Annotated in this window: 51 protein-coding genes and 1 other RNA gene (2 of these 52 cut by a window edge); 30 read left to right on the top strand and 22 right to left on the bottom strand. The window is 38.0% G+C overall.

The window, feature by feature from the left end; genetic code table 11:
• The 4 genes from BTO22_RS10155 to BTO22_RS10140 form a co-directional block, all read left to right on the top strand.
• Positions 1 to 1,397: the 3' portion of an ABC transporter ATP-binding protein gene (locus tag BTO22_RS10155; RefSeq protein ID WP_105055364.1), read on the top strand. It extends 403 nt beyond the left edge of the window; the window shows 1,397 of its 1,800 coding nt (coding positions 404-1,800); the start codon falls outside the window, past its left edge; it ends in the stop codon at positions 1,395 to 1,397.
• A complete protein-coding gene (locus BTO22_RS10150; protein WP_105055363.1) occupies positions 1,390 to 3,207 on the top strand; it encodes an ABC transporter ATP-binding protein in 1,818 nt (605 codons plus the stop codon). The genes BTO22_RS10155 and BTO22_RS10150 overlap by 8 nt, the downstream gene beginning before the upstream one ends.
• Before the next feature lie 25 nt (positions 3,208 to 3,232).
• Positions 3,233 to 4,693, top strand: coding sequence for a glutathione synthase (locus BTO22_RS10145; RefSeq protein WP_105055362.1), 1,461 nt, complete (start codon positions 3,233 to 3,235; stop codon positions 4,691 to 4,693).
• 297 nt (positions 4,694 to 4,990) lie between these two features.
• Positions 4,991 to 6,376 (top strand): cytochrome-c peroxidase, encoded by a 1,386-nt coding sequence (locus tag BTO22_RS10140; protein WP_105055361.1) that lies wholly within the window; start codon positions 4,991 to 4,993, stop codon positions 6,374 to 6,376.
• A 92-nt stretch (positions 6,377 to 6,468) separates the two neighbouring features.
• On the opposite strand, the gene BTO22_RS10135 is transcribed toward BTO22_RS10140, so the two are convergent.
• Together BTO22_RS10135 and BTO22_RS10130 are read right to left on the bottom strand one after the other, a co-directional pair.
• Entirely contained in the window at positions 6,469 to 7,008 is a 540-nt protein-coding gene (locus BTO22_RS10135; RefSeq protein ID WP_105055360.1) for a DUF3332 domain-containing protein, read from the bottom strand.
• A 570-nt stretch (positions 7,009 to 7,578) separates the two neighbouring features.
• Positions 7,579 to 9,105 carry a hypothetical protein gene (locus tag BTO22_RS10130; protein ID WP_105055359.1) on the bottom strand — a complete coding sequence of 509 codons (1,527 nt, stop codon included), beginning with the start codon at positions 9,103 to 9,105 and terminating at the stop codon, positions 7,579 to 7,581.
• A 112-nt stretch (positions 9,106 to 9,217) separates the two neighbouring features.
• Between BTO22_RS10130 and BTO22_RS10125 the strand changes: the two genes are divergently transcribed.
• The 5 genes from BTO22_RS10125 to BTO22_RS10105 all read left to right on the top strand — a co-directional run bounded on the left by BTO22_RS10125 (position 9,218) and on the right by BTO22_RS10105 (position 15,344).
• Complete coding sequence (locus tag BTO22_RS10125; protein ID WP_105055358.1) at positions 9,218 to 10,672, top strand: hypothetical protein; 1,455 nt, start codon at positions 9,218 to 9,220, stop codon at positions 10,670 to 10,672.
• Between the two features lie 211 nt (positions 10,673 to 10,883).
• A complete protein-coding gene (locus tag BTO22_RS10120; protein ID WP_105055357.1) occupies positions 10,884 to 11,522 on the top strand; it encodes an inovirus Gp2 family protein in 639 nt (212 codons plus the stop codon).
• A gap of 179 nt (positions 11,523 to 11,701) precedes the next feature.
• Positions 11,702 to 12,637, top strand: coding sequence for a DUF4339 domain-containing protein (locus BTO22_RS10115; protein ID WP_105055356.1), 936 nt, complete (start codon positions 11,702 to 11,704; stop codon positions 12,635 to 12,637).
• 177 nt (positions 12,638 to 12,814) lie between these two features.
• On the top strand, positions 12,815 to 14,902 hold the full coding sequence (locus BTO22_RS10110) for a LysM peptidoglycan-binding domain-containing protein (protein WP_105055355.1): 2,088 nt from the start codon (positions 12,815 to 12,817) through the stop codon (positions 14,900 to 14,902).
• A complete protein-coding gene (locus BTO22_RS10105) occupies positions 14,895 to 15,344 on the top strand; it encodes a hypothetical protein (RefSeq protein ID WP_105055354.1) in 450 nt (149 codons plus the stop codon). The genes BTO22_RS10110 and BTO22_RS10105 overlap by 8 nt, the downstream gene beginning before the upstream one ends.
• Positions 15,345 to 15,446: 102 nt before the next feature.
• Here the strand turns inward: BTO22_RS10105 and BTO22_RS10100 are convergent, their stop codons facing one another.
• From BTO22_RS10100 to radC, 7 genes are all read right to left on the bottom strand, one after another.
• On the bottom strand, positions 15,447 to 15,803 hold the full coding sequence (locus BTO22_RS10100; RefSeq protein WP_105055353.1) for a hypothetical protein: 357 nt from the start codon (positions 15,801 to 15,803) through the stop codon (positions 15,447 to 15,449).
• Positions 15,800 to 16,534 (bottom strand): hypothetical protein, encoded by a 735-nt coding sequence (locus BTO22_RS10095; RefSeq protein WP_105055352.1) that lies wholly within the window; start codon positions 16,532 to 16,534, stop codon positions 15,800 to 15,802. Before BTO22_RS10095 ends, BTO22_RS10100 begins: the two co-directional genes overlap by 4 nt.
• Before the next feature lie 17 nt (positions 16,535 to 16,551).
• Positions 16,552 to 16,722 carry a hypothetical protein gene (locus BTO22_RS19965; RefSeq protein ID WP_181044591.1) on the bottom strand — a complete coding sequence of 57 codons (171 nt, stop codon included), beginning with the start codon at positions 16,720 to 16,722 and terminating at the stop codon, positions 16,552 to 16,554.
• A gap of 126 nt (positions 16,723 to 16,848) precedes the next feature.
• Positions 16,849 to 17,739 carry an LPD25 domain-containing protein gene (locus tag BTO22_RS10090; protein ID WP_105055351.1) on the bottom strand — a complete coding sequence of 297 codons (891 nt, stop codon included), beginning with the start codon at positions 17,737 to 17,739 and terminating at the stop codon, positions 16,849 to 16,851.
• 90 nt (positions 17,740 to 17,829) lie between these two features.
• Positions 17,830 to 18,297 (bottom strand): DUF2787 domain-containing protein, encoded by a 468-nt coding sequence (locus BTO22_RS10085; protein WP_105055350.1) that lies wholly within the window; start codon positions 18,295 to 18,297, stop codon positions 17,830 to 17,832.
• A 64-nt stretch (positions 18,298 to 18,361) separates the two neighbouring features.
• Positions 18,362 to 18,805: a DUF2787 domain-containing protein gene (locus BTO22_RS10080; protein ID WP_105055349.1), complete on the bottom strand. Its 444-nt coding sequence runs from the start codon at positions 18,803 to 18,805 to the stop codon at positions 18,362 to 18,364.
• Complete coding sequence (gene radC, locus BTO22_RS10075) at positions 18,805 to 19,272, bottom strand: RadC family protein (RefSeq protein ID WP_105055348.1); 468 nt, start codon at positions 19,270 to 19,272, stop codon at positions 18,805 to 18,807. Before radC ends, BTO22_RS10080 begins: the two co-directional genes overlap by 1 nt.
• A gap of 169 nt (positions 19,273 to 19,441) precedes the next feature.
• Between radC and BTO22_RS10070 the strand changes: the two genes are divergently transcribed.
• The 8 genes from BTO22_RS10070 (at position 19,442) to BTO22_RS10035 (ending at position 29,274) form a co-directional block, all read left to right on the top strand.
• Positions 19,442 to 19,633, top strand: a complete 192-nt coding sequence (locus tag BTO22_RS10070) for an AlpA family transcriptional regulator (protein WP_105055347.1) — start codon at positions 19,442 to 19,444, stop codon at positions 19,631 to 19,633.
• A gap of 97 nt (positions 19,634 to 19,730) precedes the next feature.
• On the top strand, positions 19,731 to 20,186 hold the full coding sequence (locus BTO22_RS10065; RefSeq protein ID WP_105055346.1) for a ribonuclease HI: 456 nt from the start codon (positions 19,731 to 19,733) through the stop codon (positions 20,184 to 20,186).
• Positions 20,187 to 20,389: 203 nt separating this feature from the next.
• Positions 20,390 to 21,988, top strand: a complete 1,599-nt coding sequence (locus BTO22_RS10060) for a type I restriction-modification system subunit M (protein ID WP_105055345.1) — start codon at positions 20,390 to 20,392, stop codon at positions 21,986 to 21,988.
• Complete coding sequence (locus BTO22_RS10055) at positions 21,985 to 23,232, top strand: restriction endonuclease subunit S (protein ID WP_146107525.1); 1,248 nt, start codon at positions 21,985 to 21,987, stop codon at positions 23,230 to 23,232. The genes BTO22_RS10060 and BTO22_RS10055 overlap by 4 nt, the downstream gene beginning before the upstream one ends.
• A gap of 68 nt (positions 23,233 to 23,300) precedes the next feature.
• Positions 23,301 to 26,201, top strand: a complete 2,901-nt coding sequence (locus BTO22_RS10050; RefSeq protein ID WP_105055344.1) for a type I restriction endonuclease subunit R — start codon at positions 23,301 to 23,303, stop codon at positions 26,199 to 26,201.
• Between the two features lie 78 nt (positions 26,202 to 26,279).
• A complete protein-coding gene (locus tag BTO22_RS10045; RefSeq protein ID WP_105055343.1) occupies positions 26,280 to 27,395 on the top strand; it encodes a DUF262 domain-containing protein in 1,116 nt (371 codons plus the stop codon).
• The gene (locus BTO22_RS10040) at positions 27,389 to 28,531 is read left to right on the top strand and encodes an AAA family ATPase (RefSeq protein ID WP_105055342.1); all 1,143 of its coding nucleotides are present in this window, start codon (positions 27,389 to 27,391) and stop codon (positions 28,529 to 28,531) included. The genes BTO22_RS10045 and BTO22_RS10040 overlap by 7 nt, the downstream gene beginning before the upstream one ends.
• A 2-nt stretch (positions 28,532 to 28,533) precedes the next feature.
• Positions 28,534 to 29,274 (top strand): hypothetical protein, encoded by a 741-nt coding sequence (locus BTO22_RS10035; protein WP_105055341.1) that lies wholly within the window; start codon positions 28,534 to 28,536, stop codon positions 29,272 to 29,274.
• Between the two features lie 44 nt (positions 29,275 to 29,318).
• Here BTO22_RS10035 and BTO22_RS10030 read toward each other — a convergent pair whose 3' ends face one another.
• From BTO22_RS10030 to smpB, 3 genes are all read right to left on the bottom strand, one after another.
• Positions 29,319 to 30,560 carry an integrase domain-containing protein gene (locus BTO22_RS10030; protein WP_105055340.1) on the bottom strand — a complete coding sequence of 414 codons (1,242 nt, stop codon included), beginning with the start codon at positions 30,558 to 30,560 and terminating at the stop codon, positions 29,319 to 29,321.
• A 189-nt stretch (positions 30,561 to 30,749) separates the two neighbouring features.
• Positions 30,750 to 31,116: a transfer-messenger RNA gene (gene ssrA, locus BTO22_RS10025) on the bottom strand.
• 71 nt (positions 31,117 to 31,187) lie between these two features.
• Complete coding sequence (smpB, locus tag BTO22_RS10020) at positions 31,188 to 31,673, bottom strand: SsrA-binding protein SmpB (protein ID WP_060991708.1); 486 nt, start codon at positions 31,671 to 31,673, stop codon at positions 31,188 to 31,190.
• Between the two features lie 101 nt (positions 31,674 to 31,774).
• Between smpB and BTO22_RS10015 the strand changes: the two genes are divergently transcribed.
• A complete protein-coding gene (locus BTO22_RS10015) occupies positions 31,775 to 32,212 on the top strand; it encodes an SRPBCC family protein (RefSeq protein ID WP_105055339.1) in 438 nt (145 codons plus the stop codon).
• The gene (locus tag BTO22_RS10010) at positions 32,199 to 32,510 is read left to right on the top strand and encodes an RnfH family protein (RefSeq protein ID WP_105055338.1); all 312 of its coding nucleotides are present in this window, start codon (positions 32,199 to 32,201) and stop codon (positions 32,508 to 32,510) included. Before BTO22_RS10015 ends, BTO22_RS10010 begins: the two co-directional genes overlap by 14 nt.
• Positions 32,511 to 32,600: 90 nt before the next feature.
• On the opposite strand, the gene bamE is transcribed toward BTO22_RS10010, so the two are convergent.
• The 3 genes from bamE to nadK form a co-directional block, all read right to left on the bottom strand.
• Positions 32,601 to 32,957: an outer membrane protein assembly factor BamE gene (gene bamE / locus BTO22_RS10005; protein WP_105055337.1), complete on the bottom strand. Its 357-nt coding sequence runs from the start codon at positions 32,955 to 32,957 to the stop codon at positions 32,601 to 32,603.
• Between the two features lie 215 nt (positions 32,958 to 33,172).
• Positions 33,173 to 34,840: a DNA repair protein RecN gene (gene recN, locus BTO22_RS10000; RefSeq protein WP_105055336.1), complete on the bottom strand. Its 1,668-nt coding sequence runs from the start codon at positions 34,838 to 34,840 to the stop codon at positions 33,173 to 33,175.
• 126 nt (positions 34,841 to 34,966) lie between these two features.
• Positions 34,967 to 35,851 carry an NAD(+) kinase gene (gene nadK / locus BTO22_RS09995; protein WP_060991703.1) on the bottom strand — a complete coding sequence of 295 codons (885 nt, stop codon included), beginning with the start codon at positions 35,849 to 35,851 and terminating at the stop codon, positions 34,967 to 34,969.
• A gap of 176 nt (positions 35,852 to 36,027) precedes the next feature.
• Here nadK and grpE point away from each other — a divergent pair, with 176 nt between their 5' ends.
• The 4 genes from grpE (at position 36,028) to dnaJ (ending at position 41,360) form a co-directional block, all read left to right on the top strand.
• Positions 36,028 to 36,612 (top strand): nucleotide exchange factor GrpE, encoded by a 585-nt coding sequence (gene grpE / locus BTO22_RS09990; RefSeq protein WP_105055334.1) that lies wholly within the window; start codon positions 36,028 to 36,030, stop codon positions 36,610 to 36,612.
• A gap of 207 nt (positions 36,613 to 36,819) precedes the next feature.
• Complete coding sequence (locus tag BTO22_RS09985) at positions 36,820 to 37,767, top strand: hypothetical protein (RefSeq protein ID WP_181044590.1); 948 nt, start codon at positions 36,820 to 36,822, stop codon at positions 37,765 to 37,767.
• A gap of 219 nt (positions 37,768 to 37,986) precedes the next feature.
• Positions 37,987 to 39,891, top strand: coding sequence for a molecular chaperone DnaK (dnaK, locus tag BTO22_RS09980; RefSeq protein ID WP_060991700.1), 1,905 nt, complete (start codon positions 37,987 to 37,989; stop codon positions 39,889 to 39,891).
• A gap of 323 nt (positions 39,892 to 40,214) precedes the next feature.
• The gene (dnaJ, locus tag BTO22_RS09975; protein ID WP_105055332.1) at positions 40,215 to 41,360 is read left to right on the top strand and encodes a molecular chaperone DnaJ; all 1,146 of its coding nucleotides are present in this window, start codon (positions 40,215 to 40,217) and stop codon (positions 41,358 to 41,360) included.
• Between the two features lie 66 nt (positions 41,361 to 41,426).
• Here dnaJ and BTO22_RS09970 read toward each other — a convergent pair whose 3' ends face one another.
• The 4 genes from BTO22_RS09970 to BTO22_RS09955 all read right to left on the bottom strand — a co-directional run bounded on the left by BTO22_RS09970 (position 41,427) and on the right by BTO22_RS09955 (position 46,014).
• Positions 41,427 to 42,656, bottom strand: coding sequence for a carbohydrate porin (locus tag BTO22_RS09970; RefSeq protein ID WP_105055589.1), 1,230 nt, complete (start codon positions 42,654 to 42,656; stop codon positions 41,427 to 41,429).
• A 67-nt stretch (positions 42,657 to 42,723) separates the two neighbouring features.
• Positions 42,724 to 43,350 carry a DUF3299 domain-containing protein gene (locus BTO22_RS09965; protein WP_105055331.1) on the bottom strand — a complete coding sequence of 209 codons (627 nt, stop codon included), beginning with the start codon at positions 43,348 to 43,350 and terminating at the stop codon, positions 42,724 to 42,726.
• Positions 43,351 to 43,409: 59 nt separating this feature from the next.
• Complete coding sequence (locus BTO22_RS09960; protein ID WP_061013087.1) at positions 43,410 to 44,789, bottom strand: amidohydrolase family protein; 1,380 nt, start codon at positions 44,787 to 44,789, stop codon at positions 43,410 to 43,412.
• A 202-nt stretch (positions 44,790 to 44,991) separates the two neighbouring features.
• Positions 44,992 to 46,014, bottom strand: coding sequence for a helix-turn-helix domain-containing protein (locus tag BTO22_RS09955; protein ID WP_105055330.1), 1,023 nt, complete (start codon positions 46,012 to 46,014; stop codon positions 44,992 to 44,994).
• 145 nt (positions 46,015 to 46,159) lie between these two features.
• Here BTO22_RS09955 and BTO22_RS09950 point away from each other — a divergent pair, with 145 nt between their 5' ends.
• Positions 46,160 to 47,254: a DUF3541 domain-containing protein gene (locus tag BTO22_RS09950; RefSeq protein ID WP_105055329.1), complete on the top strand. Its 1,095-nt coding sequence runs from the start codon at positions 46,160 to 46,162 to the stop codon at positions 47,252 to 47,254.
• 100 nt (positions 47,255 to 47,354) lie between these two features.
• Here the strand turns inward: BTO22_RS09950 and BTO22_RS09945 are convergent, their stop codons facing one another.
• From BTO22_RS09945 to rdgC, 3 genes are all read right to left on the bottom strand, one after another.
• On the bottom strand, positions 47,355 to 47,609 hold the full coding sequence (locus BTO22_RS09945) for a YfhL family 4Fe-4S dicluster ferredoxin (RefSeq protein WP_060991694.1): 255 nt from the start codon (positions 47,607 to 47,609) through the stop codon (positions 47,355 to 47,357).
• Between the two features lie 3 nt (positions 47,610 to 47,612).
• Entirely contained in the window at positions 47,613 to 49,001 is a 1,389-nt protein-coding gene (gene trhP / locus BTO22_RS09940; RefSeq protein WP_060991693.1) for a prephenate-dependent tRNA uridine(34) hydroxylase TrhP, read from the bottom strand.
• A gap of 241 nt (positions 49,002 to 49,242) precedes the next feature.
• Positions 49,243 to 50,154, bottom strand: a complete 912-nt coding sequence (rdgC, locus tag BTO22_RS09935; RefSeq protein ID WP_172795133.1) for a recombination-associated protein RdgC — start codon at positions 50,152 to 50,154, stop codon at positions 49,243 to 49,245.
• Positions 50,155 to 50,369: 215 nt separating this feature from the next.
• On the opposite strand from rdgC, the gene phoB reads away from it, so the two are divergent.
• The 6 genes from phoB to pstB all read left to right on the top strand — a co-directional run.
• Positions 50,370 to 51,062 carry a phosphate regulon transcriptional regulator PhoB gene (phoB, locus tag BTO22_RS09930; protein ID WP_060991691.1) on the top strand — a complete coding sequence of 231 codons (693 nt, stop codon included), beginning with the start codon at positions 50,370 to 50,372 and terminating at the stop codon, positions 51,060 to 51,062.
• 35 nt (positions 51,063 to 51,097) lie between these two features.
• Positions 51,098 to 52,396 (top strand): phosphate regulon sensor histidine kinase PhoR, encoded by a 1,299-nt coding sequence (phoR, locus tag BTO22_RS09925; protein ID WP_105055328.1) that lies wholly within the window; start codon positions 51,098 to 51,100, stop codon positions 52,394 to 52,396.
• 16 nt (positions 52,397 to 52,412) lie between these two features.
• Complete coding sequence (locus BTO22_RS09920) at positions 52,413 to 53,393, top strand: PstS family phosphate ABC transporter substrate-binding protein (RefSeq protein WP_374954016.1); 981 nt, start codon at positions 52,413 to 52,415, stop codon at positions 53,391 to 53,393.
• Positions 53,394 to 53,468: 75 nt separating this feature from the next.
• On the top strand, positions 53,469 to 55,682 hold the full coding sequence (locus tag BTO22_RS09915) for an ABC transporter permease subunit (protein ID WP_060991688.1): 2,214 nt from the start codon (positions 53,469 to 53,471) through the stop codon (positions 55,680 to 55,682).
• A 23-nt stretch (positions 55,683 to 55,705) separates the two neighbouring features.
• Positions 55,706 to 57,229, top strand: a complete 1,524-nt coding sequence (gene pstA, locus BTO22_RS09910; RefSeq protein WP_060991687.1) for a phosphate ABC transporter permease PstA — start codon at positions 55,706 to 55,708, stop codon at positions 57,227 to 57,229.
• Between the two features lie 4 nt (positions 57,230 to 57,233).
• On the top strand, positions 57,234 to 57,671 hold the 5' portion of the coding sequence (gene pstB / locus BTO22_RS09905) for a phosphate ABC transporter ATP-binding protein PstB (RefSeq protein WP_105055327.1). The gene runs 381 nt beyond the window's last position; the window shows 438 of its 819 coding nt (coding positions 1-438); the start codon lies at positions 57,234 to 57,236; its stop codon lies beyond the right edge, outside the window.

Raw genomic sequence — 57,671 nt, 5'->3', positions numbered from 1 at the left:
TCATGACCTTAGTTGATTCCTTTATTGCTGGTTTGACCGTGATTTTCGGTATGATCTTTATCGTAAGTGGTGAACTTACTGCTGTGGCATTATTGCCGTTTCCGCTGTTGGTTTTAATTACGAAACGTTATGGTACCAATCTGCATAAAACGTTCGGTCGTGCGCAAGCGAGTTTTGCTAATTTGAATGAAGAGACGCGTGAAACGGTTTCTGGTATTCGTGCGGTTCGCTCTCATGGTATTGGGCAAAGACAAGAACAACGCTTTGGTAAAACTCTTGATGAAACATTGGAAGCTAACTTAGCTGTTGCGAAAGTGGACGCCGCTTTTGCACCAACTATCCAATTAATTTACGGATTGTCATTTGTTATTTCATTGGCTTATGGCGCATGGCTAATCAGCCATGAGCAGATCTCTGTGGGTTTATTTACTACGTTTACGCTATATCTTGGGCAATTATTGGGACCGTTTTTACAATTTGGTTGGCAGTTTAATGTTTTCCAACGAGGCAGTACGTCATGGAAACGATTAGAGGCACTTTTTTCTGAAAAAGAAGAAGTGGTAGAGGGGACGGTTATGTTGCCTGCTGATGCGAAAGCAACGTTGAATATTAATATCGCCTCATTCTCTTATCAGAACTCAAACCGCAGAGCTTTAGAACAAATTAATATGACGGTAGCAGAAGGTGGCTTTGTTGGTATTACAGGGCCCACGGGCAGTGGAAAAAGTACCTTGTTGCAATTGGTATTAAGGCAATTTCAGTTACCAAATAGCTCAACCATTAGTATTGATGGACATTCGATTGATTCATTAACGTTCCACTCGCTACGTAACAAAATGGCGTGGGTTCCACAAAAACCATTCTTATTCTCAGGTTCTATTGCTGAAAATATCGCATTGGCTAAACCGGATGCAACAGAAGAGCAAATCAAACACGTTGCAGAAATGGCCGGAATTAAAAATGAAATTGATGCCATGCCTGATGGGTTTAGTACTCAATTGCGAGAAGGTGGCGGTAACCTTTCAGGAGGGCAGCGCCAGCGATTAACGCTTGCAAGAGCCTTATTATCTGATGCGGATATTTTGTTGTTGGATGATCCATTCAGTGCGTTAGACATTAAAACAGAAGTGATTGTGCGTCGAAATCTAAAAGCACATTACAGCCATAAAACCATGTTATTAGTGACTCAACGCCTACCTAATTTAATCGAAGCAGATCGAATTTTTGTGCTAAATGAAGGGCAAATTGAAGAGCAAGGCTCCCACCATGAGCTATTGGCTAGTCAAGGTTGGTATTCCATGGTCTACCAAAGACAAAGTCAGTTAAATACCATTATTGACGATATTCCAAGCAATAATATTCAAGAATCAACGTCAGAAGGAGAGTCTCATGCGTGAAGACAATGCACAGCAACCAAGTGATACTTTCTTATTTAAGCGGTTATTAGCCTATTCTTTACCTCATAAAGCACGCTTTATTGTCGCCTTTATGATGTTAACGGTAGCAATAAGTGCTGAAATGGCGATTCCATGGTTAGCAAAGATCATCCTTGATGACGTTATCGTACCACAGCAGTTTGAATGGCCACATTTGATTGGGCTTGTTAGTTTAGTGATGCTGTTTTACGTGATATCGGCGTTATTTACGTATTTACAAGCAGTGTCGTTTCGTCATAGTGCCTTGTTGGTGATTAATGATGTGAGAAAACAACTGTTTAATCACGTGTTGAATTTCTCTATCAGTACGTTTGATAAATTATCTGCGGGTAAGTTGGTTTCTTATATAACCAATGATACAGAATCCATGCGTGATATGTTTGTCTCAACTATCCCTACTATAATTCAAGGCAGTTTACGTATCATTGCGATATTTATTGCGATAGCGATATTGGATTGGCGCTTGATGTTATTAAGCTTGGTTCTGATCCCTGTATTACTCACAACAATGCATTTATATCGAAAAATATCGATGCCAGTGTTTAATGGCATTCGAGAGCAGATCAGCAATATCAATGGGCGGATTAATGAATCGCTACAAGGAATGGCGCTGATTCAAGCGTTTAATCAGGAAAAAGCATTTAAAGAAAAATTTGAGCAAGAAAACCAACGTTGGTTTGAGTTTAGAACCAAATCAATCGCAATTGATAGTTTCATGCTTATCCCGTTAACACGTTTAGTTTCCAACTTAACGGCTGCTGGTATTGTGGCGTGGTTTGCTAATGCGTCATTAGCTACAGTGGTTGAAATCGGGACGCTGTATGCATTTTTGAACTATATTGAACGCTTTTTTGACCCTTTCCGCCAACTTTCAATGGAGTTACGTAAGTTACAGGTGGCAACGGTTGCATCAAAACGTGTATTTGAGTTGCTAGATGAAGAATCTGAGCAGAACCGATACCCACAAGAGTGTGTTGAAATATCAGCGCCGCATGACATTGAGTTTCGTCATGTTGATTTAAGTTATGACGAAGGAAACTTGGTCTTATCTGATGTGAACTTTGTGGCTAAAGGCGGGCAGTTTACGGCAATAGTTGGTCATACGGGGAGTGGTAAAAGCTCAGTAATTAATCTGCTTATGCGATTCTACCAACACCAAAAAGGGGCTATTTTAATAGGAGGCCAGCCGATTGAATCTTTACCTGAAGTCCAACTTCGTAAATTATTTGGTCTGGTTTCTCAAGATCCAACGATTTTTAGTGGTTCAATAAAAGACAATATCGACTTATCTCATGATAGGCCAAACGACGAAAAAGTGATGTTAGCGGCGAAACAAGTTAACGCTGATCACTTTATTAAACGTCTTACTGATGGCTATGATCACCACCCAGGTCATGGTGGAGCGTCACTTTCTGTTGGTGAAAGACAGTTATTAGCGTTAGCTCGTGCTATCTCACATCAATCAAGTGTTTTCTTATTAGATGAAGCGACAGCTAATATTGATAGTGAAACGGAAGAAGCCGTAAAAGAAGCGTTAGCCAATATTCAAGAGGGTAGAACGGTTATCACGGTAGCTCACCGTTTATCTACGATTAAAAATGCCGATCAAATCTTAGTCATGAATAAAGGCAAAGTGGTTCAAAGTGGTACACATGATGAACTTATTGTGCAAGCTGGAGATTATAGAGAGTTATATTTGACGCAAAAAGCACAAGAAGAAAATGAACATCAGAACAGCACACTTGGTTTAGCTAGCATTAACGCGGCTTGAGTAATTGAATTTGAGAGTAATTAAAATGAATACAGAAAAAAAATCGTTTGTGTCTCAGCAAGTTATTGAAGATGCCTGTGAATGGGAAATTATGCATGGTGTGGCATTCAAGCAAGCTGATAGTACTGCGCGACACTGTCCGTTTAGTATTGCACCAATGACGATTGAGCGTGATGTATATCAGCATTTGTTAGCAGTAACGCCATTGATAACTAAGCTTATTAATAATGTATCTGAAGATCATGATTTTCTACAAGCGTCATTAAGTAACATGGCAAAAGCCGATCCGTTTTTTGGTTTATTAATGTCACTGCATCAACAATTGCATGGTGATGAAACCAATAAGCTTGTCGCTGCTCGTCAATCTTTACTATTGATGCGAACTGATTTTATGGATGACCGTACTCACGGTGCTAAAGTGATTGAATTTAATGGTATTGCCGCTGGGATGGGGCCTTTTGGTCAACGTGCTGCAGAATTCCACTCATTTATTAAAAATCAATGGCCAGATACTTACAATCAATGGATTGAAGACAGCTCAGCGGTACCTGCGGATAATCATGGCTTAGAGCAATTGGCCTACGGTATTGCAACAGCGGCAAGAGCGATAAAAACAGATTTTGGTGACCAAGGAAAACCTACGTTTTTGATGGTGGTTCAAAAGAACGAAGACAATGTTTATGACCAACACCTGTTGGAAGTTGAGTTGCAAAAACAAGGAATATGTACAGTAAGACGTACGTTTGAACAACTTAGCTGTCAGCTTTCTAGTGGCGAAAATAAGCGTCTTATATTAGAAAATATCGGGGCTGTAGATGTTGTTTATTTACGTGCGGGTTATCAATATGAAGATTATTTTGCACCTGAATTAAATGAGAAAGTCTGTTGTCAGACGCTAAGCCAAACACGATTGCTTATTGAACAGCATCATGTCGCCGTTAATGCAACAATTAGTCAGCAATTAGCGACCAGTAAAACAATGCAAATGCTATTAACCATGATGCCAGAAAGTGAATATGCACGTTGGGGTCTAAGCATTGAAGAAGCGCAATTGGTGAAGAGTGTTTTAGCTGAGATGAAACCCGTTAATGTTGAAACGATTAAATGGTTTGATACAGAAGCGATTCAAAATGAGTGGGTGTTAAAAAACCAAGGTGAAGGTGGTGGGCATTGTGTTTTTGGAGAGGATATTAGGAATAAATTAAATAAGTTAGATCCTGAAGAATATGATGCATGGGCATTAATGCAGCGTTTGTATCCCCATGAGCGTGATACTCCAACCATTGCTGTTCGTGATGGCGAGCAAACCATTGTGGACGATTTAGTGAGTGAGATTGGCTTATTTACTGCGTATTACAATGGAAAGCCGGTGACTGAATTTGAAGGTTATGCGGGATATTTAATTCGCAGTAAACCTGCCAGTGAAAACGAAGGTGGAATTCACAGTGGTAAAGGGATTTTAGATTCATTGGTGTTAATTGATTAATACAACCTATATCTAATATAGAGCCCAATATTATTGTTATATTGGGCTTTTTTATATTTTTTAATAAATAATTCAAGTTTATAAAATTGATCTTGGATAATAAATAGAACGTTAGTTATTTAACGTTATAAAAACATCTACCTGCCGAGAGTTATTTATCATTATGAAAAATAAGGCTATTTAGTGTTGTGAGATTACATTATCGATTAAAGCGATGATTATCATAGTATTTCTTCCTTGGAAAGAGGCATTTTTTCTCTCTATCGTGTGCAGACATTCATGCAGCAGGAGATAGTTATGAAAAAATTAGGATTGATTATAGGTTTAGGAGCTATTGCTTATTTTGGCTCGGTGTATGTAGTAGATTCGTCAGACCGGACATTAAGTGACACCAAATTAGCGCAATCAAACAGTAAAAATGATCCTGTATCTTCTGCTGCTTTTAAAGTATTAACTGAAAATGGTTGTAGTTATTGCCATACAGATAATAGCGAAATGCCTTTTTATGCCAATCTTCCTATCGCGAAACAAATTATGCAAAAAGACGTTGAAAGTGGATTACGTCATTTTCAGTTTGATGATGTTTTATCTAGTTTTTCTGAAGGTAATGAAATATCCGATGTTGCTTTAGCTAAAATTAGCGGCGTATTAAATGATTCATCCATGCCTCCTAAAGCGTATTTATCAATGCATTGGCGTTCAAGTTTATCTGATGATGAAAAGCAGACTTTACGTACGTGGATTAAACAAGAGCAAGAAAATAAACAGTCATTAGCAAGCGAAGCATTTAAATATGAAGCGATTCAGCCCATTAATGACGCTATAAAAGTTGATAATAATAAAGTGGCTTTAGGTGAAGTGCTTTATCATGATACCCGCTTGTCGGGTGATAACACTGTTGCGTGTTCAAGTTGTCACTCCTTATCAACAGGTGGGGTTGATAGGTTAACAACATCTACAGGCATTAATGGGGCTAAAGGTCCCATTAATGCACCAACAGTATTTAACTCTTCTTATAATATTCACCAGTTCTGGGATGGTCGAGCAAGTGACTTACAAGAACAAGCAGGAGGCCCTCCTATGAATCCAATTGAAATGGGATCTACTTCATGGGAGCAAATCACTCAAAAGTTAGGCTTGGATGAGGGAGTGAAAGCCGCTTTTGCTAAAATCTACCCTGATGGCATCACGGGTGACAATATAACTGATGCGATTGCTGAGTTTGAGAAAACTCTAATTACACCAAACAGTCGTTTTGATCAGTTCTTAAAAGGTGACGATTTAGCATTGAATGCACAAGAAAAAAATGGCTATGAGCTATTTAAGAAAAATAAATGCTCGACGTGTCATGCTGGTCAAGCGATGGGCGGGCAGACATTTGAAGTCATGGGATTAAAAGCAGATTACTTTACTCAGAGGGGAAATGTATCTGAGGTGGATAATGGTCGGTTTAATGTGACAAATAAAGCCTATGATATGAATCGTTTTAAGGTCCCAACGTTACGAAATATTGCACTTACTGCGCCTTATTTCCATGACGGCAGTGTTAATTCATTGGATGAGGCGGTTGCTGTAATGGCTGAATACCAAGTCGGGGTCACATTGAGTTATAGTGAGATCGCGGATATTAGTGCTTACTTGAAGACATTAACTGGTGATTATAAAGGTCAAATGTTGAATTAATTTTAGGATTAATAAGTGACAAAACGAAAAGCCCAATATTAAGATTATTGGGCTTTTTACATGGTTAATGTAGGTATTGATTTAGTAAAAAGCTATGCTTTTGATGCTGCGAGTTCTTGCAGTTGTTCAATCGTCGTTTCAGCAACGAGTACGCCATCAATGAAGTAACTTACTTGGTTATCATTTTTTAAACCAAGAAGCGTTGCTTTATCTCCGTTTGAGTACGTAATATCCATTTGAATCGTATTTTCATCGATTTGTTGAAATTCACCTGTTTCATAAGTTCTTTGCAGGGTGATAGGGGCTACAGGTGCTGTTTTTAATGAGTCATCTAAATCGTCATTAATATTTAGCATGGTCTCTGTTTTACTATCAAAAATGTGTGGAGAGCCATTAATTGGGTTTTTCCCCGTCCAGAATTCAAGCGAGTTAAAAACGATATAATCGGCGGCGGTTGTAATTGCATAAACGGGTGATAATAAAAAGTTCACTCCCGCTCGAGCGTATCGGTTATCTACGACTTCAACGTTGAATTGCATTAGTTTCCCAGTCACTGCCATACTACCAACACATCCTGATAAACTGACGGCTACAGCGGTCATTGCCACAACTTTTACAAATGTTTTTTTCATGTTCCCTCACTTACCGTTAAGCACTTTGCTAGAACTATTAACATAGTAGTTAATTCTTTAATGAGTAGAGAAGGTCGCTAATATTTAATCATTTATTTTTTATTATGTGCGGAAGTGCAAAAAAGTAATACCAATCACAGTAAGTAAGTGATCAGAAATAGCGCAGGAAAAATGCTTGAGAACAAGGCGGTACTTTCGATAAATAGCTTCGATAAGTAGGTATTCTACAATCAAAAATTTCAACACAGTTATCGAGCATTTTAACCAGTTAGGATGAACAGTGATTTACTACGATTGGTATAATGAATAAGAATCATGTGTGAGTAATTAGCCAGATAGTCTCTTTTAAAAAAGACTATATGTACAGACACAAAAAAGCCCAACCTCTTTCGAAGCTGGGCTTTTCCAAACGTTTGGTGGGCTGGGGTCATCTGATTTTATGTTGTATCATTTTGTTTTATAAATGATAAGTCGTATTGATTTTATTTTTGGAATACGTTATGGAATACATCAGGCGTTTTTGTTACCTTATTTGTGATTATCGATATCTAATTGTAGGTGTTATAAGGTCTAATTCATCTTAGAATCTATTGCTGGATCTATATACAGGAAATATGACTCTGGCTCAAACATTGAAATACCAATGTTAATTAATTCATCATTGGCTGTTAGAATTTGAATATCATTTGTTTTCACTTTTTCACTTTTCTTCATTATATCTCGTACTACTTTATCTACTTCAGTTAACGCTGGGTGCTTAGAGTTCGTTATTGAAAGAGTATTAGATAAATCACAGGAAGTCAGTCCTATTGTACTTAGAGACCATGGAACTAAAGCGAGGATATGATAATCTGTAAGTGTAATGGAAATACTTCCTATGGAGAATGCACCATATGATTCTATTTCTGTGGAAACATCAATGGTATTGAAATATGAAGTCATTAATTGCTTGAAATGATTATTCATTGTGCTTAACGGTTTAAGCCATTTATCCCCTTTACTTTTATGAACAAGAGATTCGATATTTTCCCATTCATTTGCAATGTTGCATATTTGAACATCTGTTTGTAGATAGAACTTTAATAACTCATTGTAAATATTAGTGGCATGAGTAATTATTATTGCTTTAACCGATTCTGGTGCGTTGATGTTTTTTAACTCATCAATAATATTGCATTTATTTTTTGTTTCTTGCGATTTATTTACCCATTCAGTATGCCATTTTTTTGCATGTAATGCCTCTTCTTCAGATACGTCAATTTCATTTTTTTTAATCCAGCTTGATAATACTGTGTGAGATTTAGGGTCTATTTTATTATATTTGATTGTTTTATGTATTCTATTTATAGCATCAATTACAGTGTTAGCATTAGACTCAGTAAATGTCTTTGTTACGAGTTCTAATTTTAATGGAGCATCTATATTATGTTGCTCTTGAGGTATGATAAGGCCAGATAGCATAGACTCTAACTTCTCAAACCTAGCGTTAGTGTCATTGTTAAGAGCCTCTATCTTTGCAATTATCTGGCTTTCTACTTGTGCCTTATCTTCGATTTGTTCTGCTTGATGATTATTAGAAATAGACTCTATTTCTACAGGTGATTTAACACTTCTTTTTGGCACTTCTGCTCGTGCTTTCTTTCTCATTTCTTGTGTTATTTCTTTTCTGAGTTCTTTCTCTAATTCCTGTCTTATATCTTGATGTTCACCATATTCATTGTAAATTAAATCAAGAATTGTATCTTTGATTGTGGCTTTTTTACCTTCAAGTTCTTTAAGATCTTTTAGAGAGATTAACTTATCATACTCGTCACTTGTTAGTTCTATGTTAATCTGTTTGTGATTTTCACGTTGTTTAAGTTTCTTCCTCCAAGCAGACATTACATTTTTTCTGATCTTCTTATCGTGTTCAGTGCCACCTTGAAGTTTCTCAAAAAACAGCTCAAACAGTTCTTGTGATTTTGCTTCTCTAGTTCCTTTTATGTTAGGTATTGAAATATCAGATTTTAGCTTTCGAGTACTGTCTAGGAAGTACTCTGTTAACCATGCTCTATCACCTTTATCGTTCCAATCAAAGTCAGTTAGCGTGTTGTTCATTGTTGTATATCCCTTTTTAAAAAACTTATTTAAGGTATTATACAAGCCTTTGATATTAACTAGTATCTATTAAAACTAGTATTTTATTATTAATGATTAACAGGGTGTATATATGGATTTTAATCCTAGTTTAGTTAGGTATGTATTATCTAATATAGAGGGGCTTGGTCCTGAAGGGCGTTTTTTATTGCTGTGCTTGCTCTATGAGTATAGCGTGGAAAGTAAAGAAATAGAAATTTCAGTAGAACAGCTTGTTAGTAAGTATGGCGTGACAAAGACTGTTTGTTCGGAAGTCTCGAAATTTTTGTCGTTACCTAAAAATAAATTAGCACAAATAAGACGGTCAAAAGTACGGTATTGTGAGTTTGATTCTGTCTCGTTAAGTAAGCTTAGTTCTGATTTTGATAACGGACAGTATGGCAATGTTCATCGTTTTACAGTTGTTGATTTGTTAACAAAGAAGTCTAAGTTAGGCCGTGTTAAAAATGAATGTGACTTGAGTGTGTCAAATTTATTGCTCTTAATTATTTTATTGATCCACTCTGATAGTTCAGGATCCGTTGAGAGGTTGAGTAAAGCCAAAATTAGAAAAATGATGGGTGGAATATCTTCTGACCGTTTAAAATCTCAGTTGAAAAAATTAAGTGAAATGGAGTATGTTTTCATTAGTCAAAGTGGAGGGACTGGACGGAAACTTTTTGGTAAAACACCTAATAATTATCTTTTAAATCTTGGGGAAATTAAAACTGAAAAATACCATCTAGATAAGAAAGAGAAAGCTTCGAGTGCTTCTCTTTTTGCCCCATCAGTTTTAGAACAATTGGAAATTTTTATTCGGGATATCCAGTATGTTAGGCATATTGATGGAAAAACAAAAGATAAGGATTTGAATGCTCTATTTGCATTATTTGGTGATGATGTAAATGCTTCGATGGGGATCACTAATTTAATTATTAATAAATGTGAAAGTATCATATCTGTACTTTTGAGTGAATGCTGGGATGAAGTGGATAGCTTAGACTTAAAGAAATGTAATTTTCTGAAGAGAGAAAGAATGGAGTTATTACTGACAAGGAGTAGCCTTTTTTCAATGTCTTTTAATCGAGAGTATTTTATTTTCGATGACTCTACATTTACAGGTAAGAAAGGGATAGAAGAAAAAAAGAAAGCAGAAGACAAGTTTAAGGCGGAAGTAATTGTTACCCCTGAATCATTTAAACAATGGTTAGATAATCAAGATGATGATATATCCTTTGAGTCTCAAGCTCATCGATTGGTTGTTTTTTTAATCCAGCAGTCTTTATACATAGCAATAAAAATGAAATGTTTGTTTGTGCATCATTTTACAAAATTTGAGAAGCCTGACAGTATCAATGTAATTTTTAACCGTACAAGGATGAATGGTACTGTTGGTGACAGTTACCATGTAACAGTAACGCTGCTAGTTAAGAATCAATTCAAGGTTTACTTAATCGACTCACAAAAGCTAGTTGCTAATGATATTCGTCATGTTATCAGTGTTAAATCTTATAGTAGGAAAGATATACCTAACGTCAGAGTGATTTGATTTCTGCTATCCAGTGAATGTCTAGGGTGTTTTTGATTAATGCCCTTAACATCCTTTAGGTAACAACATTAGTGTAGTGTTGGATATAATATTATATATGTTCTTTCTTAATACATATCCATTACTCATTTGATTAACGTTACTCCTTATCACCAATAAAAAATAATCTATTCAACTATTCCTTTGAGACTAACTTTGAAGGAATAACAACATGACTAATCAATCATATCTATACTCACTATATAACCAAGGTGAAGACTTAAATCATAATTACTTAACTACCTTGGATAATACAGTTCAGGATATGCTAGACGATTACAGAAGAGTATTTGCATTAAGAGTAGATTTACACTTACCTGATAATGACTTAATTAATCAGTTTAGATTAATGACTCGTTTTATTAGTTCACTTAAGGCACAACTCAAAGCCTATGAATCAAAACGTAGTAAGCTAGGTACTCGTATTTACCCTAATACCCTACGTTATGTATGGGCGAGAGAAACAGGCTCAGAGAACGAACTAGAGCACTACCATTTATTATTACTATTTAATAAAGACGCTTATCACTTATTAGGAAGTTATCGTGTAGTAGGAACATTAGCCAATCGAATACAGCAAGCGTGGTTTAGTGCATTAGGTGAAGCGGTAGCGAGTGAATCAGGATTAGTACACTTCCCTAAGAATGGTAGTTATTACATTGATGGTAAGTCACCTTATTATGAAGACCAGCTAGATAGCTTAATGTATAGAGCTAGTTACTTGTGTAAGAAACAAACCAAAGTCATTTCATCTAGAGTACGGTCATTTGGTGCTAGTCCTCGTATCGTCGTAAAAAGGGCTTTTAGTTAATAATATATTATCTAAATCATTAGGAGGCGTAGCGAGCTTCCTAAGTCCCATATCTCCTTGTTTATGCGTTACTTATCACAAAATAAATCATTACTCATATCACTAATACGGCATGAGACACTAGATGCCCCTACGGATTGTACGTTTCTCTTTTATTGTTATTACGTTAGGTAAACAAAATGAGTGAACAAGCAATGTGGTTCTATGAATCTAAAGGCAAAAGGGAGGGGAGTATATCCACCATTGAGATAATTGAATTGATTACTCAAGGAGTTATCCATCAAGGAACTCAAGTGTGGAAAAAAGGAATGACAGAATGGGTAACACTAGAAAAAAGAGAATTAGCTCAATACTTAGAAGATGTGTCACCACCACTAAGCAGCAATGATGTACCACCACCGTTACAAACCCCTAATTCTAATGAAGAAAGTTTTAGTACTAAGCTTGGGGGTATTTGGCGTTTTATCTATGCGCCTACCTTTGCAGCCATTGCAACGTATCTTGCGTCTTATCTGATTGAAGGCAATAGCTGGCAAGCATTTGGGTTATGGTCAACATCGGGTATGGCTGTAATTTCGTTATTAATCATCCTTGCTGCATGGGCTGAAGACTTATGGCGATTTAAGAAGACAATCAATTACACAGGCTGGTCTTGGTGGTGGCTGTTTGCTCCTTGTTATATTCATGACCGTATGGGTAAGCAATGGAAGTGGACGATAGGGCTAATCGTTTTATCGTTAGTTTGTAACTTAATAGCGTTTGCGGCTATTGCCTTGCATGGTGATGGGTACTTTGATAATAATGACTCATATAGCTACCAGCCACAATCTAATGCTCAAGTTGGTGGGATGGATTTGAATACCATTGAGCTAGAAACGTATTTGAATACCACGAATACCGATGCAACAATGACAGGGTATATTAGTGTTGCCATGCTTGATGATGTTACTTATCGAATTTCTTACTCTAACCTGTGCGGCTCTAATGGATGTGACTACAGCTACCTTAAATCAGCGCAAAATGGTGGCTACTGTTACGTGTTAGGTAGTGGTGATGCACAAGCGATAGCGGCTACACAATGCAGCTCAACGCCATTTCGATTGACATATAACTAAACACAATGGGAAGCCTAATCGCTTCCCATTTTTTATGGCTATCTAAAACGCACAACCAAATTACGTGACGTACAACCAAGAAAAATATCTTTGGTTATTTTACCTAGTCATTCAGTTAAAAGGTGGTTGTATTTTAGATTAACATTTGAGCGTGATTAAAAGAGAGAATAATAACGAATGAAAGTGTGGGATGAGAAATTAGAGAAGTTTGTTGAGCCGGTAGATGAAGCAACACCAAAGTTTGTAAATGCGTATTTTCCGTGGAATGAAGAATTAGCCAAAGCCACTAAAGTTGATGTACCGCATTATGAGCCAGTAAAAGAGAAACAAACTAAAACCGCAGCCTTTGAGTATTCGATTGAAATCACGTGTGCTCAAGATGAGCTGAATACCTATCAGGTGGGTGTATTCTCTTTAGGTAAAACTAAAGAAGAAGCGAATATATCCGCATGGAATAAAACTCAAAATGAGAAAGGTTTTACCCTGTTAACGGCTAGTGTAGATGTTGATGAGTCAAAAACACTCAGTCGAGAGTTCTTTATCTCAAGTGGCAGTGCCATGGTATTTGATGACGTAAAGCCTGTTAAGCAAGGCGTTGCTCATGCTACAGAATCATTCATTCCAGTAAAGCCAGCCGTTCAGGTGGGTGAACGTCTTGGATGGCCTACTGAAGGGTATTTTTATCATTTCATTGATGATGCGTTAGTGCATGAATATAAGTTAATGGGAAATGGTAAGTGGGCATTTCAAGTTACTCAATCTACAGAGCACCATTTAACTGATGAATTGCTATCAGGGCATCAATACAGTTTTATTCTATTGCCTTGGAAAATAAGTAATTCCGTTGTTGCTCGTCAGCACCTACTTTACCTTCCACAGAAAATGACCACACAACAACTTGAAGCGTCAACGGTACAGTGGATTGATGAAAATGGCTGTTTACTTGATATAAATGAGATAGTTGAAACCAAAAAAGAAAAGGCTGTAGAGCGAGAAAAAGAAAGTAACGGTCAAGTGACTTATGTCATTCAGTCAGGGGATACCTTATCTGGTATTGCATATAAGCAAGGATTAACATTACCACAATTGGTCGATTTGAATCCGCAATATCAAGGAAAAGAAGACCATATTCAAGTCGGTGATACATTAGTTTTAGAGGAGGAGGAAGCTGATATTATTTCTTCTGAGCATACCGTTAAGATTAATCCTGAAACAGGTGTGCGTGAAACGTGGGGAGAAATAGCCACTCAATACGGATTAGCTGCGAAAGCATTATTGGATCTAAACTCAATCTATGAGCAAGACCCAAGCACATTAAAAATAGGTGATACGCTATTTATTGGAGATAAGGAGAAGGCGAATGAAACTAAGCAAGCTAGGAAAACTCTTCCTCCTGTTGATGTGACAAAAGAGAAAAAGGTATTTTCGTGGGCTAATTTATGGAGTGAGCCACAATCACCAACGATACATCCAGTGGTAGCCACACTTCATAAGTTGGATTCAATACCCAAGAATACAACAGTCATTAATGTACGAGCTAAAAAGCATGGGATAAACCCTAAGAACATGTATTGGCCTGCGTATGATTTTACTAAAGAGGGTGACGATAGATATTTTGACGAGGTTGAATACACTGATGAGATCACTACCTTAGCAGCATTATCTAAAGCGGAGTTCGATGAGTTTTTTACTAATGCTTCTCATGTTATCGCGGCTAAAGATTTCGTCGTTGGTTTATACCCTACAGTAAAAGATAAACTTAATTTCTTAATCAAGAATACATCAATGACGGGTGTTGTTCGTATCGTTGATGGACAAGAGTCAGTGATTCTAAATCACATAAAAGCGTACTTTCCTATTTTAGAAAAAGGAACGTTGTTTTCAGCATCAAATCCACAAATCATTAAATGGGCATTTGGTTCAACCGCGCTGAAAGGTGCCAGTCGATTCTTAACGCTAAGCGCACCGACTGAAATTATTGTAGGCTCTGCTTTGAATGTGGTTAACTATATAGTTAATGATGAGCTGACGTTAAGAGAGTTAAAAATTGCACAGTGGCAAATTGTTGTTCGATTACTTGCTACCGCTGGTGTTGTTTTTGTAGCTGGTGTGATGTTTCCTACTTGGGTTGCTTCTGCATCAGCTGGGGTTACTTTTACCCTAGCGTCTACAGCTGTTTATTTTATTGATACGCAATTTAACGAGGATACCTTTAGTAAAGGATTAATCGAACATTATTTACCAGAAGAATTATTAAATGATTAAATTATTGTTACACTTATTTCTAATCGTTACTACGTCATACGGGGCAATGTATTTTTTATGGACAGCGTCTTATCATTTGTTTTTTGATGATTCAGCCACATATGTAGTGAGTTTTCGTTATGCGATTCTTGGTATAATTGGTGGGCATATTTGGGTGGGATTAGCTAGCGTTACCGCTTACCAGCACATTTCTCGTTGGTGTAAATATAGAGAATTTAAACATAATAAGTATAAAACGAGCTTAGAAAAAAGAGCTGTATTTATAGCATGTATCATTGGCTTTTTTCCATATTTCATTAATAACTACTATATTGAAAAGTATGACTTAGTTAGATGTGAGAGTGATTTATTTATTGACCGTGATGATTTCTATTTTTCTCGTTATGTGAGTTCAATAGAGGAATGTCCTATCAAGCTAGAAGCAAACAAAAAAAAGAATTAAACCAAAAAAAACAGTGTGTTTTTTGATTCAAATAGTAAAGCTCGTACCTTTTGATACGAGCTTTTTTATTGCCTGAATAGATTTAAGAACCCTTAAAATTCGTTAGTTGAATGTCCACGTCCAATCACCTTGATTACTTTGAACGGTAATTTCACGAACATCACAATTATACGTTAATGCGTAAGCAATGGTACTTTGTCCATAGTTTAGAGAAACAGGGTAACGTGGGCGTGGTTTGTTTTGGATTAGTTGTAAGCGTGTTTGAGCCAGCTTCACATCACAATTACCACGGTTCATTACAATGCCAGTCACCTTTAGATTATTAGCAAGAGCCGTTACCTTAATGTTGTGTTGAGCTGGAAAGGTTTCTACTGAAATATCCATTGGAGCAGACTCAGCCAATGCTTGAGTCGTAAAGGTGCTTGCGATTAATGCCAGTGTGATAAGTGTCTTTTTCATGGTGTTTCTTCCTTAATGGTATTGGTTATATTATTTTTCCAATGCGTTTTCACATTGAAGGTGGATGGATATTCAAAGGTGAACGTTGATACGCTCACGGTATTGATGTGTTCAATCGCTATGACTTGAGTTTCTAATTGCTTATTGATGTATTGCCCTATGACTAATTCAATTTGTGAGTGGTGGTGAATTAACCCTAGCGGCATGACATACAAGGCTGCGGTTTCATGCAGATGTAAGGTAAGCCAGTGATTGTGATAAAGAGCCGTGTTTATTTTTTGAAAGTTCTCCTCATGGGTTTGGTGTGGTAATTGACTGCTTATCTTTTTAAGCCATTGTCTTTCCTTAGTGGTACTCGCTATTGAAGACAGAGAGCGTCGAGCGTCTTCAAATCGGTTTTGTAATGCTTTTAAAAGACTTGCTGGTGTTAGGTGAATGAAATGCTCATTCGCTAACTGAAAGATAAGTGCGTCTCTTGGTGGTATGGCGTGGTGGTGCAATCTGTTTTGATAACCATAAGGTTTGCTGCGGTCATCTTTCTCAATTAAATTAAGTTCTACCAATACGTTGAGATTGCGCTGTATGGTGCGTGTATCACGATGTATGTCCCTTTCGATTAATTGGTTTCTAATCTCTCTGGTGGTGGTCTTAAAGTGATGAGGAACGAGCTGATATATCTCAAACACAACAGACAAGTGCTCTTGAGTACTAAAGCGTGTTTGTTTCGTCATGGGTAAATGCTCAGTGATTACTGATTATCTGAATTAGCAATGAGGGTAATGTCATCAAGGGTGTAGTCACGTCTGAGTAGTTCATCCGTAGCAATTTCTTTGGTTTGTGTCGATGTGCTGGTTTTTATTAATTCAAATAGCTCATGGATGAGTTTGGTTTGGATAGTGTTTCGATTGATGGCTGGCATAGTGATGACTCAAATAATGACTTTCCCTAGAGTGTAAATAGCCATTGGGCATCAAGCGTCCAATGCGGTTTTAATCGATAAAATTAGAAAGGAGGCCGTTTAGCCTCCTCATTGTTTTTATGCGTTTCATTCAGGAATACTCATCTCTCCCAATGGCACGTACTGTGATTTACTGCGAGACGTTCCAAAGGTGATTTTCTCCACGCACCAACCATGATAAAGATAATCCACATCCGTTAAGCCTGAGCCTTGCCCTATGCCGTAGTTATTACGGTGCTCACAGCTTTGCGCTTTGTCGTTTAGAAATACCGTATCAGGGTAATTCAAACAGGCTTTACGCAATTCTGGAAATAATCGTCTGGTATGGGTAGACCACGCTAAAATAATAGTTTGAAGGGTTTTAGTATGATGCTCTCCTGAATACGGCTCACTGCGTTCTTTATCGTATTCGGTGTAAGTAGCTACGATCACGCCTTTCGCCCATTCTGGGATCACTAGAGCCGCTTGAAATACCTTTTCATTGGCTTGGTGGGCTTGCCATCCTTTTTCTTCTTGCTCACGTTTGGCTTGCTCTTTATCTCGCTCTTGTTGCTTGGCAAGTTCAGTGGCTTTGATGGTTTGAATTCGAGCGTCAGTTACAAACTCGATATCAAAGCGATAGGTTCTAATGAGTGTGATTAATTGTTGATGATTAGCATCATTACGTAACCACGGCTTATCCGCATCGAGCTGATATTTTTCATGGTATTCAAGGGTATTAAGGCAGTGGTCAGCAAAGCCTACGTCATTGCCACCACAACCTAAATCCAATCGGCATTGGTGCTCATCCCCATTTTCAAACGTCACCGTTACATTAGTTTTATCGTAACCGCCTAATGGGTTTTGTTTAGCTACGTCTAATGCTTTACGTTCAAAGTCCATAAAGTCATACAACTGGCCTTCATTGAACTCATTGGATTCAGACCAATTGACTAAGGCAGAGAAGGGATTAAGGGTAGGTGTTATTTGTTTATTCATGAGTGAGTTGTCCTGATTTTTAGGCATAAAAAAACCGCAACCAAAAGGCTGCGGCATGATGTGTGTGATATTGAAGTGAAAGGAAGGTGATTAAGATACGTTGATTTCTATTTCGTCATACATCCCCATAGAGGCATAAGCTAGAAAGTTATGCTCCCATAAGCGGTATAGTTCAGCGGCATTCGCATTGTTTTTAATGGATGAATAATCCCCTAAGTAGCTGGCAAACCATTCACCACTAAGAAAATCAAAATCTAATTCTTTAGCTAACTCAGGATAGTGATTGCCTACAAAAGCAAAGTCAGTGATGTAGGCGTATCGCCATGTATTATCGGCTTCTTTGGTTAAAGCAATCTCAACAGGATGAAAGCCACCGTTTTCAGCACTGTAGTTTTTATCTCGAAAGTTGAAGATGACACTGTTTTCTTTCTCTAAACCAGAATGCAATTCAGGGCGTTGATTAAGTGCATCAACAAGGCACTGGTTCAGCTTGCTTGATACTGGTAACAGCGTAGGAATAAGATTTGTAGTGGTAATAATGGTTTGTAATTCAGACACGGTGTGTCCTCCTATGATTGAAATAAGATAATGGATTGGTGAAACAAATTAAGGTTGAATGGGATTAAGTGCGTATCTCGTTAGCTGAGATATCATCGAAATGTTGATTTCTGAGTTGACGACAAAAGGCGAGTGCCCATGAAGTAAATAGGTCGATGACTTGCGGCCTTGCAAGCTCACAGCCTTGAATGTCAGGTTGATAGAACCAACCACGCTTAAAGTTAAAATACAGCTCAGGTGCAACGTTTAGGCTGTGTTCATCGGGATAAGAAAAGCTGGTAATAAACACCAACTTCCAAATATGACGATTATCTTTGTCTCGCTCAAAGCGCATTTCTACAGGGTGTAATCCTTCTCGTCGATGGTAATAGCTGGTGTCTCTAAAGTTCACAGAAAGTCGATTGATGTCAGTACGAAGAGAAAAGCTATCAAGTACGACTTCAAGATGACGATGTAGGTTTTTCGGTAAGGCTAAATCTTTACCGTGAACGATTAATTCTCTTTTCATTAGATAAGCCCTCGCTCTGCAAAAGAGACACAAGGTGAGCCAACCACCACATGGTCAAGTACTCGTATATCTAGCAGATTTAATGCATCCACTAATTTAGAGGTAATGCGTTTGTCGCTCTCTGATGGCTCAGCAATACCTGAAGGGTGGTTGTGCGCAAATATCACCGCAGCGGCATTGGCTTGTAATGCCGCCTTTGCAACTTCACGAGGATATACGCTGGCTGAATCCACCGTCCCATAGAACAGCTCTTGATAACTAATGAGTTGATGTTGGTTATCCAAAAACAGTACTGCAAACACTTCACGCTCTTGGTGGCCTAATTTCATGGATAGGTAGTGTTTGGTGTGCTCAGGGTTAGTGAATGACTGCTCACGCTTGTATTGGTGTTCAAGTAACTCAGCGGCTTTCTCAAAGACTTGTAAGGCCGTCATAGGGGCAGTAGTGACGTAATCGGTTGAATGCATAATGGAACTCCTTGAAAGAATAGATAGGTATATACAAGGAGGTAATATGTGATTGAAATTATTTGGAAACGTGGTGGATAGAGGCAGGAGATATAGGGGAAGCGTACCCAAAATAAAAAAGTATTTTGGAGAGGAATCTTTTGAACTTATAACTCAAAGGATAACCATCATGCGTTTTTTAAAACTAAAAGAAGTCATGACACTTACTGCACTAGGCCGTTCAAGCATTTACAAATTCATGGAAGAGAATCGATTTCCTAAAAGTGTGTCGTTAGGCGATAGAGCCGTAGCATGGGTAGAAAGCGAAGTTGAAGAATGGATGCACGAACGCCTAAGTCAGCGTGATGAGAAACAAGCCTAAGCAACCCTCCCCAAGAACTAATCCACCACACCACATAAAAAAACAATTAAGGCTGGTCTACTACTAAGGCCAGCAAATCCAAATAAGGAATAACCCCATGAGCACAAATACTTACTCAATTTACGTCGATGGCGCAGCACCAAACAATCAAGGTGGTTGCATGAAAGGCGGTATCGGTATTGCGGTATACGATGAAGATAATGAGTTAATCGATTCATACTCAATCACAGTCAATAGAGCAACGGATAATGCAGAGCTAGAACTTATGGCATTAGTCGAAGGGTTAGAATATGCCGCTGATGGTGATGTCATTTATTCGGACAGTGAATTCTGCGTAAAGGGTTACAACGAATGGCTTGATGGTTGGAAAGCAAAGGGATGGCGCAAAGCAAATAAAAAGCCAGTAGCTTATCGTCATTTATGGCAACAAGTAGATGAACTGCGTAGCGAGAAGTATGTAGAGGTGGTTAAGGTGAGAGCGCACAGTGGCATTGAAGGAAATGAAGAAGCGGATTATTTAGCATCAATGGCGGCATGTAGTGATGATGAATAGATAAAAAGCAATACAGATAAACGACACCAATAAAGAACCATGCCTTTATGTGTGTGTCGTTTATTTATTATCGCCATTGCGAAACCCTCGGCAACGTAACAGAAGAACATTAGCTATAAAGGGCTACTTATTGGTAGAATCTCGGCATTATTTAGCAATGAGCATTCATTGCATCGAGTTATCATTAAAGAGCCTTAAATCTCATGACAGAAACCAACGTACAACAACATCAGCAAGAGCTGAAAAAACAGCTTTGGAATATTGCCAATACCTTACGTGGCAATATGTCAGCAGATGATTTTCGTGATTACATTCTCGGTTTAATCTTCTACAAATACCTATCAGACAAACTCAACAAATACGCAGATGAAATATTGTCAGAAGATGGCGTTATTTTTGCGAATGTGAATGCCACCACAGAAGATGGTAAAGAAATCTTAGAAGCCGTAAAAGAAGAAGCGTTAGATAAACTTGGTTATTTCTTTACACCGTCTGAGTTATTCCACGTTATCGCTAAGGCAGGTGAAGACGGTGAGTTTATTCTTGATGATGTTACCCAAGTACTGAACAATATTGAAAATAGCACCATGGGCGCAGACAGTGCCGAAGATTTTAACGGCTTGTTTGATGATTTGGATTTAACTTCAAACAAGTTAGGTAAAACCCCTGATGCACGTAACAAGCTTATCTCTCAAGTACTCAAGCATTTAGACAATATTGATTTCCACTTAGAAAGCAGTGAAATTGATATTCTAGGTGATGCGTATGAATACCTGATTGGTATGTTTGCTAGTGGTGCAGGTAAAAAAGCAGGGGAGTTCTACACTCCTCAAATGGTGTCTAAGTTACTCGCAAAATTAGTCACACTTAATAACGCTAATATTAAATCAGTATATGATCCTACATGTGGCTCAGGCTCATTGCTTTTACGTGTAGCGAAAGAAGCCAACAACGCAGATTTGAAATTTTACGGACAAGAGCAAAACCCAAGTACCTACAACTTAGCTCGTATGAATATGATCATGCACGATGTTCATTACAACCGTTTTGATATTCAAAACGACGATACATTAGAAATGCCATTACACATTGATGAGCGTTTTGATGCGGTTGTTGCCAACCCTCCATTCTCTGCGGATTGGTCAGCAAATCCATTGCATTTAAACAACGTGCGTTTTGCTGATTACGGCAAGTTAGCCCCTAAAGGCAAAGCGGATTTTGCTTTTGTTCAGCACATGATTAATCAATTGGATGACAACGGCACAATGGCGGTGGTATTGCCTCATGGTGTGTTATTTCGAGGGGCAGCAGAAGGGCATATCCGTAAGCATTTAATTGCTGAGAAGAACTACCTAGATATGGTGATTGGTCTACCAGCGAATATCTTCTTTGGTACGTCTATCCCTACCTGTGTATTGGTGCTTAAAAAGAACCGTAAGCAAGATGATAATGTGTTGTTTATTGATGCGAGTAATCACTTTGAGAAAGGCACAAACAATAACGTTATTCGTGAGTCGGATTTAGAACGCATTTTAAATGTAGTGACGAAGCGTGAAAACTTATCAGAAGAAGAGTTAAAGAAATTTGCTCATATTGCAACACAAGCTGAATTAAAAGAGAACGATTATAACCTTAACATTCCTCGTTATGTCGATACCTTTGAAGAAGAGGAACTTGTTGATTTAGCCGCAGTAGCCAAACAGTTAGTTGACAACGATAAAACCATGCTAGAGACAGATAAAACCATAGCTGATTTTTGTGCTGAGTTGGGTATTGACGCACCGTTTGAGGTGAAGGGATGAGTCAGGTATTAACACCTCGCTTACGATTTAATGAGTTTAATAAGTCATTAATGTCATTTTCGTTAATTCAACTAGCTGAAAATAATTTATCCAATGGAGTATTTAATGACGCGAAATTAGTGGGAAGTGGTTATAAGTTAATTAATGTTAAAGATATGTATGTTGGTGACCAAGTTGATATTAAAAATCTAACTCTGTTAAATATTGGAGAGCCTGAATTTAAACGAAATCAGGTTAAATACGGAGATATATTTTTTACCCGTTCTTCAATTGTGCCTAGTGGTATTGCTTACTCAAATGTTAATTTATCAAATGATGATGATATAACGTTTGATGGACACTTAATGAAGATGAGTCCAGACCTAAATTTAGTAGTTCCCTATTATTTGTCAGCTAAATTTAAAACATGGACGTTAAGAAAACGGTTTATTTCAAGAGGTAAGCAAAGCACTATGACTACTATTGGTCAAAGTGATATTTCTGATATTCTTGTTGAAATCCCCTCAATAGAAGAACAACAAAAAATAGCCTCTTTCCTAACGTCAGTTGATAGCAGAATCAGTCAACTAACAGAAAAGCATCGTCTTTTAAAAGAATACAAAAAAGGTGTAATGCAGCAGATATTCAGTCAGCAGCTTCGCTTTAAAGATGAAGATGGGAAAGCGTTTCCTGAATGGGAAGAAAAGCAATTTGCTGATGTATTTAATCGTAAAACGACTAAGAATAAAGATAATAATTTAAACGTATTAACCATTTCAGCCCAGCAAGGTTTAGTTAGCCAACTTGAGTATTTTAATAAGTCAGTTTCAGCAAAAGACGTAACAGGCTATTACTTACTAGAGAGGGGAGATTTTGCTTACAATAAAAGTTATTCAAAAGGTTATCCAATGGGGGCGATTAAACCACTGAATAAATACGATAGTGGTGTGGTATCTACGTTGTATATTTGTTTTCGCCCAAAGGCTAATCATTGCGAGTTCTTTTTTGAGCAATTCTTTAATGGTGGTTTGCTTAATAGCGAGATAGCTAAAATTGCACAAGAAGGTGCTAGAAATCATGGCTTACTTAATGTCAGTGTAAAAGAGTTTTTTGATGATATTAAGATGTCTATACCTTGCCTTAAAGAACAACAAAAAATTGCTCAACTCCTAAAATCTATCGACAAGAAGATAGACGCAGTAGAGCAACAAGTAGAGCAAACCAAGCTATTTAAAAAAGGCTTATTACAGCAGATGTTTGTGTAGGGCTACACAATAAAAGTAACTAAAGGGTGAGCTTGATGGCTTGCCCTTACTATAGAGAATAACGTCAAATGGCTTATCAAAGTGAACAACAATTAGAAGACAAGTTAATTGTCCAATTGAGTACGCAAGGGTTTGAGGTGGTAACATTAGCTGATAATACCGCCCTTGAAGCTAACTTAAAAACGCAGCTTGAAAAGGTTAATAATTGCACTTTATCAGAGCGTGAGTTTACTCAAGTGTTAGGCAAGTTAGAGAAGGGGAATATCTTCACTAAAGCCAAAACACTGCGTGACCAATTAGATATCACGTTAGATAATGGTGATAGCCGTCATTTGACGTTACTCTTTGAAAATATCGATCCATCAGCACAAAAGAATGTTTACCAAGTAGCACAACAAATTACAGTTAAAGGTATCTACACTAATCGCTATGATGTGACTATTTTAGTGAATGGCTTGCCGTTAGTTCAAATCGAACTAAAGCGTCGTGGTATTGAACTTAAAGAAGCTTTTAACCAAGTAAAGCGTTATCAAAAACATTCTTATCATTCTAACCATGGTTTATTTAATTTCATTCAGTTGTTCGTTATCTCTAATGGAGTTAATACTCAGTACTTCGCTAATAACAGTGATATGTCAGCCAAACAAACCTTTGATTGGACAGACGTAACCAATAAACGTATTAGTCAGTTGTTTGATTTCAGTAAGGTGTTTTTACAGCCTGATCATTTAACCGCAATGTTAAGCAAATACATTGTGCTGAATGAAACTGAAAAATGCCTAATGGTATTGCGCCCTTATCAGTTCTATGCAGTAGAGGCGATAGTCAACCAAGTTAACAACACCACTAAGAATGGGTATATCTGGCATACCACAGGTTCAGGGAAGACCTTAACCTCATTCAAAGCCGCGCAAATCATGACAACACTTTCCAGAGTAGATAAAGTTGTGTTTGTGGTGGACAGAAAAGATTTAGATTATCAAACCGCTTTAGAATTTAATGCCTTTTCTAAAGGGTGTGTAGACAGTACTGAAAACACCAATATGCTGTTTCATCAGTTCATTGATAAGCCACTTAAAGGCAAAAAAATTAATGAGTACCGCAATTCAAAATTAATCGTCACTACACTGCAAAAGCTCAACAGTGTGATATCTAAGTCTCGTTATTTAAAAGAGATGGAGTCATTAAAAGATAAGCGCATTGTATTTATTTTTGATGAATGTCACCGCAGTCAATTTGGTGATACCCATAAGAGTTTGATTGAGTTCTTCAAAGGTGCTCAATTATTTGGTTTTACTGGTACGCCTATCTTTGCTGAAAATGCAGTAGCTAAGAACTCAGTTAAGAAAACCACTAAAGACTTATTTGATGAGCGTCTACATGCTTATGTGATTGTTGATGCTATCCGTGACCAAAACGTATTGAAGTTTGCGATTGAATACGTTGGTCGCTATCAATATAAAACAGGCTCTAAAAATACCTTAGATATTGATGTGGAAGACATTGATACCAAAGAGTTGTTATCGTCACCAGAGCGTCTAGATAAGATAACCGATTACATCATTGCCAATCATAATCGCAAGACTCACAGCCGCGCTTACAACGCCATGTTGTGTGTATCGGGTATCCCTGAGCTAATTCAGTACTATGAATTGTTTGCTAAGAAAAAAGCAGAAGGTAAACATACACTAAAAATAGCGACGATTTTTAGTTATGAGGCCAACGAAGAAGAAGAGTATGAATTAGGTGGCTCTGATGCAGTAGAAATTAAAGAAGCCGCAGCGAAGTACTTAAATAATACGGATGCAGTAAAACTACACAGTCGGGATAAGCTAGAAGCATTCATGGCGGATTATAATGCGATGTTTGGCTCAAGCTATACCACCAAGGATTATCAGTCGTTCGATAAGTATTACAAAAATTTGTCTCAACGAGTGAAAGATAAAGAGATTGATATTCTTCTTGTGGTGAATATGTTTTTAACAGGCTTTGATGCGAAGTGCCTTAATACACTTTATGTCGATAAGAACCTCAAACATCATGGATTAATTCAAGCGTTCTCACGGCCTAATCGTTTGCTAGATGAGAAGAAATCCCACGGTAACATCGTGTGCTTCCGTAACCTGAAAAAAGCCGCTGATGAGGCATTTACGCTGTTCTCTAATAAGCAACCTAAAGAGGTGATAGAGACACCAGCCTACAATGAGCTATTAGCTGATTTTGATAAAGCGTATGGGGCATTAATGGTAATAACCCCAACCCCTGATTCGGTGGATGATTTACCTGATGAAGATGCACAAAAGCTGTTTGTGCTTCAATTTCGTAAACTGATGCAGCTTAAAAACATGCTGAGTAACTTTGCTGATTTTGATATAGCCTCAACAGGGATGGATGAGCAAGAGTTCCAAGATTTCACCAGTAAGTACGCTGATTTAAGCCGTCAAATCCGTGAAGGCTCAACCAAAGAAAAAGTCTCTATTTTAGATGATGTGGATTTTGAGTTAGAACTACTGCACCGTGATGAAATCAATGTGGCTTATATTCTTCATCTATTGCGTGAATTGCATGGTGAAGACAGTGAAGAAGCTAAAGTGAAAAAACGTCAAGTCATTGCTAATTTAGTGAGTACCGACCCAACGTTATTAAGTAAGAAAGAACTGATTGAACGATTCATGAATGAGCACCTTGATGGCATACCAGCTCAAGTGAACGTCGAAGAAGAGTTTGAGTTCTTTTGGGAAAAAGAAAAGCGTCTCGCCCTAGAGAAAATGGCAATAGAAGAAAAGCTTAATCAAGGTAAGTTAGAGAGCTTAGTTAGTCGGTATGAAACGAGTGAAGTTATGCCATTGCGTGATGATTTTGTAGCAACGCTTGAGAGTAAGCCAACCATACTGCAACGTAAAAAGATTGTAGGGCGTTTAACTGAGAAGTTTAAAGGTTTTGTCGATACATTTATTGGTGGGTTTTAGGAACTATGAAATTTGTTACTACTTGCTAAGTTTAAAAATCTGATAAACTTAATATAAATAAATGATTGAAGATAGTGTATGACTGATAATTTAGATAAAAAGAGCATTGAGTTTGAGGGGCAAGATACACTTGAGCTTACTGATATGCCTAACCATGTAAATATGGACACGCAGATACGAACATCCAAAGAGTCAATGCCTATCTTTGATTTGATACATAAGATACAGAGAAAAAGAATCATATCACAACCTGATTTTCAGGGTTTTTTTATTTGGAGTGATAATGATTGCTCTGAATTTATTGAATCAATTGTACTTAGTATTCCTATACCAATAATATATTTATTTGAAAATGAAGAGGGTCAACGACAAGTTATTGATGGGCTAAATCGTATTACAGCTATTGAAAGATATTATTCGGGTTCTATGACTCTAAAAGGTTTAACGTTATTTCCTGAATTAAATGGTATGACATTTAATGATATGCCTAGACATCTGCAAGCAAAATTCGAAGATTACATTTTAAATGTATATATTATTCAACCGCCTACACCTGAAATTGTTAAGTTTATTATATTTGAGAGAATAAATAGAGGTGGCCATCAACGAAATAAGCAGGAGCTAAGGCATGCTTTATATCAAGGTAAGGTTACGGGGTTATTAGAATACTTAGTGAACACAAAAGAATTTAAATTAGCAACGGGTGGTGGAGTCAACCCTATAAGAATGAAAGACCGCTATTTGGTGCTGAGGTTTATTGGTTTTTATCTTTTGAAGATGGGTAAATTAAATGATATCGAATATCACTCAGATATAGATGCTTTCTTAGCATTGATCATGCGCTTTATTAATAGTAAGGCTTCAGATGATTTGTTAGAAGAGATTAAAGGTATATTTATATCTTCAATGAAGTGCATATATGAAATATTTGAGGGGAATGCATTTAGATTTAACCCTAAAAATACGGGTAATCTTAGACCTGTAAATATGGGGCTTTTTGAAATGCTGACCTTTGCATTTTCTATAATAAATAAATTAAATATTGATTTTGATTGTGCAATTAAAATCACCAATGATTATAAAGAACGGATTGATGGTGAAAATATATTTACTGGAAGTATAGATTCAAAAAATTCAGTAGATTTACGTTTTCATATTGCATTTGAAATAGCTAAAAAGGTTGATTTATGTTGAAAGTAATTGATATTGACGGTTTTAAAAGTATAGAAAAAGAGAGTCTAAAAATATGCTCATTAACAATATTAACGGGAGTTAACTCTTCTGGTAAGTCAACGGTGATTCAAGCATTATTATTATTATTTCGATTTTCTATAATGCCGAATAGATATTCGTTGGAAGATGTGACAAGATCGTACTCAAATGTTAGAGAGGTTAGAAACCGTTTTAATAATACAGATAATATTAATATAACATTACCTATAAGTAATAATGAAAATATTAAAGAGTTAGGTTTGTCTGTATCAGAAGAAGATAAAGGTATTTTTAGATTTAGAGGGAAAGTTACTCCGACAGAAAAAATGTTACATAGAATCGCAAGTGGTGACTTTGATATGTCAACACCTCCAGAATGTTATCTTTATGAAAAACAAGAAGAAAATAAAGTAAATGAATTATTTTATTTGAGTGCTAACCGTATTGGCCCCCAAGATATAGCTCCTGTTAGTAGTATGAAAGTTGGACCTAATGCTGAATATTTATTTGGGTATTTTGATGAAATAAAAGTTAGATCACTTGTTGATGAATTAGTTTATTTTACGGAAACGAATGGTTCTAAAACAATTAGTTATCAGGTTGGTAAATGGTTAAGTAAAATAACAAATACTGTATCAGAATTAAAAACAGAGAGAATAAATTCGTCGCAAGTAAAAGTTACATTTGATACTGATGGATTAGAAGGCATTACGGCATCAAATTTAGGTGCAGGAATGAGTTATGTTGCTAAAATTATAATTCTTTGCTTAACTGCAAAAAAAGATGACTTAATTATTATTGAAAACCCTGAAATACATTTACATCCAAAGGCTCAAGCTCAATTAGGTATATTCTTTAGTTTTATTGCAAAGAATGGTATTCAGCTTATTGTCGAAACACATAGTGAGCATTTAATAAATAAAATTGCTTATCAAGTCTATGATGACTGTATATCGGACGGGGAAGTTGTAATCCATTATAAAAGTAATTTAAGAGAAAAATTTCAAACGTTAATGATTGATGAAAACGGTGATTTTAATAACGAAAATAATAAAATTGTAAGCTTTCCAGAAGGTTTCTTCGATGCAACGTTATCTGAACTGATGGAAATGAGGTAACTATGTCAGGAAGAATGGTACTTACGTCATCATTGCTTATTTTATATGAAATGCCAGCGTCTAATCCTAAGAAATATAAAAGATTAATGAAACGGATATCTTTGCCCTATAAAACAAACAAAAAACAATGGGTAGAAGCCAAAACATTAGGTTTGAATGTTGTAGACTATCAACGAGTATTGTCACAATTAGCTAATTTATCAGATAAAGACGATGATCTAGAAAGATTAGCATCTAAAACTATTCTGAAAATTATATTAACGGAAGAATCTAATCCAAGTCTTCCTTATGTTAATTTTAAAACAGGAATGATAAAAAATGAATTAATTATAAACTTATTAGCAACTGATGACCGTACAAATTTAATTGGTTATTTACAAATGCTATGTTCTACAGCAAATACAGTAACTATTTGTGATAATTATTTTGCAAATAACTGGGATAATACACAACGATTGTTTACTATGATTTTGCCTAGGCATAAGTTGAAAATTAAATATGTTGAAACACCAGAGAATATCATAGGTGAAAAAAACAGTTCAAAAATAACTCAAACATTTGTTTCTGGAATTTATAATGATTGGACTGTTGAACAATGTGAGTTATATAAAGGAAGCCATGATAGGTATCTCAAAATTGAGTCTCCGGAAGGAACTGTTGAGCTTATGATCTCTAGTGGGTTCGATCATATTTGGAAAAATAATCCTAAAGAAATAACATGTGTTTGCCGAGTTATTGAATAAATTTTTAATAAGATAAAGCTCAAGCGAGCTTTATCTTATCTATTTTAGGCTATAATTTTAAAATTTTTTCTCCCAGATATAGAGAGGCTACCTAGCGCTGCTTCCTCAATATGTCCACTCCACCACTTCATCATCGGTATTCTTCGCTCAAGATAATCAGTACGGTTATAAGCCGCACGTACTTGACTGTCATCTACGTGAGCAAGAGCTGCTTCAATTAGGTCTGATTCAAAGCCTTGTTCATTTAATGTAGTACTGGCTACTGAGCGTAATCCATGACTTACTAATCTACCAGTAAATCCCATGCGTTTTAATGCCATATTAGCAGTTTGGCTATTTGATGATTTTAATGGTGCTCTATCTGAAGGGAATACAAACTCTCTATGAGCACTAATAGGCTTCATTACTTCAAGTAAAGAAAGAGCTTGAGCAGTTAAAGGTATACGATGTTCTCTACGCTTTTTCATTCTCTCTGGTGGAATTGTCCAAATTCCTTTCTCTAAATCTATTTCTTCCCAACGTGTTCCAGCCGCTTCTGATGGTCGAGTCATAGTATGAAGTTGCCATTCAATTAAACAACGAGTAGTACGCTTAATTGAAGCATTAGCAATGGCTATCATAAGTTCTGGTAACTCATCAGGCTTAAGAGCTGCCATGTTTTCTTTTTTGGGTTTCTTAAAAGCAGCTTTAATCCCAGCAAGAGGGTTAGCATGAATAAGCCCACAGTTTACTGAATAGGTCATGATCTCATTTAGTCGTTGAGTCAGTCGTTTAACTGTTTCTAAACTTCCTTTCGCTTCAATTGGTCGAAGTAATTCAATAATCATTGGTGCTGTAATTTGAGATACAGGTGTACTTTTAAGTATAGGGAATATGTGTAGCTCTAAAGATCTCCATACGTCTTGAGCATAATCTACAGTGATGTCATCTTTTTTACGCTCAAACCATTCAGTAGCAACATTGAAAAAAGTATGTTCATGGATTATCTGATCTTGGTGTTTTTTCTCATCACGATGTTCTTTAGGATCTATCCCTTGAGCAACTAACTCTCTTGCTGACACTGTTAGCTTTCTGGCATTCGCAAGACTAAGTGAAGGGTAAGAACCTAGCCCCATATTCAATCGTTTTTTAGTTTGAGGATGAATGTAGTTGAAGTTCCATAGTTTAGAACCGTTAGTACGAATTCGTAATTGAAGACCTTCACCATCAGAGAGGACATAATCTTTCTCTCGTTCTTTTGCATTATCAATTTGTTTATTATTTAAGCGAGTTGTCTTTAATGCCATGGTCAATCCCTCAATTATGTATTCCACAGATCTCTATTATAGACTTGGAATACATAAAGGAATACATGAAATGATGGAAGTAACTGGATGTTATTGGACGCTAAAATGATGTAATACAACGTAAGTTATTGATTTTCTGTTTGTTTAGATACAAAAAAAGACGCCCTAGGACGTCTTTAAATGTGTATTTGGTGGAGCTGGGGGGATTTGAACCCCCGTCCGAGAACCGTTCACCGTTGGCGCTACATGTTTAGTCGATCTTTAATTTCACCGTAAAACTGCGAACCGACACGCTATCTTATGGCTAACCTGAATTATAATTCGAACTTCATCTCTCAGGTGGGAGAATCCATTCTAGTTCGTTTGGGTTTGATCCCCTGTTATTCCCCGTCTTACAAACGGAAGCTAGGGCAGGAGAGCTCTGAGCAGGTTATTAAGCTGCTAGTGCGTAGTTTTCGTCGTTTGCGACTATTTTTTTGCGGCTTTTTACGTGGCCAACCGCCCCACGACATGCTCCTCGGGTTTCAAAATTCCCGTCGAATCCTGAATCAGCCCCAAAGTTGTTACCAGATGATACTAACAGAAAAACAGCGTCTGTCTAGCTAGAATCCATCTAACTGGTTGAAATTAACGCAAACTACTCTTCATAATTCGTGCTTTATCTCTGTTCCAGTCTTTTTCTTTTGAATCTGTACGTTTATCGTGCAGTTTTTTACCTTTTGCTACGCCAACTTTTATTTTCGCCCAAGAGCGAACCCAGTACATTGTTGTAGCAACAAGCGTCATACCCTCACGGTTTACACGACCGATGAGATTATCAATTTCTTTACGGCTCATTAGTAATTTACGAATACGAGTTGGATTCGCTACAACATGAGTCGATGCAGCTTGTAGTGGTGTGATGTTCATACCACTAATGAAAATTTCGCCATCGCGAACGTAAACATAGCTTTCCGCGATATTAACTTTACCAGAACGAAGAGATTTAACTTCCCAGCCTTGGAGTTCAACCCCAGCTTCGATTTCATCTTCAATGAAATATTCGTGGCGAGCTTGCTTGTTCATAGCAATGGTATTACTGCCCGCTTTATCTTTAGATTTTTTCTTTGCCATAATGCCCACATTATACGTTATTAATTGAGAGTTGGGGAAGTAGTTTGGCTCTTAACATCAAGATGGTATGATGCTTACCTCTATAATGTAAAGGATAATTTATGCCACAGGTTAGCCGATCTGCATTAGTGCCGTTTAGCGCAAAGCAGATGTACGATTTAGTCAATGATGTTGCTTCATACCCTCGATTTTTACCAGGGTGCTCTGGCTCAAAGATTATCGAGCAAACAGAAGGGGCAATGGTTGCATCTGTTGATGTAGCTAAAGCTGGGATAAAGAAAACATTTACGACAAAGAATACGCTGGTTGATTCTCAAGTTATTGGTATGAATTTAGTCGATGGCCCTTTCAAATCTCTTACTGGTGGTTGGCACTTTATTGCGTTGGATGAAACGGCGTGTAAAGTAGAATTGAAGCTTGAGTTTGAATTTTCTAATGCTTTAGTAGCAATGGCGTTTGGTAAAGTATTTCAAGAACTAACCAATAATATGGTGAATTCATTTACTGAAAGAGCGAAGCAGGTTTATGTCAGTAATTAATGAGATGATTCACGTGGAAGTAGTGTACGCACTACCAACTGAGCAAGTGGTTTTTAAGCTTGCTGTAAAAGCGGAACAAACCGTAGAAGAGATCATTAGGCAATCTGGTGTATTAGAGCGTTATTCTGATATTGACCTCAAAGTGAATAAGGTAGGAGTGTTCAGTCGAAATATAAAACTGGATGCGACGATTAGAGATAAAGATCGTATTGAAATTTATCGTCCTTTATTGGCTGATCCAAAAGAAATTCGTCGAAAACGAGCAGAGCAAGCGAAAAAAGAAGCAAGAAAGAAATAGTTTAAATGGCTTTTTAAAGTGAATAAAAAAACCGGAGTTCGTTTAGGTACTCCGGTTTTTTGTATTTTACACGAATCTTTAAAAAGAAAATTAAATCTTTTCGTAGAAATTATCACTCATAGGAAATACACCGTCGAGACTGGTTAAATTTCCATTGTCATCAAAATGAACAATAAGATCTTTTTGAACTGAATCTTCATGACCATGAGTAAATAGATAAATATAGTACCAAGTATTTGGGTAGCCTGATTCAACAAGCATTGGAGAACCCATAACAAACTGTACCTGCTGTTTTGTCATTCCAAATCGCAGTTTATCGACGGCTTCCTGTTCGACGTAGTTACCTTGGGCAATATCGATTCGATACACCAATGGTTCTAATAGCGAGCAACCACCCAGAAGCCCAACAGCAAGGGGTAGAGCAATGATCCATTTTTTGAATTGCATAGTTCGTACAGCTTAGCCTTTAAAATAATGATTAGATGATAAACAAGCTGACCTAATAAGTAAAAAGGTTAAGCGTGTTCTGGTGTGTTTTGACACTAAATTTTGAATCTAGTTGCATTCTATGGTGGGTTTTAAAGGGAAATGGAGACAAAAAAACCAATATCATGAGTTCAATATTGGCTTTTTGAGGTTATATCAGTAGTAAATTGTTGTAATTAAGCGGCATTTAGTAACTCTTTTGCATTCGCTAATGTGTGGTCTGTAATTTGTGTACCACCTAGTAAACGAGCTAACTCTTCGATGCGCTCTTCTGTGCTTAATGCTCGTATTTGAGTTTCTGTTTTACCTGAGTTGGTGTGCTTAGCAACAAATAATTGGTTATGTCCGCAACCTGCAACCTGAGGCAGATGGGTAACACAAAGTACTTGGGTTGATTCACCAAGAGTTCGTAGCATTTTGCCAACGACTGCGGCGGTTGGCCCACTAATACCCACATCAACTTCATCAAAAATCAAACTTGGCGTATCGACTTTTTGAGCGGTGATTACTTGAATTGCTAATGAGATACGAGATAACTCACCACCAGAGGCTACTTTTGCGATAGGGTGCAAAGGTTGACCTGGGTTTGTTGAAACTTTAAAGCATAAGGTATCTATACCAAGCGGTGATATTTTAGTGACACCATCGCTTTCTATTTGGATATCAAATACCGCTTTTTCCATGCTTAACGTTTGCATACTTTCGGTGATTTTGTTGTTTAATTCTTTTGCATAACGTTGACGGCTCTTTGTGAGCTTATGGGCTGCTTCTAAAAAGTGCAGTTTTAGCTCTTCGACTTCTTGCTCTCGTTGCTCACGTTTTTCATCTGAGCAATCAAGACGATCGTATTCTGCTAATAATTGTTGATGGTGTTCATACAATTCTTCAGCAAGTACGTGATGTTTTTTAGCCATAGACATTACTCGGCTAAAACGCTCTTCAACAAATGCTATTTGCTCAGGATCGACATCGATACAATCTAAATAGTTTTTTAACTCATGAGTAGCTTCTTCAACTTGAATCATTGCTTCATTAAGCATTTCTGATAATGGTGCTAGTTGAGGATCTAATTGACCAAGTTGCTGGATATGATTGTTCGCATATTGCAGCAATTGAAGTGCATTTACTTCATCATTTTCATATAGAACAGATACTGCTTGTTGGCAGTAATCAACTAATTCACCAGAATTAGAAAGGCGTTTATGATCTTCTTCTAGCTGTACGAATTCTTCTTCGCCTAAAGCTAATTCGTTTAATTCTTTTATTTGATATTCAATTAATTGCTTTTGAGCTTCATTTTGTTGACTATTTTTAATGAACTGCTTAAGAGAGTTATCCGCTTGGCGCCATGCTTGATAGCGGCTACGAGTTTTATTTAGTAAAGAAACATGCCCCGCATACTGATCTAACATATTCAGTTGATAGTCAGGCTTCATTAATTCATGGTGAGCATGCTGTCCGTGAATATTGATCAGTAGATGACCTAGTGTTTTTAGTTGTGCTGCAGGAACAGGGCTACCATTGATAAAGCCGCGAGAACGGCCTTCTTTGGTGATTACGCGGCGTAAAATACACTCATTACCATCATAGAGTTCATTGTCTTCTAACCATCGTTTAGCATTTAGGTTATTTTCTAATGTGAAGAGTACGGTGATCTCTGCTTTCTCTTCTCCTTGGCGAACCATAGAAGCTTCGGCGCGATCGCCTAAACATAAACCAAGTGCATCAATAGCAATAGATTTACCTGCACCAGTCTCACCAGTAATAGTGGTCATGCCTTTGGTTAAATCAAGCTCTAATGATTTTACAATTGCGAAATGAGTAATTTTGATATGTGCCAACATAAGCCATTCTCTGTGAAATTTAAACACTAAAAACACTGTATAAAGAAACAGTATATACTGTTTCTTTATACAGTAAAGTTTAAATTAACTTTTTGTGAGTGGCTTATCTTTATCTGTATTTAGAGATTAGAAGAGTTTACTTGACCAACCAAGTTTATTTCTAAGTACATGATAGTAGCTATAATCTTTAGGGTGAATAAGCTTTAGCTTGCTTGGGCTTTGGAAAATATGAACTTCATCTCCAGGACTAACCGGTAAAGATACTTGTCCATCACAACTCACTTCTAATGAACTACGATTTTCTGGTGAGATGAATAATTTAATGTGACGCTTACCTTCAACAACCAATGGTCGGCTTGAAAGAGTATGCGGAAACATTGGGACTATTGAGATTGCATTTAGGTTTGGTGACAGAATGGGACCGCCACCAGAAAGAGAATAAGCGGTAGATCCTGTTGGCGTTGAGATGATTAAACCATCTGAACGTTGTGAGAAAGCAAAACTTTCATCAATATAGACCTCAAATTCTATCATATGAGCGACTTGACCGGGATGAAGAACGACCTCGTTAAAAGCGGTATTGTGACTTTTAACCTGACCATGACGATGAACTTCAGCTTCTAATAAAAAACGCTCTTCTTTGACGAATTCACCATTTAATACAGCCTGTAGTGGCTCTTCAAAATTATCAGGATCAAGGTCGGTTAGAAAGCCAAGATTGCCTCTATTAACACCAATGACAGAGATATCGAAACGGGATAGAACGCGAGCGGCACCTAGCATATTTCCATCACCACCGACAACAATAGCAAGGTCGGCTTGTTCGCCTAATTTTAATAGGTGATTAAAGTGTTCATCGGGAATATCAGGTAGGGCTTCACGTAAACGGCTATCGATCAATACAGGGTAATTTAATCCAGTAAGCCAATTGTAGAGAGCTAAATGTGTTTTTACTGCACTTGGGTCTCTTGGTTTACCAATGATTGCGATAACGTTAAAGGCTGTTTTCATATCCATCATCCGTCATGAAATGGGCAACAAATGTTACAATTAGTACTATTATGCTTGAATCGCTTTATTTAGTCCCCATAATAATGACAAAGTTTTAATTTGCTTATAGAGCGATGCCTTGGTTTGTATTAAGATCGCTTTATATAGCTAATCATTAGCATTCTGGAGAAGCAGTAATGAACAACGAAGAAAACAAAGTTAACGAAGAAGCAGTAGTAGAAGATCACATTGAAGCCGTTGGTACAGAGGCTGATGTTGAGTGGAATGAATCTGCAGAAGATAACCAAGAAGCAAAAATCGCGGAACTAGAAGCTGCATTACTTGCAAGCCAAGCACAGCTTAAAGACCAACAAGATGCGGTTTTACGAGCTAAAGCAGAAGAGCAAAATGTTCGTCGTCGTGCTGAAGGTGATATTGATAAAGCGCGTAAATATGCGTTGAAAAAGTTTGCTGGTGAACTGCTTCCTGTTATCGATAATCTAGAGCGTGCTCTTGAGAATGGCGATAAAGAAAATGAAGCGGCGAAAGCCTTGCTTGAAGGTGTTGAATTAACACTACAAACGTTTATTTCAACGGTTGAAAAGTTTGGTCTAACAGTGATTAATCCAGTTGGCGAAGCATTTAATCCTGAACTTCATCAAGCGATTGGTATGCAAGCAAGCCCTGACCATGAGTCAAATACGGTAATGATTGTGATGCAAAAAGGCTACTCATTAAATGAGCAAGTGCTGCGCCCAGCAATGGTAATGGTTGCTCAATAATTATTTTTTAATTAAATGATAAAAACAAAGCGATGTCAGCAGTGATGTCGCTTTTTTTGTTTTTATTTTTAGAATCACTCTTATAAATAAGGAATGGACTTCAAAGGTTTATCTATAAGTTGCATATTGCTATGACGTTAGCATTGTTTTCTATTATATTTTACTCATCATGGATGAAGAAATTTAGTTGGGTTAATGGAAATTAATATGAAAATATCATCACTGCTATGTAGTGTTCTTTGCTTATATACACCGTTGAGTTTTGCTGCGCATGTAGTCGCTTCTGATACATACAGCTCAATGGCTTTAGCAAATGATGCCAAGTTATATAATGCCCCAGAGACATCTGCTTGGGCTCATGGTGCGACGATTGTACAAGGCATACCGCGTGGAGATGCGGCACCGTCATATTGGGCTAATGAAATTATAGATAAAAGCATAACCACTTCAGATCCTTGGGGTGGAATGACTCAATGGTTTACTGTCTTTGAAGCTCAAAAAAATACAGCAAAAAATGTTCGAGTCGTTATTGGTGACGCCGATATGTGGTTGCTTCAATCGACTGATGGAACAATGAACCCACTGACTGCTGAATGGGTTAATGCGACGGAAAATAGAGCGTCAGTATCTTGGGCTGCTTATTATTCTCATAACATTATTAAATACATTGAAGATGTGCCGTATCGTCGTTCGAATGATGGGTTAAAAGAATATGCCTTACATCCAGATCATTATCCATTGCATGGCGGAACCAGTAAGGTTGCCATTGATGGTGAAAATGTTTTGGCAGCTTTTGTTCGAATGAAAGCGTGGTTGGTTCCAGATAAGCCACAAGGCAAGCAAGATGTTAGTCAGGCCAAAATATTAATTAGTACCGGTGCAGATTATTACCCAACGGTGAATACGTCGGTTTCTCATGGTGACTTATCTAATGCCAATTATTTACCGGGAGCTGGTGGTAGTCGTTTTCAATATTTAACAACTACACCGACGTGGTATTACATGGGAACTGTCGCTGATGAGGGGTTATTGATTGTTGATGACAATAGTCCATATGTTAAAGCTGGTGGTAAAACCTATTTAACTAAAGAAGAGTGGCAGCAAAACCCGCCGCCAATTGATTTTGATGTGATGAATTGTCAAGATTCTAACTAAGTCGATGTGGTCAAAGAGTATTCCGAACGACAAGCCTGACATGATTGTTAGGCTTTTTTTTGTGCAGATGAAAATAAAATTGAATTTTTTTTATTGTTTCCCTTGAATTGTGATTTAGCGCCCTTATTAATTAGTCATAGAATGAATTATGGGATTCAGTCCCAACCCTTATTCAAGTTGTTTTGGATAAGTTTAAATAGATAAATTGGAGAGAACCTGATGGGTAAGATCATTGGTATTGACTTAGGTACAACTAACTCTTGTGTTGCTGTTTTAGATGGCGACACGCCACGTATTTTAGAGAATGCAGAGGGTGAACGTACAACGGCATCGGTAATTGCATACACAGATGGCGAAACTCTTGTAGGTCAGCCAGCTAAACGTCAAGCGATTACTAACCCACAAAACACATTATTTGCGATTAAGCGTCTGATCGGTCGTCGTTTCGAAGACGAAGAAGTTCAACGTGATATCGAAATCATGCCTTACAAAATCGTTAAAGCTGACAACGGTGATGCTTGGGTTGAAGCGCAAGGCCAAAAAATGGCTGCTCCTCAAGTTTCTGCTGAAATTCTTAAGAAAATGAAGAAAACAGCTGAAGATTTCCTAGGCGAAGAAGTTACTGGCGCAGTAGTTACTGTTCCTGCTTACTTTAACGATGCTCAACGTCAAGCAACTAAAGATGCTGGTCGTATTGCTGGTCTTGATGTTAAACGTATCATCAATGAACCAACAGCAGCAGCACTAGCTTACGGTCTAGACAAAAAAGGCGGCGATCGCACTATCGCTGTATACGATCTTGGTGGTGGTACGTTCGATATCTCTATCATTGAAATCGACAACGTTGATGGCGAGCAAACTTTCGAAGTTCTGGCAACAAACGGCGATACTCACCTAGGTGGTGAAGATTTTGATAACCGTATGATCAACTTCCTAGTAGATGAGTTTAAGAAAGAGCAAGGCATCGACCTTAAAACTGATCCTCTAGCAATGCAACGTGTTAAAGAAGCAGCAGAAAAAGCGAAGATTGAATTATCTTCAGCTCAACAAACTGACGTAAACCTTCCTTACGTTACTGCTGATGCGACTGGTCCTAAGCACATGAACGTTAAAGTAACGCGTGCAAAACTAGAATCTCTAGTTGAAGACCTAGTAGTTCGTACTCTTGAACCACTAAAAGTTGCTCTAGCTGATGCTGATTTATCAGTAAGCGAAATCACTGACGTAATCCTAGTCGGTGGTCAAACACGTATGCCTATGGTTCAAGCTAAAGTTGCTGATTTCTTCGGCAAAGAAGCTCGCCGTGACGTAAACCCTGATGAAGCAGTAGCAATGGGTGCTGCAGTTCAAGGTGGCGTACTAGCTGGTGACGTTAAAGATGTACTTCTTCTAGATGTTACTCCTCTGTCTTTCGGTATCGAAACGATGGGCGGTGTAATGACTAAGCTAATCGAGAAGAACACAACGATCCCAACTAAAGCGGACCAAACGTTCTCAACTGCTGAAGATAACCAAAGTGCGGTAACAATCCACGTACTTCAAGGTGAGCGTAAGCAAGCAACATACAACAAATCTCTAGGTCAATTTAACCTAGAAGGTATCCAAGCAGCACCACGTGGCATGCCACAAATCGAAGTAACATTCGATCTAGATGCTGATGGTATCCTAAATGTATCTGCTAAAGACAAATCGACTGGTAAAGAGCAGAAGATCACAATCCAAGCTTCTGGTGGTCTAACAGACGAAGAAATCGAAGCAATGGTACAAGAAGCTGAAGCTAACAAAGACGCGGACAAAAAGTTCGAAGAGCTAGTAACAGCACGTAACCAAGCGGATCAAATGATCCACGGTACGAAGAAACAAATCGAAGAAGCAGGCGATGCACTTCCAGCTGACGAGAAAGAAAAAATCGAAGCAGCAATCAAAGCACTAGAAGACGTTAAGTCAGGCGATGATAAAGAAGCAATCGATGCGAAAACTCAAGAGCTAATGCAAGCAGCACAAAAGCTAATGGAAATCGCTCAACAGAAAGCTCAAGCACAACAAGGTGCTGAAGCGGGTGAGCAACCTAAGCAAGAAGATGATGTAGTAGACGCTGAGTTCGAAGAAGTAAAAGACAAGTAATTTCTTGTCGCTAGAAGGGGTAATTCCTGCGTCGAAAGTGCTCATTTGCGTTCGCAAACTCCGCGCTTCCTTCTTGGACTTAACACTTCTAGCTTAAAGAAATCATTGCCTTAGTCATTTAAGAGAAGAGCAAAAGCCTTATATCTTGAATGCTTCGAATGAAAAAATATATTGCGGGCGTTGGAGTTTTCTCTACCGCCCGCAAATTCGTAATTAATAGGTCAATCTAGATAATCATTCTCGAACCTTGAACCTGATTATCTAGATTGAACTCATACCGATGGTGTTGTAACCCGCGGTATCAAAGAATTGGTGACCAAAGCATGTCTAAACGTGATTTATATGAAGTATTAGGTGTAAGCCGCGATGCTTCAGAGCGTGATATTAAGAAAGCCTATAAACGTCTAGCGATGAAGTTCCACCCTGACCGTAATCAGGGCGATGAAACAGCGCCAGAAAAGTTTAAAGAAGTAAAAGTGGCGTATGAAATCTTAACGGATGCTCAAAAGCGTTCAGCTTATGATCAATACGGTCATGCAGCCTTTGAACAAGGTGGTATGGGCGGTGGCGGCGGCTTTGGCGGCGGTCAAGGTGACTTCGGCGATATCTTTGGTGATGTGTTCGGTGATATTTTTGGTGGCGGCCGTCGTGGCGGTGGTCAGCAACGTGCACAACGCGGTTCAGATTTACGTTACAACATGGAACTTACGCTAGAAGAAGCGGTTCGTGGTTGTGATAAAGAGATTGAAGTACCAACATTAGTGTCTTGTGACCCATGTGAAGGAACTGGTGCTAAGAAAGGTACATCTTCATCAACTTGTAGCACTTGTCATGGTCACGGCCAAGTTCAAATGCGTCAAGGTTTCTTTGCTGTACAACAGGCTTGTCCTACATGTCACGGTAAAGGTAAGATCATTAAAGACCCATGTAACTCTTGTCATGGTGAAGGTCGAGTTCAAAAGACAAAAACACTTAATGTTAAGATCCCATCTGGTGTTGATACTGGTGACCGTATTCGTCTATCTGGCGAAGGTGAAGCGGGAGAGCACGGCGCTCCAGCAGGCGATCTATATGTACAAGTTCACGTAAAAGAACACAACATCTTTGAGCGTGACGGTAACAACTTATACTGTGAAGTACCAGTAAGCTTTACGATGGCTGCTTTAGGTGGTGAAGTTGAAGTTCCTACTCTTGATGGTCGCGTAAGCTTGAAAGTACCTCTAGAAACTCAAACGGGCCGTATGTTCCGTATGCGTGGTAAGGGTGTTAAAGGCGTTCGTACGCACAGTGCTGGTGACTTAATCGTTAAACTGATTGTTGAAACTCCAGTTAAACTGACTAAGCGTCAAAAAGAATTGCTACAAGAATTCCAAGAATCTTTTGATGGCAAAGATGCGATGAAGCATAACCCTAAATCAGAAGGTTTCTTATCAGGCGTTAAGAACTTCTTTGATGATTTAACTAAATAAGTTAATTATTAAATAAAAATAGCCATCACATGTGATGGCTATTTTTTTATCTTTTTTATGAAGAAATTAAATCACTATTCTGGCTCTTAAGCCGACAATCCATGTGCTACTTTCATCTGAAAAAGCAGGATCTTTAATGTATTGAAGATCAGGCGTTATCTGGAAAAACTCATTTACCGCAATATGATAATAAATTTCTGATGTAATTTGGTCTGATTGATTAACACGAAATGCATCTGATAAGTCTTCATTTACCTCGCTCCAATTTACTGCAAACCCTAACGTGTTTTTGTCACTAAGTAAGCCAAAATAACCTACACCAGCAGTCAGGGATTTCTCATATAAAGCAACATCTCCGTCAGATATTCCTCCTCGTAAGAAAGGCATTATCATTGGTGTTGCAAAATAACTTGCGGAGAAGTTTACCCCTTGTCCACCTTCTTGTTTCGCAGAGTTACTGTGTCGAGTGTCTCCATCCAGATTCCAAAAAGTAACGTGTATATTATCGGTATAAATTTGCTCTTGAGATGACGTCCAACCAAGTTCAAATGAGCTAAACAGCCTATGATCATTAAATAAGGTATCAAAGCCTTCCATTGGTTCACTTGAATCCCCTTTGCCATCAGCAAGGCCTGCTACAACATAAAGGTTTTCATTTAGCATGTGTCCGGCAGCAATGCCTAATATCCCGTCATCAGGTAAACCAATGGCACCGCCTCCCGTGCTAAAAGCGAGGTTACTAAAACCAGTCCATGGGCTAGCTAGTGCATAAACATCAACATAATCAGTTGTATCTAAGAAACCGACCATGAATGACGTTTTCCCATCATTAAGTTTTTGTTTCCAATACAGGTTAGTGAGTCGAGTACCTTGGTCGCTGTATGCAGGCCCAATCATGCCCGCATAACCTACCCCATTGCCGATGAATGAAAACTCTTTTGGAGATAAATCACTGTATGCATGTCGGTGTTCTATTTTCCAAACGAACCCGCCAGTGTTATTAGAGTCGATACCAATAAGATCCCAAGAACCATAAAAACGAGCGACACCAGAGGAGGCATTGTTATCACCTCCTGATTGTGGATTATTCGCATGTAAAGCTAGAACTTGATAGTCCAAACCAAAAGTTAGGTTTTTCTGTTTGGCTAAATCATCTCGCCATGATTGTTTTTGGCGCTGATTTTCTTTGATGGTGTTATCAACAGTATCTGGACTTCCGAAATTAGTTTCTGCAAAAACGGAAGATGCACTGATTACACTTAGCAGACACAAACTATAGGGTGCATATATTTTCATAGACATTGTTATCATTCTCTAAACGTTAATAGGACTTCATATGACTATCTTTTTCTGGATGGCATAATTATTCGTAATAGCGCTCAATAAGATCGCCTTCCATTTTATAGCCCATCGTGAGCCTCGTTTTTCCATCAACGAGATAAACATCTTCTGTTTGTTTTTCGGCTTTTATTTTCCCTTCAACCCATACAGGATATTGAATATTCTCTACTTCAAACCCTTGAGGGTATGAGATGCGTACAATTTGGTTAGCCGGAGGAGGAGGTAAGTGTATACAAGCTCCTGCATAAGGAACGAGTAAGAAATCAGTACCTTTTAAGCCATCGAATTCGATAGGAACAATAAATCCAGGCATACGCACTGTTTTTCCATCGATCTTATGGTTCAGTGTTTCTGCTTTTAATTGTTCGGAAGCCATAAAGCGTTCTCTTGCATCCAATGCTTTTTTAGCATCAATGCCTTGAGATTTTAATGTAGCAATAATTTCTTTTTGCTCGTCCTGAGACGATTCATCATTGTGATATTGAAGTTGCAGTACTTGAGCCAATAATTTTTTTTGTGAATCGTTTACCGAAGGTAATGTCACGGTTTCTGTTTTTACTTCAGGCTTGAGTTGTTCCCAAGCTAATTGCTGCGTTTCTGCATGAAGATAGAAAGACATCAATGATAATAACAGTAAAATTTTTTTCATAGGTATCCCTTAAAAGAGGCTGGCTATCCAGCCTCTGATACATAGGCAAGGGTGAATGGTTATAGTGTGTTTTTATAGATTTTTCCGTCTTTCATTATTAACTTCATCGCCTCAATACCATTTCGTTTTGGGGCATCAAACCATTTTTTGTTTGCACCAATAACACTAAGATCTTCAAGAGGATTTCCTTTAACTAAAAGTAAGTCAGCGTAAGCACCTTCTTCGATTACCCCTAATTTACCATCTATATATGGATCAAGAGTTTCCCCAGATAGCTTTACAATTTCACCATTGACTGATGTCATTGAAATCAAGGTATAGAAATTACCAAAGAACTCACCACTTAAATAAATAGAGTGATCTGCTTGTTGTTCACAAGCGGCAACCCCACCGACACAGTCAACATGGAATCCTAGCTTTGGTTTTAGTTTTTTAACGTTTGGAATGTAATTTTTAAATGCAGCTTGAGCTGTTTTTGCTTTACGAGCAGACGCCGGGTTTGAGTTAATCGCTTCAATTTGGCCTAAGTAAGGTGAAAATGCAGTCATGTTGGTCGTCATATACGCATCGTGTTGCTTCATCTGTTTGTTTACTTCAGCATCAAACATGAAGGCATGTTCTAGTGTTTTTGTTCCGGCTTCTAAATTACGAAGTAAAGATACTTTGCTGTAAGCGTGAGAAGCAACATAAGAGCCATAAGCATCAGCCACTTCAACAGCCGCTTTTATCTCTTCTAATGAGTAAGCATTGAGTTGCCATGGATCAAATGATGAAGCAACACCGCCACTGGACATTAATTTAAGTTGTGTCGCACCTTGCATGTAGTTTTGACGAGCACAGGCTTTAATTGCACCTTCATCATCGGCAGTACAAGACATACCAAGTCGCGCACCTGCAGATTGAGGTCCGTTAAAGGTTTCATTTGGGGTTGTGAAGTTTCTGAAGTCGGCGTGCGAACCTGTAGGCCCAATAAAAGCACCTGAAGGGTAGATCCTTGGACCTCTTAATTCTCCATTATCAATGGTTTTTTTTAGGCCAGCCCCCATTCCTCCCATATCTCGCCATGTAGTAAAGCCAGACATGAGTGCCGATTCAGCTCGAGCCGCTGAACGAGCCGCTAATTCTTCCCAATTACGATTATTTTCAATATCGGGTAGTGAAGAACCATTCATTTGAAGGTGACCATGACCTTCAATAAGCCCAGGCATTAATGTTAATCCTTGACCATCAATAACTACGGCATCAGCAGCATCGATATTCTTAGCTGATACTTTTGCTATTTTATTGTCGACAATTAAAACGTGATGATCTTGATAGAGTTTATTTTCCGTTCCATTAAAGACGTCAACATTAGCAAATAGTGTTGACGAAGCTTGCGCAGATAAGGCTATTGAACAAGATATTGCTATTGCAGATAGTTTTAAACCTACGTGTTTCATATATCACACCCTTAATTAGTTCTTCATAAGATAATGAAGCTTAATGTTCCCTATTAAATGTCAGTATTGAGGTTGTAGTTAATCTCACAGACTCATTAATTAAATAGATAAATTTAACCAACATTTAACAGTGTAGGATTGTATTGTAGATTTTTACAAATAATTAAAATGGCCATTTGGCGACATGCTTATCATTGATTAATTATTCATTTAAGGTCGTGCGAAACTTACTTGGCGTTATATTCATGGTTCGCTTGAAGGCGCGTGTAAAATGCGCTGAGTCTGAATAGCCCATCATAGAAGCTATTTGCATAATAGAAAGGTGTGGTGATTTTAATAGATAAATGGTTTTTTCTAAGATTATCTCTTCAATAACCTCGCTGTATATGACGCCTTCATTTTTTAGTCGGCGCTGTAATGTTCGAACATTCATACCTAAAATATCGGACGCGATTTTTATCGGTAACTTACCTGTAGATAGGTAAGGTGTTATTGCTAATTTAAAAGAATCTAAAAAATCATGAGAAGCTTGAGGAGAAGTAGAGACAAGAGGAGGAGTTAAGTTTTTTGTTAGAGACATAGGCATATTGATAATGTCATCTGGGATATAAAATGCAGTTATAGGTCTTTCTGTAAAAAAAATCGCGTTTTCTAAGCCTGGAATGAAGATAAATTTCTCGGCATTTTTACTTTGTATACCTATTTCTGATGGAGACCATTTCCCATTTGTTAGTAGAGTTAGTAGCTCATACATAAAAATAACAGAGAATATTTCAGCGTATTCAAACCACTCTTCATTAATGCCTTCTTTTTCTCTTACTAACCACCATTTTTCTCCTGCATATTGGGTATAAAGTTGACTATGGCTTGATCGTAGTTTTAAGTTTTGAGATAGCTCTTTTATGGCAGACTGGAATGAATCAGGTTGATTTAGCTGCTTGATAAATTGCGGGATGTAATAGGCTCGACATTGCTGAGAAATTAGTACGGTAAATTGATCTATTGGCATATTTTCACCTAATAGAAGAATAAGATTTTTAATGGTTGTTTCAGGTAAGTAGACGTAGTGTGTTTTGTTATTTTTTATATCATTAGGGATTAATGCTTTTCTTAATAATCTATAGAAGTTGTCGTCTAGATCTTTGCATAGGTTTAAGAAAAACATAACGTCATCATTATGAACGACAGGAATTTGTGTATTTGTTTTTCTACTCTTTTTATCCATTTAAAACCGCCCATTTTAGTCAATAAATTACGCCCATCTGACTTTCTCATGACTGTTCATTAAATTGAAGTTATTATTATGTAACGAAATATATTTATAGAACCTGCAAAGCTATAGGACACGGTAAATAATTGATGGAGCTAATATGTTTGTGTGTAGATTGAAAGCGTTACTATTAATGGTAGTCATTTTTATTGTGCCATTTGTTCAAGCTGAAATTATAGAAGGTGGAAAAACGGTTCCAAGTTTTGAGCAAGATGCCGCTTCTATCCGACATACCTATGAAACTCAACTCTATACCTTATCTGCATTTAAAGCGGGTCATTATGGTTTACGTATGTATCGCCAAACGATGGATTCTAAATATTCAGCGGCCGTTTGGTCTGATATGGCACGAGTGGCAAGTCGACTTAATCAATTTTCTTCTGAAGTACATACACCAAAACAGATTGAAGCGTATTCCAATAAACGGCTAAGCACCTACGTGGATGATACAGATATCCGTAGTATTTTACGTTATCAAGCCACCAAAACTATGCCGGAATACTTCTATCTTGGTGTTGATTTGCTTGGCTCAATGGCTCGTGCTAATGAATACGGTTTAAAGCATCGTAATGACAAACAGCTGCGAGAAATTATCCGTCGTTATGATTTTAAAAAATACGCGACTGATGAGGCGATGATTAAAGCATGGGCAGCCCAACTAGCGAACCAAGTTTATTGGTTACGTCAATTAGGTGAACAAGATGTGGTTGAAGATTTTGTAGAAGCATTTAAATTAGCCTACCCAGATGAGAAAGATGCAGCGCTTTCTAAGCAGCAATATGGTAATAAGATCTACGGATTAACGCATATTTTATTGGCTGATTCTCAATATTATCAATACCCATTAAAAGAGTCTGATCACCAATGGATATACGATTACCTGCGTAATAATATTGATACTATTTTAGAAAGAGCAAAAGAAGATATTATTTCAGAAGTCGGAATTACCTTCTTACTGGCAGGGTTAGAAAATGATCCTGTAGTTTATAAAACGCAAAAACATATTCAAGATGCGATTAACCGTGAGAAGAATATGGTGCCATCTACATCAAATAGTACTGATTTAACTGATGGTGAGCACCGTAATGTATTAGCGATTATGCTACTTGATTGGCAAACACCACACGCTGCGCCTACGATTCAAAATGAACCCAAAGCATTTATAAGTAAGCCGTATGGTTTAGTGGGAAAATAAACTAACGTCTTTGTATTGTTAGTCATTTGCACTATAAATAAAAAATGCCCGGTGATGATATCACTGGGCATTTTTATTGAATCAGATAAGAGTATTTAGTTTACGCTAGGCCTTGAAGCTTAACGAATTTCTCTAGTAACTCTTCATCTGTTTCTATGTTGTTTGGATCTGAAACTACACAATTGTTGATTGGACAAACAGACTGGCAAGTAGGGATATCGTAATGCCCCTTACATTCAGTGCATAGGTCTGGATTAATCTCGTAGATATTGTCACCCATGCTGATTGCTTCGTTTGGGCACTCAGGCTCGCACATATCACAATTGATGCATTTCTTATTGATCAATAACGCCATTACTTACTTGCCGTGTGGGTTACGAGTATCTTCACCCGTGTGTAAGTTACGCATTAGAAGACCGTATTCTAAATCAACGTTTGCAGGTACTGGGATGAATACAAAGTGGCCGTTGCCTTTTGCTGCATCTACCGCTTCGCTCTTACGGTTTTCCATTACTTCTAGCGTTAGTGTTAAGTTACCTTGTGGAGTCATGATCTCAACCGAATCACCCACTAGGAATTTATTTTTAACATCAACTTCCGCTAAATCACCACGGCGTTTACCTGTAAACTCACCAACAAATTGTTGAGAATCTGAGATAGAGTAACCGTAATCGTAGTTTTGGTATGTGTCATGTGTATGACGACGTAAGAAACCTTCTGTGTAACCACGGTGAGCTAGGCTTTCTAGCGTACCCATTAGGCTTTCATCGAATGGCTTACCTGCAACGGCATCATCAATCGCTTTACGATAAACTTGAGCAGTACGAGCACAGTAGTAGAAAGACTTAGTACGACCTTCGATTTTAAGAGAGTGTACACCCATCTTAGTTAGGCGCTCTACGTGTTGGATAGCACGAAGATCTTTAGAGTTCATGATGTAAGTGCCATGCTCGTCTTCAAATGCTGCCATTTTTTCTTCAGGGCGGTGTGCTTCAGAAAGAAGAACTACTTCATCAGTTGGTTTGCCTAAACCTAGTGTGTTGTCTGGACGCTCGTCCTGAACTTCCACATCTTGGATCTCAACACCGGTTGGATTCGCTTCAACGATCTGACCGTTTTCGTCTTCTTTAGCTTCTTCAGCTTTGTATTCCCAACGACATGCATTAGTACATGTACCTTGGTTCGGATCACGCTTGTTCATGTAGCCAGAAAGTAAGCAGCGACCAGAGTACGCCATGCATAATGCACCGTGTACAAAAATTTCTAGTTCTGTATCAGGACAGTGTTCACGGATCTCTTCAATTTCTTCTAGTGATAATTCACGAGATAGGATCACACGCTCAACACCTTGAGTAGACCAGAATTTCACTGTAGCCCAGTTAACAGCGTTAGCTTGAACTGACAGGTGAATAACTACTTCAGGGAATGCTTCACGAACCATCATGATTAAACCAGGATCTGACATGATTAATGCATCAGGTCCCATCGCAACGATTGGCTCTAAGTCACGAATGAAGGTTTTTAACTTTGAGTTATGTGGTTGGATATTACATACCACATACAGTTTTTTACCTTGCGCGTGCGCTTCGTTAATGCCGATTTCTAGGTTTTCATGATTGAATTCGTTGTTACGAACACGAAGGCTGTAACGTGGTTGGCCTGCATAAACGGCATCTGCACCGTAGGCAAACGCATAACGCATATTTTTAAGGCTGCCCGCAGGCGAAAGTAGTTCTGGTTTAAACATCATTGCTTCCCAATTTTATATTCTGATCTCAGGTCAGGTCATATCACATGGATATGAAGGAGGCCGGATTTTACATGGAAAGTGAGGGAAGTGCTAGGGATTAGCAAGATTGAACTTGTAATTTATAGGGGCATTGGTCTAGGAGCTATACGCTACGCTAACTAGAAACTATAAGAGTAGACAGCGTATTGCTTTTATAGTTTCTAGACGCGAAGCGTTATAGTTAGCGAAGCGTATCGTCTTACTCTTTCTCTTCAATGCCACCAAGTGCTTTGAAAAGATCAGGTAGTAGAGCATCAAGCTCTGAACTCATTAGAGAAAAATCAGCATCAAAACGTGCTGCTTTATCTTCAAAACCAATATCTTCGTTTTGGTCTTTAATTTCATCGCTGAATTTTAGGCGTTTTAGAGATAGGTCATCCGCAAGGATAAACTCTAAACGGTCTTGCCAAGTTAGGGCTAATTTAGTCACAACTTTGTTCGCATCAATATGAGCGTGGATCTCATCACACACTAATTCTTGTTGCTTACAACGAATCACGCCGCCATCTTCTAAAATAGCTTTTAGTTCTGCTTCTTCACCCATCTCAAAACCTTGAGGACAAGTGCCAGTTTTAACCCACTCAGTTAATGCATTTTCAATTGGTTGAGTTGAGGTAAGAGGAACAACAGGTAAGCTGCCGATAGATTTACGAAGTAACGCTAATACGTCTTCTGCTTTTTTGTAGCTGCCAGCATCAACAATAATAAAACCTGATTCAGGCAAGATTAATGCGTAAGTTTGTTGGTGTTTGCTGAAAGCGCGAGGAAGAAGATCAATCACTATGTCATCTTTGATAGAGTCTTTCTCTTTTTTCTTAAGAGGGCGACCCTGTTCAATTTCCATCGCATCAATTTTTGCGTTCATTGACTCTTTAATCACAGACGCTGGCAACATTTTTTCTTCTTTCTTAGCACAGATAAGAATATTTTTGCTTGCTACGTGAGTCAGCATATCACCATGACGGCCCATTGCAGTTACCCAGCCAAACTTTTGCATATCTTGGCTACCACAAGGTGTGAAACGGAAATCGTTCAGTTGTTTTTCAAGTTGCTCAGGATTGAGATCCACTTCTTTAGTAAAACGATAAATTAAACAATTTTTAAACCACATCATGCTGCTGAATTCCTGTCTTTTGTAAGTGCGCTTATGATAGGAGATTTTGATTCATTATGCTTGTAGAGTTTTCGGGATTTTGGGGAAATACCCATAAGGTTGAAAATCGAATGATGAATTTATGAACTTTTCTTTTCAATAGTCACAAAAGTGTCATAATTACCTTTAATAATAGCGTTATAAATTTTGTTGGCTAATTTAGGTAAAAAAGAATGTCTAGAAGGATCCTTGTCGTAGAAGATGAAGCCCCAATCCGTGAGATGCTATGTTTTGTATTAGAGCAGAAAGGATATGAACCAATAGAAGCAGAAGATTATGACACTGCACTTGGTTTACTCTGCGAACCTTACCCTGATTTAATTTTGTTGGATTGGATGTTGCCAGGTGGCTCAGGCATCAATTTGATCAAGCACCTTAAGCGTGATGAGTTCACGAAAAAAATTCCAGTTGTAATGCTAACCGCTCGTGGTGAAGAAGAAGATAAAGTCCGTGGCCTTGAAGTAGGCGCAGATGATTACATTACAAAACCATTCTCACCAAAAGAATTAATGGCGCGCTTGAAAGCGGTTATCCGTCGAGTTTCTCCAACATCAGTTGAAGAGTTGATAGATGTTCAAGGCTTAAAATTAGATCCGGTTTCACATCGCGTAACAGCGAACAATAAAGCATTAGATATGGGGCCAACTGAGTTTAAAATGCTGCATTTTTTTATGACGCATCAAGAACGCGTGTATAGCCGTGAACAATTATTAAATAATGTATGGGGCACGAATGTGTATGTAGAAGATCGCACTGTTGATGTTCATATTCGTCGTCTTCGTAAAGCATTAGAACTTGAAGGTCATGACCGCCTAGTTCAAACGGTTCGTGGGGCGGGTTACCGTTTCTCTGTCCAAGCATCGTAATTAATAATCAATAAAAGCACAAAAAGGTAAGATACATGGTTGAACGTCTTTCTTGGAAAAAGTTAGTCGGTGAATTGGCTTTTTTCTACATACCTTGGATCATTGTAGGGTATTTGTTTGATGCTATATGGCCATTGTTGTTTCTTGCCTCGTTTATTTTATTAATCTGGCATTTGCATAACCAGATTAAAATGTCTCGCTGGCTACATGAAGGGCGTAAAGCAACGCCTCCCTCAGCCTCAGGCAGTTGGGAACCGATTTTTGATGAAACGTATCGCTTACAGAAAAGACATAAAAAGCGTCGCAAAGAGTTATCCGCATTAATTCGTCGTTTTAGGCAAGGTGCCGAGGCTCTGCCTGATGCCGTGGTAGTTTTTCGTCATGAAGGAAATATCGTTTGGTGTAACAGCTTAGCGCAATCACTTCTTGGTTTTCGTTGGCCTGATGATTCAGGGCACCCAATCACGAATTTAATACGCACACCTGATTTTGTTCAATATTTAATGACTCAGAACTTTGATATTCCATTAGATATGCCGTCGCCGATTAACACCGATAAAACGCTTGAAATTCGTATCGTGACATACAGTGATGGTGAATATTTGATGGTGGTTCGTGATGTCACTCAAATTAAGCAGTTAGAAGGAATGCGTCGTAATTTTTTTGCTAATGTGTCGCATGAATTACGTACACCAATGACGGTACTGCGTGGTTATTTAGAGATGTCAGAAGATCCTGATATGCTTGTTGGGCCAATGTGGAATCGAGCTCACGGCGTAATGACAGAGCAATTATCACGAATGGAAAATTTAGTTGAACAGCTATTAACGCTATCTAAGATAGAAGCGGCAGCGACATCTATGCTAGAAGATCGTGTTGATGTGCCATCTATGTTAGATATTTTAGAAAAAGAAGCGGTAGCGTTAAGTGGTGAAAGAAATCATGCTATTACTTTTAATGTAGATCATAACCTTAAAGTACAAGGTGATGAAGATCAGTTACGCAGTGCGATTTCGAATTTAGTTTATAATGCTGTTAAACATACGACTGAGGGTGCAGACATTACTGTTGAATGGAAGAAAGTGAAGTCCGGAGCAATGTTGGCAGTGACGGATTCAGGTCAAGGAATAGAGCCACAACATATTCCTCGTTTAACGGAGCGCTTTTATCGTGTAGATAAGGCTCGTTCAAGAGATACTGGTGGCAGTGGATTAGGACTTGCTATTGTAAAACATGCACTTAGTCACCATGATTCACAGTTAGAAATACAGAGTAAATTAGGAAAAGGGAGTACTTTTTCATTTATTCTGCCTAAAAGATTGATTTTGAAATAAGGACATAATGAATAACATGCATAGTAAAATACAAAGATGGTCTCGGGTGTTTTTTCCTGTGGGATTTCTTTGGCTGTGCATTGCTCAAAGTGGTTTGGCCTACGATGGGAAGTTAGCTCATTATGAGCGTGTATCTGGTATCTCTGGCAATTTATCTTCCATCGGCTCTGATACTCTCGCAAATATGATGACACTTTGGGCGGAAGACTTTCAACGGATCTATCCCCGAGTTAATATTCAAATTCAAGCATCAGGTTCTTCTACAGCTCCTCCAGCATTAATTGAAAGTACAGCACAGTTTGGCCCCATGAGTCGAAAAATGCGGCAAAGTGAAAAAGCCGCTTTTGAAAGACAATTTGGTTACCCACCTACTGAAATCCGAGTCGCTATTGATGCCCTCGGAATTTTTGTTCATCAGGATAACCCAATTAAAGGGTTAGATTTTATTCAACTTGATGCCATATTTTCAGCCACATTACGCTGTGGTGCATTAAAACCAATAAATCGTTGGGAAGACTTAGGAATCAAAGCTCGTTGGGCTACACATCAAATTCAACTGTTTGGTCGTAATTCAGTTTCTGGTACTTATGGTTATTTTAAAAATAATGCATTGTGTGATGGAGATTTTAAGGTCAATGTTAATGAACAACCGGGCTCAGCCTCTGTAGTTCAAGGTATTTCTGCTTCTGTTAATGGTATTGGTTATTCTGGCGTTGGTTATCAAATGTCGGGAGTTAAATTATTGTCTATCAGTAAAGAAGGGACTGATTACATTGAGCCGACAACGGATAATATAACGAGTGGTAAATATCCCTTAGCTCGTTTCTTATATATCTACATAAATAAGCCGCCAACAGCAAAGCTTAAGCCTCTGGAAGCCGAGTTTATTCGTTATATGCTTTCTGCTAATGGACAAAAAAGAGTAGAGCAAGACGGGTACATTGCACTATCTGAGCGGTTTGTTTTACAAGAATTATCCAAATTAGATTTACACTAAACTGTCATTATAGTGTCACTCATATAATGAAATATAAAACGATTATCAATAATTAAGTACAGAGGTTAACCCATCATGGCATACGCCAAACCTAATCAGAGAGTTCGAGATAAACAACGTCGTGTTGTTGATCTGATTATGCGTGTGTGGGTGAAATCCAGTGGCGTAGGGATCATCGCAGCCCTTATGCTTATTTGTTTTTATTTATTAGCGGTTATTGCTCCTATTTTTACATCCGTGAGTGTTGAACCTCTCTCTCAATATAACGTTTCTTACCATGATAATACGTTAGCAATAGGATCCGATGAGCAAGGGAAAATGGCGTATCGGATTGATGATACTGGACGTGTTGAGTTTATTGATCTCATTAATAAAAAATTAGTGAGCGAGCAGCAGATCATTAAAAATGCGACGGCCTTTACTTCAACGATTGAAAGCCAAGACTGGTTTGCGTTTGGTGATGATAAAGGACGGGTTCAGTTTGCCCAAATTGGGTTTCAAACAAATTATTCAAAAGGTAATCGCCAGCTTATTCCTCTGGTTGAAAAGTTTGCGCCATTCCCTGTGATTAAAGTTGATGAAAAGCAGCAAGCATTAACCCAATTGGCATTAAGCTTAACTGCAACTGAAGGGGTTATTTTAGCTAAAACACAAGATGAGCGTTTATTGGGTGTAGAGCTTGATAGTGTGGTTAACCAGATGACGGGAGAAACCGTATGGAAAGCAGTACCAATCACATTTGAACAAGCTGGCTTAGATAAAATTGATGTATTACTTTCAATGGTGATAACACCTAATAATGATTTTTTGTATTTGTTGTATCAGCATGAACTTCAAGTGTGGACGCTAAAAGATCACCAAGCTAATTTACGTGAACGTATTCCGTTAAAAAAATCAGCACAAAAACTGACATTATTATCAGGTGCACACTCTGTTTTGGTTCAGTTTGAAAATGGCACATTGTCCCAATGGTTTGATACGATAAATGATGAAAAACGCAGATTAACGCTGATCCGTACTTTTGATTTTGGAGCGCCAATCTCTCAGTTATCACCAGAAGTATATCGAAAAGGAGTAAGTGTTATTGATGAAAAAGGGAATCTATCACTTATTCATACAACCACAGAAAAAACACTCTATCGCCAGCACCTATTTAATGATGATGTACTTGCCGTTACTCAACCACCGAATGCAGAAAAGCTTATTGTTCTTACTCCAAAAGGATGGGAATGCTTTGAAGTAACAAATCCTCATCCAGAAGTCAGTGTGCAATCTGTCTTTGGACAAATATGGTATGAAGGATACCCAGAACCAGCTTACATTTGGCAATCAACCGCTGCTAACGATGACTTTGAATCTAAATTCAGTTTAATGCCACTGGCATTTGGAACACTTAAAGCAGCCTTTTATGCTTTAATTTTTGCAGGTCCGATAGCCATTGGTAGTGCAATTTATACAGCGTATTTTATGTCTGCCAATGTTCGTCGTTACGTCAAACCGACCATCGAAATAATGGAAGCATTACCGACCGTGATTATTGGCTTATTAGCGGGTATTTGGCTTGCTCCCATTGTTGAAAATAATTTAGTTGCTGTCTTTAGTTTATTTGTGTTTTTCCCTTTGAGTATGATTATTATTGCGTTTATTTGGCACATATTACCTGCTCATATCATGAGGAAATTACCTAGAGGTCAACATGCCATTTTACTTATTCCTGCACTAATTGGGATAGGGTATCTTACTTTTCAATATGGTTATTTGATTGAAAGTTGGCTATTTGATGGTGATTTACGACACTACCTTGGTGATAGGGGGCTTGGTTACGATCAACGCAATGCATTGGTGGTTGGGATAGCAATGGGAGCCGCCATTATTCCAACTATTTATACTATTGCTGAAGATGCGATTTTTTCAGTACCTAAACATTTATCTGAAGGTTCATTAGCGTTGGGAGCGACACAGTGGCAAACCTTAACTAAAGTGGTTTTGTTGACCGCAAGCCCTGGTATTTTTTCTGCGGTGATGATGGGATTAGGACGTGCCGTAGGCGAAACAATGATTGTATTAATGGCAACCGGTAACACCCCAATTATGGATGGCAATATTTTAGAAGGGATGCGAACTCTGGCTGCAAATATTGCGATTGAAATGCCAGAATCAGAAATGGGCAGTACACACTTTAGAATGCTTTTCTTAGCCGCTTTTTTATTATTTGTTTTTACCTTTTTCGTTAACTCATTGGCAGAATGGATACGCCAAGGGCTACGTGAAAAGTACCGCAGTTTATAGGTTGGTCGATATGACGGTGAATAATGAAACATTGGATTAAATCAGGATCTCCTTGGATATGGTTGACGGCAGGTTCTGTAAGTATCAGCATGATCGCTGTTCTTGGCATTCTATTATTGATTGGTTGGAAAGGGCTTTCCTATTTTTGGCCAACCCCATTGCAAGAATGGCATACGATTGATGGTAAAGTTATTGTTGGGCAACTTTATGATGTAGAAAAACTGCATGATACTAATACTGAGAAAAAAGAACGACTAGTTATCAAAGTCGGCAATCGAGATATTAATGGTTTTGATTTTATTAATATTGATAAAGACAAAATTAAATCGGTAAGTCAGCCTGTTGATTTAGCTGTGGTAGATAGACTTCAAAATGGTAAATATTTCGGTACTATTATTGAAACCTCGAGCGGTCTTGAATTAACTCGATTGCAAGTTGAAGCATGGGTGCGTAGTGAAAAAGCCAAAATAGATCTGCTAGAGCAAGAGCAACGTAAGTTATATCGATTACTTGATGCCTTACCAAATTCAGGATTATTAAGCGATGAAAGTAAAAAACGCGAAACAGAATTAAATGAACAAGCTGAAACGATTGTTAATCAACTCAGTCATAGTTACTTGATTTTGCAAGATAGTCAGGGTGAAAAGTACAAATTAAGTAGCGATAATGTGGTTGATATTTGGTTTCCTAATGCGATGTCTTTAAAAGAAAAAACGATGCATTGGGTTGGGGAGTTGTATGACTTTGTGTCAGATAATCCAAGAGAAGCAAATTCAGAAGGCGGCGTCTTTCCAGCTATTTTTGGTACTATTTTATTAGTGCTTTTAATGTCGGTCATAGTGATGCCATTAGGGGTCATTGCCGCTATTTATCTACATGAATACGCAAAGCCAAATATGCTGACAAGATTAGTTCGAATTGCAGTGATAAATCTCGCAGGTGTACCATCTATTGTATATGGAGTGTTTGGTTTAGGCTTCTTTGTGTATGTGGTGGGTGGAACGCTTGATCAACTTTTTTATTCAAATGAGTTACCAACACCAACGTTTGGAACGCCTGGTTTATTGTGGTCAGCGTTAACTCTCGCGATTTTAACACTTCCAGTTGTTATTGTTGCAACCGAAGAGGGATTAAGTCGTATACCTAATTCTGTTCGCCATGGCTCATTAGCTCTAGGGGCTACGCAATTTGAGACCTTGTGGAAAATCGTTTTGCCTATGGCAAGTCCTGCCATTATGACCGGATTAATTTTAGCGGTTGCAAGGGCGGCGGGTGAGGTTGCTCCTTTAATGCTGGTTGGTGTCGTTAAACTGGCACCTTCTTTACCCGTAGATAATGTAGCGCCTTATTTACACTTAGATCGTAAATTCATGCACCTTGGTTATCATATTTATGATGTAGGTTTCCAAAGTCCAAATGTAGAAGCAGCTCGTCCTATCGTTTATGCTACGGCATTTTTATTAGTTACCGTTATTATTGGATTAAACTTAACTGCCATTGCTATTCGTAATAATTTACGAGAGAAATATCGAACATTGGAGTTGTAGCTATATGTATTCATTATCACCAGACCTCTCTTTTTTATCGTCAATAGACGTCAACGAGCTATCGGATGAAAATACAGCGATAGAGATTAACAATCTCAGTTTGCATTATGATAAAACGTCAGCATTATCTAATATCGATATGCGTATTCCTAAAGGGCAGGTGACCGCTTTTATTGGTCCATCTGGTTGTGGTAAATCTACGTTACTACGTTGCATTAACCGAATGAATGATTTGGTCGATAACTGCAAAATCAGAGGGTCAATAAAACTGTTTGGTGATGATATTTATCAGCCAAATACTGATATCCCTTCACTACGTCGTCGTGTTGGAATGGTGTTTCAACGGCCAAATCCGTTTCCTAAATCAATATATGAGAACGTAGTTTACGGTTTACGTTTACAAGGGATTAAAGAAGCGAGAATATTAGATGAAGCAGTAGAA

It is taken from the genome of Aliivibrio sifiae (genome assembly GCF_002954705.1).
In the GTDB taxonomy this organism is placed as follows: Bacteria; Pseudomonadota; Gammaproteobacteria; order Enterobacterales; family Vibrionaceae; genus Aliivibrio; species Aliivibrio sifiae_A.
Note: the sequence above shows the minus strand (reverse complement) of the source record. Positions and strands in the feature narration are given on the sequence as shown.

Coding starts and splice junctions, on each gene's coding strand:
- BTO22_RS10065 (WP_105055346.1), top strand. CDS start 19,731: ATGAGCACAAATACTTACTCAATTTACGTCGATGGCGCAGCACCAAAC.
- BTO22_RS10145 (WP_105055362.1), top strand. CDS start 3,233: ATGAATACAGAAAAAAAATCGTTTGTGTCTCAGCAAGTTATTGAAGAT.
- nadK (WP_060991703.1), bottom strand. CDS start 35,851: ATGAAAACAGCCTTTAACGTTATCGCAATCATTGGTAAACCAAGAGAC.
- dnaK (WP_060991700.1), top strand. CDS start 37,987: ATGGGTAAGATCATTGGTATTGACTTAGGTACAACTAACTCTTGTGTT.
- BTO22_RS10070 (WP_105055347.1), top strand. CDS start 19,442: ATGCGTTTTTTAAAACTAAAAGAAGTCATGACACTTACTGCACTAGGC.
- BTO22_RS09985 (WP_181044590.1), top strand. CDS start 36,820: ATGAAAATATCATCACTGCTATGTAGTGTTCTTTGCTTATATACACCG.
- BTO22_RS10040 (WP_105055342.1), top strand. CDS start 27,389: ATGTTGAAAGTAATTGATATTGACGGTTTTAAAAGTATAGAAAAAGAG.
- BTO22_RS09920 (WP_374954016.1), top strand. CDS start 52,413: ATGCATAGTAAAATACAAAGATGGTCTCGGGTGTTTTTTCCTGTGGGA.
- grpE (WP_105055334.1), top strand. CDS start 36,028: ATGAACAACGAAGAAAACAAAGTTAACGAAGAAGCAGTAGTAGAAGAT.
- phoR (WP_105055328.1), top strand. CDS start 51,098: ATGGTTGAACGTCTTTCTTGGAAAAAGTTAGTCGGTGAATTGGCTTTT.
- BTO22_RS10120 (WP_105055357.1), top strand. CDS start 10,884: ATGACTAATCAATCATATCTATACTCACTATATAACCAAGGTGAAGAC.
- phoB (WP_060991691.1), top strand. CDS start 50,370: ATGTCTAGAAGGATCCTTGTCGTAGAAGATGAAGCCCCAATCCGTGAG.
- BTO22_RS10045 (WP_105055343.1), top strand. CDS start 26,280: ATGACTGATAATTTAGATAAAAAGAGCATTGAGTTTGAGGGGCAAGAT.
- BTO22_RS10095 (WP_105055352.1), bottom strand. CDS start 16,534: ATGACGAAACAAACACGCTTTAGTACTCAAGAGCACTTGTCTGTTGTG.
- BTO22_RS10035 (WP_105055341.1), top strand. CDS start 28,534: ATGTCAGGAAGAATGGTACTTACGTCATCATTGCTTATTTTATATGAA.
- BTO22_RS09960 (WP_061013087.1), bottom strand. CDS start 44,789: ATGAAACACGTAGGTTTAAAACTATCTGCAATAGCAATATCTTGTTCA.
- BTO22_RS09915 (WP_060991688.1), top strand. CDS start 53,469: ATGGCATACGCCAAACCTAATCAGAGAGTTCGAGATAAACAACGTCGT.
- BTO22_RS19965 (WP_181044591.1), bottom strand. CDS start 16,722: ATGCCAGCCATCAATCGAAACACTATCCAAACCAAACTCATCCATGAG.
- dnaJ (WP_105055332.1), top strand. CDS start 40,215: ATGTCTAAACGTGATTTATATGAAGTATTAGGTGTAAGCCGCGATGCT.
- BTO22_RS09965 (WP_105055331.1), bottom strand. CDS start 43,350: ATGAAAAAAATTTTACTGTTATTATCATTGATGTCTTTCTATCTTCAT.
- BTO22_RS10100 (WP_105055353.1), bottom strand. CDS start 15,803: ATGAAAAAGACACTTATCACACTGGCATTAATCGCAAGCACCTTTACG.
- BTO22_RS09955 (WP_105055330.1), bottom strand. CDS start 46,014: ATGGATAAAAAGAGTAGAAAAACAAATACACAAATTCCTGTCGTTCAT.
- BTO22_RS09950 (WP_105055329.1), top strand. CDS start 46,160: ATGTTTGTGTGTAGATTGAAAGCGTTACTATTAATGGTAGTCATTTTT.
- BTO22_RS09945 (WP_060991694.1), bottom strand. CDS start 47,609: ATGGCGTTATTGATCAATAAGAAATGCATCAATTGTGATATGTGCGAG.
- BTO22_RS10090 (WP_105055351.1), bottom strand. CDS start 17,739: ATGAATAAACAAATAACACCTACCCTTAATCCCTTCTCTGCCTTAGTC.
- pstA (WP_060991687.1), top strand. CDS start 55,706: ATGAAACATTGGATTAAATCAGGATCTCCTTGGATATGGTTGACGGCA.
- BTO22_RS10055 (WP_146107525.1), top strand. CDS start 21,985: ATGAGTCAGGTATTAACACCTCGCTTACGATTTAATGAGTTTAATAAG.
- BTO22_RS10150 (WP_105055363.1), top strand. CDS start 1,390: ATGCGTGAAGACAATGCACAGCAACCAAGTGATACTTTCTTATTTAAG.
- BTO22_RS10030 (WP_105055340.1), bottom strand. CDS start 30,560: ATGGCATTAAAGACAACTCGCTTAAATAATAAACAAATTGATAATGCA.
- BTO22_RS10015 (WP_105055339.1), top strand. CDS start 31,775: ATGCCACAGGTTAGCCGATCTGCATTAGTGCCGTTTAGCGCAAAGCAG.
- bamE (WP_105055337.1), bottom strand. CDS start 32,957: ATGCAATTCAAAAAATGGATCATTGCTCTACCCCTTGCTGTTGGGCTT.
- BTO22_RS09970 (WP_105055589.1), bottom strand. CDS start 42,656: ATGAAAATATATGCACCCTATAGTTTGTGTCTGCTAAGTGTAATCAGT.
- BTO22_RS10125 (WP_105055358.1), top strand. CDS start 9,218: ATGGATTTTAATCCTAGTTTAGTTAGGTATGTATTATCTAATATAGAG.
- BTO22_RS10105 (WP_105055354.1), top strand. CDS start 14,895: ATGATTAAATTATTGTTACACTTATTTCTAATCGTTACTACGTCATAC.
- radC (WP_105055348.1), bottom strand. CDS start 19,272: ATGCATTCAACCGATTACGTCACTACTGCCCCTATGACGGCCTTACAA.
- BTO22_RS10115 (WP_105055356.1), top strand. CDS start 11,702: ATGAGTGAACAAGCAATGTGGTTCTATGAATCTAAAGGCAAAAGGGAG.
- BTO22_RS10140 (WP_105055361.1), top strand. CDS start 4,991: ATGAAAAAATTAGGATTGATTATAGGTTTAGGAGCTATTGCTTATTTT.
- BTO22_RS10010 (WP_105055338.1), top strand. CDS start 32,199: ATGTCAGTAATTAATGAGATGATTCACGTGGAAGTAGTGTACGCACTA.
- rdgC (WP_172795133.1), bottom strand. CDS start 50,154: ATGTGGTTTAAAAATTGTTTAATTTATCGTTTTACTAAAGAAGTGGAT.
- BTO22_RS10130 (WP_105055359.1), bottom strand. CDS start 9,105: ATGAACAACACGCTAACTGACTTTGATTGGAACGATAAAGGTGATAGA.
- BTO22_RS10050 (WP_105055344.1), top strand. CDS start 23,301: ATGGCTTATCAAAGTGAACAACAATTAGAAGACAAGTTAATTGTCCAA.
- trhP (WP_060991693.1), bottom strand. CDS start 49,001: ATGTTTAAACCAGAACTACTTTCGCCTGCGGGCAGCCTTAAAAATATG.
- BTO22_RS10135 (WP_105055360.1), bottom strand. CDS start 7,008: ATGAAAAAAACATTTGTAAAAGTTGTGGCAATGACCGCTGTAGCCGTC.
- BTO22_RS10110 (WP_105055355.1), top strand. CDS start 12,815: ATGAAAGTGTGGGATGAGAAATTAGAGAAGTTTGTTGAGCCGGTAGAT.
- BTO22_RS10060 (WP_105055345.1), top strand. CDS start 20,390: ATGACAGAAACCAACGTACAACAACATCAGCAAGAGCTGAAAAAACAG.
- recN (WP_105055336.1), bottom strand. CDS start 34,840: ATGTTGGCACATATCAAAATTACTCATTTCGCAATTGTAAAATCATTA.
- BTO22_RS10080 (WP_105055349.1), bottom strand. CDS start 18,805: ATGAAAAGAGAATTAATCGTTCACGGTAAAGATTTAGCCTTACCGAAA.
- smpB (WP_060991708.1), bottom strand. CDS start 31,673: ATGGCAAAGAAAAAATCTAAAGATAAAGCGGGCAGTAATACCATTGCT.